Genomic DNA, 57,671 nt, shown 5'->3' on the forward strand with positions numbered 1-57,671 from the left:
TGTTTCTAATTGCTCTTCTAAGGGCCGTTAACACCATTTCTGTATCACAACGAGAGCTAACTGCCCAACCTGCAACAATACGGGAGAACAGGTCAATAAACACTGTCAGATAAGCCCACCCTTCATTGGTTTTAATATAGGTGATAATCACTCACCAGAACTTTATTCGGTTCAGATACAGTAAAATTACGGTTGAGAAGATTATCTGCGACCGGTAGGTTGTGCTTGGAATTTGTCGTAACGACTCTAAACTTCCGGTGTGTTTTGGCCCGGAGGCCATTATTGCTCATAATGGAAGCCACACGGTTTTTTCCAGCCTTTATACCACAGCCATCCAGTTCTTTTTTCATCTTAATGCTACCGATTCGCCTTTTATGTTCTTTGTATATCCTATGAATTTCTTTGGTTACCATAGTATTATCTGACTCCCTTAAAGATGGTTTATGGTTTAACCACTTGTAAAAACCACTGCGTGACACTCTTAATACCCGGCACATCTCCTGCACCGAAAATTCGGTGCGGTGTCCCGCTATGAACCGGAATATGGATTCGGTTCCCTTGAGAAGATGGTCACTGCTTTTTTTAAGATGTCGCGCTCCCTTGTGATCTGTTCGACTTTCTTTCTCAACTCACGGTTTTCGGCTTCGAGGTCTCCTTTTTTCCCGGAAGATCCAATGGTATTTTGTTGTCTGTACTTTGCAACCCAATCCTTCAAAACACCATTACCAATACCAAGAGCTTTTTCAACTGAGTGGTGAGTTCTTTTGTCTTCAACCACCATGCGGACTGCTTCTCTCTTGAATTCTTCATCATACCTGCGGTTACCCATAGACACATTCTCCTTTTTTATAAAAATAAATATTTAGGGAAAATATGTGTCTACTGAAACAGGATAGATCTAGAGGAGAGGAGAGGGACGCAGAGAGAGAGGGAGTTGTTCGCGCGGAGACGCAGAGAGGGAAAAAGAATCGCGCGGTATGCTACGTTTTCTCCTGTTAATAAAATCATCTGCAGGAAATACCCCCCTCTGCCTTACCATACGGCCACTGCTCTGGGTTCCCTGCCCTGTAAGGGCAGTCCATACTTTGGCTTCGCTCAGCACAGGTTTATAGCCAGGTCTTTCAAGGCCTGGTCCCCGCAGAGAGAGGAATTGTTCACGCGGAGACGCAGAGAGAGAAAAAGAAATCACATGGTATGCAACGTTTCTCCTGTTAACGAAATCATCTGCAGGAAACAACCCCTTCTGCCTTACCATACGGTCACTGCTCTGGTTCCCTGCCCTTGTAAGGGCAGTCCATCTATAGCCAGGTCTTTCAAGGCCTGGTTCCCGTAGGCCCGGTCTCGAAAAACGCCCGGTCCCGAAAAACCCCTGGTCCCCAGGCCCCTCTCCGCCCCTGCCACCTGTTCACGATGCACTCATAGTGCTATCTTTGATAGCGTAAAAGGATTTGCAAACCCCTGCTATTTTCTCAGAAACGATCATCGCTTCAGGAAAAAGTTGTTTGAACTGGCTTCTTTTAAGAAGATTGATACATCTAACATATTGAAGCGCTTTATCCCTCTCCGGTACTTTAGGACAACCTGTTTTGATAGTCATAATTATAAATACACGTATACTTTCAGGGAGCCAGTGAAAAAAGGGCAGCATAAAATGCGGTTCAAGTGGAAAAAAGAAATTGGGCGTTTGTACATAGTAATACTGTGCGACACGTTTTAGTTCACTGGCAAATTGTGTAATGTTTTCCCAGTTACCAACATGCTCTATAACGGAATTTGAGTGAGCGATATCAAAGTGATTGTCATCGTATTGTTCCAGATCGCATCCATTTCCTTTGGTAAACCTAAAAATCTCGTCATCGTAATCATTTGCTTCTTTAGTATTCAAAAGGGTAATGTGGGTCTTTTTAAGTACCTCCGGAGGGGCAATATTCCAGTAGCTTCTGGTGCCACCGATATCCAGTATTTCTACCTTTCCCTTTTCCGCACTAATTTTGTTTATCAGGGTTACTAAAGGTTTAATCCTTTTTTTTCTAAGTCTTGATGAAAGTGATGAAGTGTTATCGCAATCACTGAGATACGTTTTTAACGAGAAAAGGAGCTGCATTTTCACCCTCCTGATATAATGTGTGTACGAGAAATGGTAGGGACTATATTGTGCTGTTTTCTTTCTTCACCTACTTATCTATATACCAAATCCCGCTATTTTGGGAATTGGAGAATTGGTGCTTTGTATACTGGAATACGGGTAGAATACTAGAGAACAGACTTAAAGGCTTTAGAACAAAAAGAGAAGAAAAAGGTTTCCTACCAGCAACTGTTGGAAATAGAAGCAAAAATTGTGCAAACAATACCAATACCATCGGGAGGAGAGAGACGCAGAGAATGAGGGGGTTTGATCGTACGGAGACGCGGAGGCGCAGGGAGGAGAGGGACGCTGAGAGAGAGGGACGCTGAGAGAGAGGGACGCTGAGAGAGAGGGATTTTTACACGCGGAGACGCAAAGGCGCAGAGAGGGAATATGAAATCACCTGTTATGCAACGTTTTCCTCCTGTTATTGAATTACCTTCAGAAAATACCCCCTTCTGCCTTACCATACGGCCACTGCTCTGGGTTCCTTGCCCTGTAAGGGCAGTCCATCTATAGCCAGGTCTTTCAAGGCCTGGTCCCCGCAGAGAGAGAGGGAATTGTTCGCGCGGAGACGCGGAGACGCAGAGAGAGAAAAGAATCACATGGTATACAACGTTTCTCCTGTTAATTGAAACCATCTGCAGGAAACAATCCCTTCTGCCTTACACTACGGTCACTGCTCTGGATCCCTGCCCTTGTAAGGGCAATCCATACTTCGGCTTCGCTCAGCACAGGTCTATAGCCAGGTCTTTTAAGGCCTGGTCCCGAAAAACGCCTGGCCCTGGTCCCCGGAGGCCTAACTCCCGGAAACACCACGCGTATCCTATCTGCCTAAAAGCTACTTTACTGCCTAAACACCTTTGGCTCAAAAGGCTGTTCATACTTAGGCTCCGGTCAGCACAGGCTTATCATCTGCAGTTTTAACACCTTAGCTTGCGACATCATCTCACTCAATCAATTTTCACTACTCTACACGATTTCACAACATACAGTGAAAGAAATGTTTGTTTTGTAAGCTTACACTTTATATTTTACTACCAAAGTGTTAAAAAGATACAATAACAATAGGAAGAATTGTGACCAATATCACACTTTTGGGGGCAAAAACCAGAACGCAAAGCGTGATATAACGCGTCCGGTTGATTCCTGCTCCTGATTGCTGTTTGATAGTAGGTGTTCATTTTACCGTTAAAATGAACCGTTTTAGCTGTTTACGCTCCCTGTGGGGAGAATATTGGGTAGGGCCGGGATGCCCTAAAGAAAGGACCGCCGGACCGGGAACTGCCCGGCAGAAATTGGCGTGAGAATAGAGCTGGAAATTTTCGCGTACTAACGCTTAACTTCAACATAACTTCAGATTCTTTTATGCTACACAGAAAACTAACACATCCATTAATCACTGTTTAAGACTTTGTTTATTCGCTTTACCGGCAACGGGGGGTTTGTTGAAGGTAAAGAAGATAAAGGGGTTAAACAGGGAGCTGTACTGAGCTGGTCTGTGTACCCGGAGGTTAAAATGTTGATCCTGAGAGAGGAGGGTAAGCCATGTGAATACAACATGTTAGTAGATCCTTTATAAGCTAAGGCTTTAGGGCTGACCGGGAATACTTGTTGCTTTTTTTAGTTAAGAGAGGGCCAAAAAGAATAAGGAATCGTGTCACTGGTTGATAAGGACCATAAGCCCGGGGGGCAGGTCAAATTTCCCTTTCCAAACCTAAAGAGGTTTCCAGCCAGTTAATTAAACAGAAAAAAAAAGATCTTACTGTAATGGTAATTGCTGTTTTCCGTTGAAAGGAAGTAACGTATATGAAAAGAGTACCCTTGTTAAATTTATATGTGGATAGCACTTCAATGGATGGAGTTGTTGAAAACCTGTTTGAAAGAATAGAGCATAGGATAAAAAGCAGTGTGTTTTTTGTTAACGCGTTAAAAGCGTATGAAATCGATAAGGATTCAAAGCTGCTACATATCATGAACTCTTTTGATTTTGTACTTGCCGATGGCATGCCGCTCGTTTGGATCTCAAAGTGGCTTGGTGAAGCATTGCCTGGCAGAGTTAACGGAACCGACTTGTTCGAACGGTTATTGAAAGAGGCCGAATCACGCGATAAATCGGTGTACTTTCTGGGGGCCAAAGAAGAGAATCTAAACCAAATGATCGAAGTGGTAAAAAAGCGCTACCCCAATCTACAGATCGCCGGATGGAGAAACGGGTACTTTAACGGTGAAGAAAACAGTGGGGTGGTGGACGGTATCAACAAATCCGGGGCTGATATCTTGTTTTTAGGATTTGGCAGTCCCAAAAAAGAGCTGTGGGCCTATGAAAATATGAGTTCCTTGTCGGTATCGGTAGTACAGGGGGTGGGAGGGAGTTTTGATGTTTTATCCGGTCTGGTAAAAAGGGCTCCCAAATGGATGCAAAAATGTGGCTTAGAGTGGTTTTACCGGTTCTGTAAAGAGCCAAGAAGAATGTTCAAACGGTATCTGATAACCAATACCTTCTTTATCGCGCTGTTTTTAAAATGTTATTGTAAGGAGTTGAAATCTAAGGTCAGATGGGCCTAATTTGGACGCGGAGGCGCAGGGAGGAGAGAGACGCTGAGGTAGAGGGATTTTTACACGCGGAGGGGCGGAGACGCAGAGAGGGAAAAGAAATCGCGTGGTATTCAACGATTTCTTTTGTTAATGAAATTATCTGCGGGAAATACCCCCTTCTGCCTTACCATACGGCCACTGCTCTGGATCCCTGCCCTGTAAGGGCAATCCATTTATAGCCAGGTCTTTCAAGGCCTGGAGGCGCAGGGAGGAGAGGGACGCAGGGACGGAGGAGAGATACGCTGAGAGAGAGGGATTTGTTCGCGCGGAGACGCAGAGGCGCAGAGAGGGAAAAAGAAATCGCCTGTTATGCGACGTTTTCTCCTGTTAACGAAACCATCTGCAGGAAACAACCCCCTCTGCTTTACACTACTGCCACTGCTGTGGATCCCTGCCCTGTAAGGGCAGTCCATCTATAGCCAGGTCTTTCAAGGCCTGGTCCCTGGGGGCCTGAAAGGTAAATGAACGAATTTTGACGGTAAGGTTTGTTGTGAGGAATTAGAATCATTGGTGCCGGATACTGGCGGGAAGGAAAAATGGTTTATGAAGAAAAATGAATCTTACTCAGATGCGCCACGGGAAATCGCCGAAGAGATAAAAGGAAGTGAAAGGATCGAAGATTTTCTTCCCTCGCCGGATGAGATTTCACAGAGTGTTAAGAAACAGCAAACAGTATCTGTTACAATGAACCTGAAAAAAGAAACGCTAGAGCAGTATGAACGATATGCTCAGAAGCAAGGGATAGATTACCACTCATTTATTTCGGCGCTTCTGGAAAAATATGCCCAGTGTTTGTAGTATCCGGAAAATTCTCCTACCCCCGTCGGTAAATATCGCATGGGGTAGCCAACCGCGCATGCTCTGGCACTAACCTCTTTGGGGTATTATGGCTTTTGTACCGTGGTGTTTATTGTGGTGTGTGCTTTTTTTTGAACCAGCAACCACCCACCTTCACATAGGCAAACGCCTGGTAGTTGATTATAATACCCCAAAGGGGTTTTCTATATCAGCCCCTACCCGGGGCGGTTTCTCTACCTCCTTCATTCCAAATTCTCTCTTCCTCCCGCGATTATAGCTCAAGGGTCCCCCCAAACGGATCTTTTCACGCTTTCACCATTGACGCCCGGGGGTGACCCAAACTATCGCCTTTAGCCCCATAAAACTCCTTCCTAAAATCCTGGTCTCTCAAACGCCTTGCGATCGTTCCCGGTACATCTCGCTCCTCATTCCAAAACAAAAAAAATTCCCACATCTCCCCTTTTGAGAATACCTTACAGCAAAAACTAACTCTTTTGAGGTAAAACAGACATGGCATGAAATCTGTATGTTACTATCCTTGGAGGAGTTAAATTTTCAAGGAGATGTGCCATGATACATAAAGTAGTAACTTCAATTGTTTTGATACTTATCTTAAACGCTGCTTCTTCGGCAGAACTGATACGGATCGACGATGATATCATCTACGATCCACAAGCCGATCAGTACTGGTATGGCCCTCGCTTTTACCATGAAGGATTACCGGAAGAATTGCAGTATCAACCGTACATGTGGGACTACTCTATCTATTCCGGTACAGTAGCTGAAATGAACCGGGATCCTGCGCTTACCAGCCATAAATGGGGCGATTGGTATGTCGCGGGTAAAGATGATATCACTACATTTGTAGAAAACAATCTGGATGAGATTCCCCACAATTTCATAGCCGATGTTACAGGAATGAATTGGGAGATGATACAGGAGAGGTTTTTTGACAAGCAAAACCCCGCAAATCCAGATCAAAACGCGGTGATGAGGGTGGTGTCCTATCCTGAAGATTTCTGGGAAGATATGTATCCCGATGAGCCCATGCCTCCACCTTTTTATGAGATAGAATATGTAGACCATGATGATGTAGTGGTTCCCGACAGAGGTCTTCGTGGTATCTGGGTAACAGCCCGGGGAGAAAAAACCGCTGCGGTCCCTGAGCCATCTTTAATTTTCACCATGGTTGGTGCACTGGCAGGACTGTTCTTTATGAGAAGGAAAGGTGACAAACAATAACCCGTCCCACTCTAAGAACTTCCTCCTCCCCCGGGCCGCGTCGATAAAACGCCTTGCCCGGGGTTTTTTCTGTGAACAGAGACGCGGAGGGGGGCAGGAGAGAGACGCAGAGAGATAGGAGTTTTTGCGCGCGGAGACGCGGAGGCGCGGAGAGGGGGGAGAGGGGGGAGAGGGACGCTGAGGGAGAGGGTTTTTTACACGCGGAGGCGCAGAGACGCAGAGAGGGAAAAGAAATCGCGTGGTATTCAACGATTTCTCCTGTTAACGAAATTATCTGCGGGAGATAACCCCTTCTGCCTTACCATACGGCCACTGCTCTGCTTCCCTGCCCTGTAAGGGCAGTCCATTTATAGCCAGGTCTTTCAAGCCTGGAGGCGCAGGAATGAGAGGGATGCTGAGGGAGAGGGATATTACACGCGGAGACGCGGAGGCGCAGAGAGGAATGAGAGGGACGCTGAGGGAGAAAGATTTTACACGCGGAGACGCGGAGGCGCGAAGAGGGGGGAGAGGGACGCTGAGAGAGAGGAATTTTTACACGCGGAGGCGCGGAGACGCAGAGAGGGAAAAGAAATCGCGTGGTATTCAACGATTTCTCCTGTTAATGAAATTATCTGCGGGAAATAACCCCTTCTGCCTTACCATACGGCCACTGCTCTGCTTCCCTGCCCTGTAAGGGCAGTCCATTCATAGCCAGGTCTTTTAAGGCCTGGAGGCGCAGGAATGAGAGGGACGCTGAGGGAGAAAGATTTTACACGCGGAGACGCGGAGACGCGGAGAAGGAAAAACAAACGCATGGTATGCTACGATTATCTCCTGTTAATGAAATTATCTGCGGAAAATAACCCCTTCTGCCTTATCACATGTTTACTGCTGTGGTTCCCCGGAACACCCGGTCCCCCGGATGGCGCGGAAAGGAAATCTTAACCACCAAAAGGAGGTCTCATGTCATTAAAAATACAGGTGATCATTTCAAGTACCCGCCCGGGGCGGTTTAGTGAAAAACCAGCACATTGGATACTGAGCAAACTTAAGCAGCAGGAAGGCATAGAGCCGGAGCTGCTCGATTTAAGAGAATACCCTTTGCCCTTCTATGATGAACCTCAGAGTCCAAGTCAGATTACAAATTTCTCCTATTCAAACGATATGGCTGTTGCCTGGGCTAAAAAGGTAGGGGAGGGTGATGGATATGTAATTGTTACCCCCGAGTATAATCATGGGTATCCGGGGGTGTTAAAGAATGCCTTAGACTATGTGTATCATCAGTGGAATCATAAAGCAGTGGGGTTTGTAAGCTACGGAGGTGTTTCGGGAGCCAGGGTAATTGAACAGTTACGGTTAGTGTCAGTGGAGTTACAGATGGTGCCGATCAGAAATTCAATCCATATCCCCCCACCTCTTTTTTATGATCTTAAAGGAAGAGAGGAGGTCGGGACAGAGGATTTTTCACCCCTCGATAACACCGCTCACCGATTCATCAATCAGCTTCAATGGTGGACTGAGGCTACCAGGGCTGCAAGAGAAAGGGAGTAGTTTAGAAAAAGGTGTCCGGGGGGGACCACACAGAGCATAGCAGGTTCATGGGAGCCAAGATAATAAATCGAGGTAAATAAGAGGTGCTGAATGTATTTTTCTCCCAGCTGAAGCTTTAATCTTATTTATCTCGAGGAATCACCAACGATGGTATCAAAGAAAATTGAAATCGCTCCATCAATTCTTTCTGCGGATTTTAGAAATCTGGAGCGTGAGGTAAAGGCCGCGCAGGATGCGGGGGCAGACAGAATACACTGCGATGTGATGGATGGACATTTTGTCCCAAATATTACTTTCGGACCACTGGTTATAGAGGCGGTTAAAAAGTGTGTTTCGATACCTCTGGATGTGCATCTGATGATTTCTGATCCCCAAAAATATGTGCGGGATTTCTGCAGCGCAGGGTCAGATGTTCTTATGTTTCATGCTGAAGCGGTCGATGATATTGCACCAGTACTTCAGAATATAAAAAAGCAGGGAGTAAAAACAGGGATAACGGTGAACCCCGACTACCCGGTTGATCTTTTTATCGATGAGTTGGATAAGATCGATCAGGTGCTCATAATGTCGGTGTATGCCGGGTTTGGGGGACAGAAATTTATGCCCGAAATGAAGCACAAGGTTAAAAAAGTGTATACTGAGGTACAAAAAAGAGATATAACTATAGATATAGAGGTTGATGGCGGAGTTAATGGCAACAGTGCTGAAGAGTGTGCTCTCAGTGGAGCAAATGTGCTGGTGGCCGGAAGTTATGTGTTTGGAAGTGGTGAGTACCAAAAGCGTATCAGTGAGCTTAGGGAACTTGCTTTAAAGGGCAGAGAGAAATTACAGGTTTAAAAAGGACTTTCCCAAAAATGGTGCTATCGGCGTTACTGTTACCGCTGCTACTTCTGCTTGCCTGCGACAATCCTGTGTATAACGGGCCATTGGATCTCACCGAGCATCAGAGTGTATGGCAGTATCTCAAAGTGTATAGCTACTATCAGGATCGTGTTCCTGAGTCGCCCCTTGATTACCCCGCTCCTGAATCATTACTGAATGCTGTGGGTGATCAGTACACCCATTATAAACCACTCAGAAGCCCCTGGTTACCCAAACGAGTCTCCTCCATGGCTCTGGATACCCTAAACTGGGAGGCGTTGTCTGATTCCACCGTGGTTATAAGGATTCAAAACTTCAGGTCCGATACCAAAATCAGATTTGAAAGAATACTGCCCTCAATAGGGCCATACCCAAACATCGTGGTTGATCTGAGAAACAACAGGGGCGGTGATCTCAACCCGACCGAAGCAATAATCGAGGACCTTTTGCCGGCTAATATCCCTTTTATGATTATTGAGGAGCGAAAGTACAATAAAGAAAAAATGGTCGGTGAAACAGTTATCGATACCCTCAGGAGCACACGAGGCGCTCACCGTGCCCTTGCCAATAAACGATTTTCTGTGTTAATGAACGGAATGTCCGCCAGTGCTTCAGAGTTGCTTATCGCGGCGCTGAAAGAGGGCACAGGTGCGAAGTTAGTGGGAGAAACCACCTATGGTAAGGCCAGGGGGCAGGTGATAATTCCTCGCGGAGACAGGGATTCTTTGCAGATAACCTATTCCGCGTTTCGAGGTATTTCCCCTAGGATCGGTGATTATAACAGTATAGGAATCGTTCCTGACACAATCCCTGAAGCTATTAAAACCCTGGGGGAAGCAATATATTCTGAAGACTCCCGAAACCTTTTTTATGCTGCCAGAATTCTGGACTCATCCATCGGGCCGCAGCAGTTTATGGGGAGGGGGACTTTTAAACGGGCTTACAGCACAAACCCTGCGGTAATGTACAAGATCACCCCGCCCGATCCTCTTAAGTAGAGAGGGATTATTTTTTGAAGCAAACAGTTACGATCGAAAAAGTTGTGTATGGTGGTGAAGGGCTTGCGCGCACCGATAGTGGTGTGATCTTTGTTCCGGATACCATTACCGGTGATGTTGTGAGGGTGATCGCTTCGGAGCGCAGAAACGGGGTTCATAAGGCAACCCGTACTTCACTGCTGGAACCATCCCCGCACAGAAGAGATGCGCTGTGCCCCCATTTTGGTGAATGTGGAGGGTGTAACTGGCAATTTGTGGACTACTCCTATCAGCGTGAGACCAAAAAAGAGATTTTTTTAGACTGTATGCGCCGAATCGGGAGAATCAAACAGGTGCTTAACCCAGAGAGTATTGCTGCTTCAGAGCTTGGCTATAGAATCAGGGCTCAGATAAAAGTGGATTGTGAGACGCAAAGGTTTGGGTTTTTTAGAAAAAAGAGTAATGAAATTGTTTCAGTACAACACTGCCCCCTGCTTAGTGAACAGCTAAATAGAGTGCTTTTGCATATACATAAGACTTCAGGCGCCGGGTTAACGGGCCACAAAAGCATCAAGGTGCTGGGGCAGAGTTCAAAAATGATAGCATCTGATCCTGTTATAGATCGCCTCACGTGTGGTTCAACTACCATTAGAGTCGGTGAGAAACGGTTTTGTGTACAGGGTAACAGCTTTTTTCAGAGTAATGGTTATCTTCTAAAGGAGCTTGGGACCTGGGCTGCCCCTCATTTATCCTCAACGAGGTGCCTTGATCTTTTTGGGGGCTGCGGTTTTTTCTCCATTATGCTCTCAGAGTGTTTTAAAGAGGGGATTTTGGTTGAGAATGTTGGGTCTCAGGTTGAGCTGGCCAGGAGCAACTTTAGAAATAATGATCTGAGCCATATCCGGGGCTATGTTGCTGATGTAGAGAAGGGGCCGGCAATGGCCGAACTAAAAAAGTATAACCCCGATCTGGTTATTGTTGATCCACCCAGGCCCGGTCTTACCAGAAAAGCTCGTCAATGGGTTTCAGATCTTTCTCCCCACACGCTACTGTACATATCCTGTAATCCTTCCACACTGGCCAGAGATGCCGGGTTTTTGGTGAATAAAGCTGGCTACTCTATCCACAAATCAGCTGTTTTTGACCTCTACCCCAATACCTCTCACCTTGAGTCAGCTCTGATACTACGCAAATAGTTTGATTCTCCTCACCGTATCTTTTAATTGAAAACAATCAGACTAAAATGTAGAATTAGCTTCAGTAACGGTTAATTGGCAAAAGAGGGTGGAGATGAAGAAAAATGCCTATATCGAAGAGAAACGTCGGCACGATGTCGTTTCTTCAATGGCAAAGAAACTTGCCACTCCGGACCAGACTATGGTTTTTAGTGAAGCCAAAAAGAGAAGCCATAAGCTCACTCTCATTGCCAGCTCTGTTGTGTTTATCGTTATAATGATTGTAGTAGGTGTAACGTATACCTTAAAAGGTTCTACAGGTGGACCTGAGGGGGTATCTGTGCAGGTAAACTCTCCGGTACAAAAGATTACTGATGTATATCATAGAGAAGAAATATCGGTTGAGCAGTATAGTATGCTTTTAACAGATGTATTAGTACGGTATGATTCACTTCCTGAGCACTATCGTGTAGAAGCGCCGCTTATCGATCCTGAGGAGATCTATCAAAAATTAGCCCGCGTATGGCCTCTGGTGGATGTTGAAATCAGAAATACAATACTTAAAGACATCCCTCAGCTTGAAAGCAGATTATAAGATTTTTTCTGAAGAGCGGATTCCGGAGAACAAGTATGATTAAGGAAAATCTTTTTCACCTCTTAAAGGAAACTGTTCAGGTACTTATTGTTGAAGATAACAGCTCCTCTTTTGAGCTGGTGGAAAACGTTCTGGGCACAACGTCAATATATAGAATAGAGTGGGCTAAAACAGCATCTGCTGCCGCCAGGCGCCTTGGCGCAAAGCAAAAATTCCATATCTGCCTGCTGGATCTTGGGATGAGTGATGTGGATGGGGATGAATTTTTCCTGATCAGGCGCTACAGTGCGGAGTTCCCCATACTTGTTTTTACCGCTTCCGATTCACCGGGCAAGGGCGCGGATAGTGTTTTGCTGGGGGCAAAAGCGGTGATAGAAAAAAAGACTCCCTTCGATACCTTTCAGTTTCTTAAGACAATAAATTACTGGTCCCTTATAAGTCTCATCAATAATGAATACGGGGTAAAAAGAGGCACAACACTTGAATTTGCCACCAAAGTACTTTTGGAAAAAAAGCCATGTAGTGTTACCCAATGGGCCGATCAGATGCGCATAACCGATCGTCAGTTACGCAACCTGTGGGCAACTGCGCCTGGGTTTGGGGCAAAGTCGGTGCTTAACCTTTTTCACCTGTATTCTAATATCTTTCAAGCGGTTGAAGAACAGTTTATTGGAAACGATCTTACTTTAGGTGAAAACAAAGCGCTGCTACAAAAAGCCTTTGAGTTTTTTGCCGCTCACCCAGACCAGCTTTCCTCTATGCTCGCCTGAATACACAAAAACGTTTTTCGGAAAACAGATTTCCGTTTTTCGGGTTGGTTTGTCTGGTATAATTTAAGTATCAGATCTGATAGTCAATTGCTTTGGTAAATATTTGTTTCATGGAGGAGGTCAGGGATGAATACAGGGAATAATCGTGGAAGTTCGATGGTGGAAGTAATTGTGGCGATGTTTATTCTTGCGCTACTTATTACAGGACTTAATGCCAGTGTGGTTCATCTTGTAAATTCAAACCTTGCTTCTAAAGAGATATCAGAGGCAACAGCAATGGGAAATAAGATTCTCGAACGGTTACGCCGGGAAGAGTATGGCAATGTAGTCAGTGGTTTCGATACAATTGATGATAAGTTTATTAGAAGCTGGACTGTTACTGATGAATCTCATCTCAGAAGAGTACAGCTACATGTCGAATGGCCAAGCATGGGTGGAAGAAGACAGATCTCCATGTCAACAATAATATCCAGGCCCTGATAGTGATATGGGGAGGGAGATGCTTATGTGCCGCGCTGGCAATAATAGAGGAATAACTATCCTTGAACTGATTATTTCTATGTTTATCTCTTCTGTTGTGATATCGGGAGCGTACAGACTGTATAACGATCTTTCAAAGCGAATGGACCATGAGGCTGAGAGCGCTTTAGTCTATACTGATCTTATTACAGTAAGCTCGATGATTGAAAGAGATTTCAGAGTCGCGGGATATAATCTTCCGGGCAATGGAATAAAGAAACGGGATGAAAACGGAATCGCAGAACTGTTGATATTCACCAACCAACAAAATGTCCGTACTGCCGCAGCTTCACAGACTCAGGCTGGAGAGAGAACCATTTCACTGCACAACACGGATGGGTTTTCAGTGGGGGATTGGATCTGTATAACCGCTATGGCATCTCCTGAATATCATCAAATCAGCGCGGTTGGTACTACGGGGACTATTACAATCGAACAGGGAGTATCCGGCACTGTACCAGCAGGCTCTCTGGTGTACAAAGCAGATGGTGTGCGTTATTATATCGATGAGGAGCGTGAGGCGCTGTTTAGGGAGATGAAAGGTAACTCCTACCTGGTAAGTAACAGAATAGAGGTGCTTGAGTTAGTGGCAAAAGATACCGATGGACAAATAATTACCGGCGATTTTTCACAAACCAGGGCCGTGAGCATTTCACTTGGTAGTGTTATCAGAAGTGCCGGTACAGAACGCCTGGTTACCGAAAGCACAGAAGTAAATATTCGCAATGTAAACTTATAGAAAATGGTAAACAATGGAAAAACTATTTTTAAATAAAAACGGCGGTGCGGCAGTAGCAGTACTCATGATTGGAGTTATACTCAATATTACAGTTGCGGTAGTATACTTTACGGTGAATACATCAATTAAAAGAAGCGGGTCCAGAAGAGCCGGGATATCGGCGTTGAATTTGGCAGAAGCAGGAAAAGAACACCTTTATTCAAAAATCAGAACCGGTGAATATACTTTTACTGCTGATACACGAAACACCGTTTTTGATAATTACCCGTTTAATGAAGGTGTATACACCGTATCCTGCAGTACAAACGCTACTTTAGATACCATATGGGTACGCTCAGAAGGTAAGCTGGGAGATGATAGCCGGGTAATAGAGGTACGTTCAAAGATTTTACCGCGAATTCAGTTTCCGATGCCAAACGTTAAAGGGGCGGTTACAGCAAGAGCTGGTATTGAGGTCAGAGGAGATGTGACAATCGATGGCAGGGATTACGATTCCACCGGCATACTCACAGGTGATGGCGTGTATGGGGTGAGTACCTGCGGAGAGGTGACTATGAGTGGCAATCCGCATATCGGGGGTAACGGTTTGGAACCGGTCAGTAGCAACAGAATAGATGATGTACGAGAGGATGTTTTAGAAGAGAATGCTGAAGTTACCGATATATTTGATTCACCGGAACATTTCCTAGGGATTGAACCGGGCACACTCGATCAATACAAAACTTCAGGGTATGAAACCCCACTCAGAGGGCTTCACTACATAACCGATGACTTTGTAGGGCCTCTTCACCTGGAAGATTCCTATGGTATACTGATCGTTCACAATAGTGCCATGACTTCGGAGCTTCAGATAAATTCAGGGGATTTTAAGGGCTTAATTATCACCGACAGAATCGCCAGGATCGCGGGGGACTCTGAAATACTCGGTGCCGTGGTGACCCTTACCGATGGAGAAATATCCACTTTCGGAACCGGGACACCGGTTATCAGATACTCATCCCAGGTGCTTGAAAATCTGAATATGTACCTGGATAATGTACACAAAACCGTAGAAGAGCTGTCCTGGAGAGAACTCTAAGGATAATAGAGCAAGACAAAAGAGCCTCACCTCCGGGCGCTTACCACCACTCTCCCCTCAGAGGCGGGACACGCAGCAACGGTTCGCTTAGCGATAAAAGTCGCTTTTGTCTGTAAAAAGGAGTGGCAGAAGTACCAATCCAACCACTACTCCCGCAACAAACGCAACTGAATGGGTCCCCCTTCTCCAGTGGGAAAAGGGGATTGCTGAGCGGCAGTCCAGGTACAGGGGATGAGGCCTTAATGTAAAAACCGACACGTCGGTACCGGGAGATCGACTCTCTTACAGACCTCCTGCTTCAATAAGACGTGAAGCACCTTGTCGCTCGAGCGAATCCACATGCCCTCTGTAGTAAAGAGTAGACTGGTCAGAGAGAAAACCACTGATCACTCCTGAACTAACTATCTCTGCTACACTGTTATCTCTGAGAATTATAGAGCTGTTGTGTGTATTGAGGTTAAAAAGCGATGCCTTACTTGAATTTCTGCCCGTTACAGTAAGAGTATGAGCTTTCCCTCTTAGTTCAAGTTTACTCCGCCCTGAAAGGTGTACTGTAATGTCTCTTGCGCTAATAGAGCCAGACATCTGGCTGTAGGAAGAGAGATCGATACTGAGTGGCCGCTCAGAAAAGGGGGGGGCCTGTAAATGAATTTGAGCAAACTCGGTTGCCTTGATGTATTCCAGATCCGGTACTCCAATGTGTGCACTAAACTGTACCCTGTTATACTCCCATCCCGCTCTGAGACTTAGCTTCAGTTCGCCATTGATCGTTTCGACCTGAACAAAGCGCTCAATGTTTTCATCAATTGTTACGGTTACAAAATGCGTGTCTGATTGAACGAGGGTTACCTTACAACCATCACTCACATATAAGGAGTTAAACTCCGCAATTGCATAACTAATCTCTTTGCTGTTGCCGCTACCATAAATGGTAGGCATTGCGCAGCTGAGTATAAAAATCACAGGAGAGATAAAAAGCAGTGAAAGGATCTTCCTATCCATACTGACCTCCCGGTAATTGGTATTCACTTATAGTAAAAAAAAAGCAACTCCCGGGCCCGGTTGCTCCGTTGTTTTTTTTTGTAGTACTCATTGAGGCTACAAGACACCCAAAAACTGTGCTCGATGAGCACAGAGAAGTCAGCTTCTAACCCAAAGTGAGCTCATTGGTAAAAAAACACTAATGCTTTTATAAAACTAATCCACTGACTTCACCTTTTTTTATTTTATAGTCTTTGATATACTGTATATATTCCAGTTCTTATAACAGCCATTTTTAGCATTAAATTCCTTAATGGGGTGAAAACAATGGAAAATTTTGTATTCCAAAACAGAACTAAGATCATTTTCGGTCGCGACAGTGACTCTGAAGTTGGAGCGGAAGTTAAAGCGTATGCCGATAAGGTGCTCCTTCACTACGGAAGTTCAAGAATTAAAGACAGCGGTCTTTTCAGTCGCGTGAGCGAATCACTCAAAGCTGCCGGGGTAAGTTTTGTGGAGCTCGGTGGGGTTGAGCCCAACCCGCGTCTTAGCCTGGTAAAAGAGGGAATAACGATGTGCCGGGAAAATGGAATTGAGTTCATTTTGGCCGTTGGGGGCGGCAGTGTTATCGATTCTGCAAAGGCTATTGCTATTGGTGTCCCTTATGAGGGTGATGTGTGGGATTTTTATGACGGTAAAGCTGCGCCACAGAAAGCGTTGGATGTTGCCACCATACTTACCATTCCCGCAGCAGGAAGTGAAGCAAGTCCTGCATCGGTTATCACCAACACCGATGGTGATCTTAAACGTGGTGCGGCAAGCGAGCTGCTTCGACCAGTGTTTTCAATCCTTAACCCTGAACTGACCTTTTCACTTCCTCCCTACCAGACCGCCTGTGGTGCTGCAGATATTTTAGTTCATGTGTTTGAGCGCTATTTCACCAATACCACCAATGTGGAACTTACAGACCGGCTCTGTGAAGCGGTGATGAAGACCGTTATTGAAAATGTGACTGTATGTCTCAGTGATCCTCTAAACTATAATGCACGGGCAGAAGTGATGTGGGCTGGTACGGTTGCGCATAATGACCTCGTTGGGACCGGACGAGCCCAGGACTGGGGATCCCATCAGATCGAACACGAAATTAGCGGTATCTACGATGTGGCCCATGGAGCCGGCCTGGCAGCGGTTGTTCCTGCATGGATGAAAACTGTGTACAAAACCAACATTGCACGTTTCGTACAGTTTGCTTCAAGGGTTTGGAATGTAGAGATCAATTTTCAGGACCAGGAAAAGACTGCTCTTGAAGGCATAAAAAGAACTGAACAGTTTTTCTCCTCCATTGGATTGCCGGTTACTCTCGGTGAAATGGATATCGATGATAAGCGTCTGGAGGAGATGGCTGATAAATGCACCGATGGTGGAAAGGGCTGTGCAGGAAATTTTGTCAAAATCGATAAAAATGGAGTATTAGAGATTCTTAAAACCGCATTATAAATTCTAAACAGGAGAAATTATGGTAGACATACGTAATAAATGGGCGTTAATTACAGGAGCCAGTCGGGGTGTGGGAAAAGAGGTCGCTAAAGCTATGGCCCAAAAAGGGTGTAATCTGATCGTGCACAGCAGAAACACCAGTAGCACCGATGCACTTGCTGCTGAGCTTTCCAAATCCGGCATAACAGTTCATCAACTCAGCGCTGAGCTTGAAGATGTAACACAGGTCAGGGAGCTTGGAGAAAAAGCACAGTCACTGTCCGGTGGTTTGGATATTCTCTATAATAACGCTGCTATAATGACTCAGTATCATACCGATATTTATGGAGCAAAAGAGGATGAGTTTGTACAAAGTTTTACTATTAATACCATCGCGCCTATCATTCTTTGCAATATGATTATCCCTTCTATGGTTAAACGTGGTTTTGGCAGAGTGGTAAATGTAACTTCAGGAATACAGGATCAGCCCCAGCTAATGCCCTATGCTGCATCAAAAGCTGCTTTAAATAAATATGTATACGATATGGCTGTTCACCTTGAGGGCTCAGGGGTGCTTATGAACCTTCTTGATCCCGGATGGCTCAGGACCGATTTAGGTGGCCCCAAGGCTCCCAATGCCGTTGAATCGGTTATCCCCGGTGCTTTGGTACCCGTACTTTTAGACGATACAACCTGCGGAAAGTTTTTCTGCGCACAAGACTACGCGGAAAACTAACCATAGCGCACTATGAGTGTGTAGTCATACCCACACTCAGTAAAAGAAGGTCGCCTGCTGTGAGCAAAGCGATGAGGGTTGAGTCGCACTCATCCCTCATCCCCTGCTCAGCTTTTTCTCTTTAGCCTCAGGAGGCTAAAGACGTTAGTGCCGTGGTGGTCTGCTCTGACGTGGCTTAGCTTCATTGACCGTAAGCTTACGGCCTTTAACCTCCTGATTTGAAAGCGCCTCCACTGCCTGTGCGGCTTCTTCATTATTGGGCATCTCTACAAATCCAAACCCCTTGGCCCGGCCTGTGAATTTGTCCTTAATCAGACTAACATTTGAAACATCACCGTATTCCTGAAATAGCGACCTGACTTCATCCTCAGTACTCTCATAGGAGAGATTTCCAACGTAGATATTCATTGCCTGGCTCCTTTATTACTGCAAAATTACTGCAAAAGAGTTAGTTTGGCTTCAAAGTGAAAATTGTTGCTCCTTAAAGAAAATAAACCGCAAAAATTGGACCATTGGAAAAGCTCCCGCGCTCAAATCCGCTGTATCGAATCGTAGGTAACTGATGGAAAACTCCAGTTCATATCTTTAAGCGCTTTTACACCCACATGGCTCTTTATCGCCAATAGAAAACAGTTTATCACCTCATCACAGTTGTACCCCAGCAGGTGAGCGCCAAGAAGGTGATGGCCATTGGAATCTAAAAGCAGCTTGTAAGCAGAATGACTCATCCCCAAACGCCGTGTTATATGTTTTTTTGAGGTGTTTTGAAACACCACCTGATAGTCGATTCCCTGCTCCTGTGCCTCCCTTTCAGTGAGTCCCGCTGATGCAATTTGAGGAAACGAGAAAACAATACTTGCAACAGCGCTGTAATCGGGTATGGTGGTGTTGCCGTAGAGCATGTTATAGGCCGCTGTACGCCCTTCCATTGCAGCGACAGTGGTTAATTTTATGCCTCGGGGGTTAACATCACCGGCAATATAAACAGAGCGGTTGGTTTTGCTTTGAAGAAACGTATTGGTGATAATACCCCCTTTATCTGTTTCGATGCGCGCGTTTTTAAGCTGCAGCTCATCAGTCTCTGGTACTCTTCCCGCCCCATGCACCACCAACCCACACTCTATGGTGCTGTTTTCAAGGGAAACCACATACTCTCCCTGCCGCCCCTTCACTATGCTCTCTACAGAGGTATTTGGCAACACTTCTATTCCAAAACTTTGGCATGCATCAATAAACAGCTTTACGATATCCTGATCAAAGGCAATAAGCGGCCGTGCAGCACTTTCAACTACATACACCTTCGCTCCGGCCATGGCCGCGATGTGTGCGAATTCAAACGATATATATCCTCCTCCTATAAATACTACCGAGGAGGGAAAACGTTCCAGCTCAAGAAACTGATCACTGGTGATGATATGCTCTGAGCCCTCAATGGTAAGCGCCGCGGGTTTGGAGCCCGTCGCTATGACAATGTTTTGAGCTTCAATCTCCCTGTCTCCCACTTTGACCCGGTTTTCTGAGAGAAAAGAGGCACTGCCATGCACGGTGTCGATAAGAAGTTTTTTAAAAAGCTTTTCATTAAACTGTGGTATGCCACTGGTCATGTGATGTTTAAAGTGCATCATCGCTTCCCAGTCCACTGAGGCAGGCTCTTTGATTCCTTTAGTGGCTAATAACCGTGAACGCTCTGCCACTTCAGCCACACCGGCCATAAGACGCTTGGGATTGCAGCCTCTCAGAGAACACGTCCCGCCAAAGGGGCGCTTATCTGCAATCGCGACACTCCACCCCTTTTGACGACAAATCTGTGCTGCTGCACTACCCGCACTACCACTTCCAATCACTAGCAGATCGTATCTTTCCAATGGGCTAACTCCGTTTCGCTGGTTACGGCTGTGTTAAGAGTTACTGTGGTAGTAACCTTAACACAGCAAAAATAGGTGGTATGGTACTATCAGGCACTGATCTGTATTCTTCTTGGTTTCACATCCTCTTTGCGTGGAATGATAATTTCAAGCACCCCGTTATCCAGTTTTCCTGTTATCCTGTCGATTTGAAACTCGTTACTCAAGGTAAAAGATCTGAAGAAATTACCAGGTTCAAACTCTTTAACTGCTGCTTCAGCTTCAGGTTCACTCATTGAGCATTTGGCTCTGACTGTCAGGATGTTGTTTTCATCCACTTCAACATTTACATCCCCCTTATGTACTCCGGGAATATCCATAGAGAGAACTAAGGCTTCCTTGTTATCGAAAATAGTTGCGTCGGGAGAAAAGGAATTTTCTGCGGAGACAAGCTGCTCAGCAGTGGAACTATGAACTGGAGTTTGCTCTCTTTTGGACTGTTCGGCCATATATTTCCTCCTTAAGACTTTGTCTTGCTGTTAATTATTCCGTTTCGATAGTAATCTGTTTAGGTTTTGCTTCTTCTGATTTTGGCAGTGTAATTGATAACACACCATCTTTATAGGAGGCTTTAATCTGATCATGTTTAATGGCAACCGGAATCCGTATCCTCTTTTCAAAACTCCCTTCAGGCTGCTCTTTTCTGAGAATTTCCGCTCTGCCATAGGAGGGCGTTTCTCGTTTCCCGGTGAGAATAAGATAGGACTCCTGCATATTTATATCGATCTCCTCTTTTTTAACCCCGGGTACTTCTGCAAGGATAGTGATGGTATCGGCGTTTTCATATAAGTTAACCAGAGGGAACTGGGATTGTGTTGATCCGAAAAACGGAACCCGTGAAAACATTCGGTCCATTTCACCTCTGATTCTTTCAAGCTCCCGGAATGGATCTCTTGGCCACTGCATACTGTGCTCCTTTCAAATAATTTATGATGAATCACTCTATATCTATTTTTTTGCCCCCCTTGGGCCCTTTCTCTTTTTTGGGAATAGAGACTCGTAGCACCCCGTTTTTACATGACGCTTTCGCATCTTCAAACCTGAGGTTTTCACCAAGAGGTATATCTCGACGAAACGATCCATAGCGACTCTCTTCATATGAGGATTCTTTCTCTTTTTTCTCTTTTCTCTCCTGTCTCTCACCCTTTATGGTAAGTGTGCCCTGAGAGTAGAGCAATGTAAGATCTTTTGAATCCATCCCCGGTACTTCAGCACGAACGGTGACTTCGTTATCGTTTTCAGAAATGTCCACAGCCGGGGTCGTCTCCTGCCATATCTGCTCAAGGGGTCGTTCGAGAAAATCGGTTATGGAGCCAAAGGGGCGATTGAACCATTCTGCCAGTGATGGTACATCAGGTTTGCCCCTTTTTCTTAAGCCTGGTAGATTCATACCCTTTTCTCCTTATCTTATGATGAAAAATCCAGTGAACTGTACAAGCTATGATGGTCAGCAAAACCGATACCATTAAGCGGAGGCAAAGAGAACGTTTGCTGCATCTTGGGGAGAGTTGTGCTGTAAAGGGTATGTCTTAAGGTAATGGCATGGAATTTGAGCTCTTAACCGCTAACCAAAAGCAGATGTAAATAGATATCGAAGGGGGAGGGAATGTTTGATACGTGTATTAAGCTCTATGGTAAGTCGTTGCATGCTACCGATGGCAAAATAGGAAAAGTGGATGATTTCTATTTTGACGACACAAACTGGGCTTTGCGGTATCTGGTCGCAGATGTTGGTTCCTGGCTTTTAGGAAAGAAGATTCTTCTTTCTCCTGCAGCGTTGGGAAAACCACTCAATGACAGTATCGATGTAAAGTACTCTAAAGATCAGGTAAAACACAGTCCCAATGTCGATACTCAAAAACCAATTTCAAGAAAACTGGAAGAGGAGCTCCATGATTATTACTCCTGGCCCTACTACTGGGTATATCCAAATCATTATAACTCTCTTGGGGGCGCTATCTATCCAGGCCTCTCATTTCCTTCCGGTTTTCCAAAACCACTGGGAGAGGAGCCCATTACCGCACAGGCTCTGGAAAAAGAGCAGAAAACCGAAGAAGAGATACGTCAGTCCCATCTTCGCAGTACAAAAGAGTTAACCAATTATCATATCCAGGCAACCGATGAGGAGATAGGACATGTGGAAGATTTTATTCTCGATACCGAACACTGGGTGATTCGCTATCTTATAGTAGATACCAAAAACATCTTACCGGGTAAAAAGGTGTTACTTGCCCCACAATGGATATTGGGAATCGATTGGGGAGAGACGAAGGTTTACGCCGATGTTTCAGCTGATACTATACGCAACGGACCCGAATTCACCAACAAAACTGAGCTCGACAGAGATTACGAAAAGCGCCTGTATGAGTATTACAAAAGACCAAAATACTGGAAATAAACTCCTAACACTTTGGAGAGAGTATTAAATGGAGTTACTAAACAGAAAACACTTTGACACCCCTCCTGTTCTGTTTGCTTCCTGGAGTGGTGCAGGCAATGTGGGGATTTTAACCATGGATTATCTAAGGCGAAAGCTTGGTGCACGTATTTTCGCCAAAATCGACATGGCTCGCTATATTACTCCCGATTCCATTGAAGTAGATGGAGGTGTTGCACACTTCCCCCAAACTCCTCAAAGCGTCTTTTATCACCACCACAACCCGGATTTAGTCATTTTCGAAAGCAATGCACATGTTGGTGGGAAAAATGATGCCGAAATTTTAAAATCGATTCTTCAACTGGCACGGGAACTTGGTACCACAAGAATCTATACCGCAGCCGCCATTCCGGTTTCCATGAGTCATACCCAGGATTCAAACGTCCATTTCGCTACCAACAATATGACGCTGATACCTGAGTTTACCTCTCTTGGATTTAACCCAATGAAGGAAGGGGTCATAAGCGGGCTTAACGGATTGATGCTGGGGTTTGCTGCCTCAAGAAGAATCGATGCGGTGTGTCTACTTGCAACCATTCCGGCCTATGCCGGTACGCTTACCTATCCCAGAGGGGCTCTTTCGGTGGTAAAAGCGATGCAACGAGTGATACATGTCGATGTAGATACTTCTGAGCTGGAAAAAGAGTGTCAGGAAGCAGAGCCTATGTTTGATGAAGTTGAAGGCAAGTTTAAAGATTTCTTCGATGCTACTGTAGCACAGCAGCCTGAGCCGGAGCTTGAGCAGGTAGAAACAGATGAAGTCCCCGGGCATGTGATGAACAAAATTGAAACGCTGTTTAAAGCCGCACAAAAGGATCGTTCAAAAGCAAAGGAGTTAAAAGATGAACTGGACAAGTGGAGTTTATATCCGCTGTATGAAGATCGGTTTCTTGACCTTTTTGAAAACGATTAGTGGTTATACTCTGCCGTACATATAGCTAAGCTTTGCTAAAAGGTGATAGGGGGCATTTTCCATCTGCTCTAAGCTTAACCTGTAGACCCAGTTTTGCCCTCTCTGCACAGGATTGTTCATCCTGCTCTCATCACCAGTGCACAGCACATCCTGAATCGGCACCACTACCAGATTCGCAGGGGAGAGAAAAAGTAGTCGGATGGCCTGCCATATGCTGCCTTTGTCTGAAACACTGCCACCGATATAATCGCAAAATAAATCTCCGGCAGGAGTGTTTTTGTTTAGCAAATACCAACCATAAAGGGTGTTGGTATCATGAGTTGAGCTGCAGGCAAGACTCTCAACCGGGTAGTTATGGGGGAGGTGATGGTTATCGGGGTTGGAATCAAAGCCAAACTGTAATACACGCATACCCGGAATAGAGAAACGCTTCATCACTTCCCGTACATCACTGGTTATCGTCCCCAAATCCTCTGCAATAACCGGAAATGAGGAAAAATAGCTCAGCAGCTCTTTAAATAGACCCTCTGAATCAACCCTGACCCAGCTACCTTTTGTTGCATCCCGGTGGGCTGCGTCAATTTCCCAGTATGCCACAAAGGCCCTGAAGTGGTCTATACGAACAAGGTCGTAAAGATCGAATGATCTTTTGAGCCGTTGTTTCCAGAAACGGTAACTGTCGTTTCTCATTGTTTCCCAGTTATAGACCGGATTTCTCCAACACTGGCCATGAGGGCTTAAGGGGTCTGGAGGAACTCCGGAGAGAAATGCAGGCTCGAAGTGTTCATTGAGTTTAAACAGATGGGGCTCTTTCCAGCATTCAACGCTATTTGAGTTAAGGTAAAAAGGGATATCTCCTATAATGCTGATTTTTTTTTCGTTGCAGTACGTTTTTAGCTCTTTAAACTGAGTTTCCAGCAGAAACTGAGTAAACTTTTCTCTATCAATCTCTTCCTTGAACTCTTGTGAAAACCGTTGCAATGCTTTGGGCTCTCTTTTTTTAAGATCATCAGGCCATTGTTGCCACTGCAGGCCTTTCATTCTGGAGCTTATCACCTCAAAAAGCGAGTAGTCCTCGAGCCAGTGACAGTTTTGGTGGCAAAAGCAGTGATATTCTTGGGGTAATTGTGATCTTACCCTAAACCAGGCTTTACTTAAAAGATAGTTTTTGAAGGAATACGCTTTACTGTAATCGGTTGTTGAAAACTCTGGTGGGTGCAGAGGGTTTAGATCACTTTTACTGATAAGGCCCTGGGAGAAGAGGTGTTGAGGGCTTAAAAACAGCTTGTTAAGGGCAAATGAAGAGGTACTGCTGTACGGGGAGTGATTGTTTTCGCTGCGAGTGGGGTTGATTGGCAGTATTTGCCACAGTCGCTGATTATGAGCATGTAGTAACTGAGCAAACCTGTAGGCACAATCACCAAAATCACCACAACCGTAAAGAGAGGGGAGTGAAGAGATTGCTAACAGTATTCCACTTGAACGCTTATTTATCGTCACAGACACCCCCTATTTTTTTAAGGACAGATAGGCAAATTCGGGGCCATGACTGATAGTTTAGGTTCTACTTCTATATTATACGGCCTGATTTTTGCGTAATAGGAGATGGACCGAATATGGGCATATGGTGATTCTCGTTACCAATTACAGCAAATGCAACTTTTTTGATTCCCCTTTTTGCGAAACCGGCTTAGATGAATTTCCCTGTCTCTTAGGAGAAGGATGTGGAAAAGAAACTAAATACAACAGATACCATACGCGTTTTTGCTGATAAATTTTTGGATCATATCAACACACCACTTCTTGTCATCAACGATGATTTAACGGTTTGTTGTGCAAATCGGGCCTATTGTGCAAAATTTACGGTGCAAAGGGAGTCGGTGGAAAATCGACCAATCCATGAGCTTGAGGACGGGATGTGGGTTAAACATGAAGCAGGGATACTTCTCAAAAGGGTACTTGCTGAAGATAAGGGCTTTAATAACTTGGAAATTTGTATCCGCAAAAAAATGCACCCCCACTATTTTATTCTTTCTGCAAATCCTACTGAATTTGATAAAAAACTGATACTGGTAACCATTGAAGATATTACGGAAAAGAGGCGTACAGAGCAACGGCTTCAGAACATCAAAACTCACGAAGAAACGTTAAAAAAACAGCTACTTGAGATAGCTATTTCTAATAAAAAACTGGAGGATAAAAACAGGCTGCTGGAATCTTTGCTCAGAAGTATTCCCGAAGGGATAATGATAACCGATAAAGAGAACAGGGTTCAGGCATTAAGCTGTTATTTTGAACACTTATTTGGAATCGATCCACAGAGGATACAAAAAGCGGGGGAAAAAGAGAGAACACGATTAATGAATTTATATGCACCAGGGGGTGAAGAGGTTTCCCATAAAGATCTTCCATTAGCAAAAGTAATAAATGAAAAAAAACCAATCGATAATTACGAACTACTGTTTAAACAAAATGGCCAAAGCAGACACGTTACTATAAATGCTGCACCAATTTTCGATAGCGAGGGTGAAATTAAAGGAGCGGTAGGAGTATGGACCGATATTACAGATCGGAAAAAAGCACAGGTGGCCCTGCACGAGAACGAACAGCGCTTTAGGACAATGTTTGAAAATCATCGGGCAGTTATGCTTTTGATAGAGGCTCACTCAGGGAAAATAGTAGACGCGAACAAAGCGGCATCTCTTTTCTATGGTTATACAAAAGACGAATTACGTTTAAAAACTATAGAAGAAATAAACATGTTACCTCCACCTAAGGTACATGAAGAAAGACTTAATGCTCTTAAGGAAAATCGAAGCTACTTTGTTTTCCCCCATAAGCTCAAAAACAATCGCATACGCTGGGTTGAAGTCTATTCCTCCCCGGTCATAACCGATAGCAAAGAACTTCTCTTTTCTGTTATCCATGATATTACGTCTAAAAAAACAGCGGAAGAGGCACTACGCAATAGTGAGGCAAGATTCAATACCGTTTTTGAGGCAATGAGTGAGGGCGTGCTTGTGTTTGATACGTTCGAAAAGGTGGTAATGGCAAATAGAGCAATCACAGACGTTTTTGGTTTTGAAGAGATTAAGCACATTAGAGATGCTCGGGGGTTATTTTTTAGCTCATTCCATTTTTTCAGTCCGGATGGTGAGTTGATTGATAGTGATAATTGGCCTGTTACAAGGGTTCTGAGAGGAAGGTCGGTTAAGAATTTCGAAGTATGGATGCGTAAGAAGAACTCTTCTCAGCGATGGTTTCTGAGTATAAGTGGTGAGCCAATCAGAGATGAAGAGCAAAAGCAAATTCTTGGCTTGATTGTGATACGTGATATTACCGAAAAAAAAAAGATTCAGGAAGAAACCGATCGCAGGGCGGCAGAACAGGAGGCAATTTTTTCCTCTCTGCCAAATGGGTATGTCATATACAACACAGATGGTACGGTAGCAAAGATGAATGATGAAGCCAGAAGGGTTATTGGATATCAGGACATCATGGTTTCAATGTCCTATAAACAAAGGATGCGATTTATCAGGGTGGAAACTCCTGATGGGAAAAAATACCCTGTGGACCAACTACCCTCCTGGCGGGCATTGCACAATGGTGAAACTGTTAGAAATGAAGTGATGCATATTGTTCATAGTAAAGGATCATACTGGATTTCTGCAAGTGCATCCCCTATTCTCTCCAGAGAGAGTAAAATCACAGGGGTTGTGATGCAATTTGCTGATGTAACACCGATGGTAACTCTTCAGCAACAACTTGAAAGTAGGGCTGCAGAACTGTTAAGAGCAAATGAGTATCTCGAAGCATTCTCCTATTCGGTATCTCATGATCTTCGTGGCCCGTTAAACACAATTGAAGGGTTTGTAAGCATTCTTAGGGAAGATTATCTGCATGATATAGACAAAGATGGGCAGGATCTTCTGGAACGCATCTTAAACAATGTGAAAAAGGCCAAAAACCTGATTGATGATATCCTTAATCTGTCAAAGATAGGGAGTCTTGAAGTAAAACGTGAGAAAGTTAATGTCAGCGAAATGGTTTTTGAATACTTAAATGAGCTTAAAGAAAATCAACCCGATCGGGTAGTACGATTTGAGGTAGAGAAAGATATAACAGTAGATGCCGATCCTCATCTCTTACACATTGCGATCGAAAATATTTTACGCAATTCCTGGAAGTTTACATCTAAAAAAGATAGAGGAATAATACGTTTTGGAAGGACCAAAAAAGATTCCCGTTATGTGTATTTCTTAAAAGATAATGGCGTAGGGTTTGACTCATCTTATGCAGAAAATATTTTTGAACCATTCAAGCGTGTACATATTCAGAGTGAATATGGTGGCACCGGTATAGGACTTTCTATAGTGCGACGGGCAATTGAGCGACACGGTGGTACGATATGGGCAGAAGGAGAAGTAGGCAAGGGCGCACGCTTCTATTTTACACTCGGAGATTAATGTACGGTTGGTGAGAAGAGTAATCTTATGGATAGGTTTAAAATAAATTTAGCAATAGCAGTAGTATTAGTAGTGGCAATAATGGATTTGTTGTTGCCAATTGGCTATGGCGCATCGGTATTCTATATCGCCCCGGTACTTCTTTTGTCACACCATGGAAAAGACCGCTCAAGATATCTCTTAGCATTCATTTTGACTGTGTTAATGGTGCTTGGTATCTTCTTTTCCCCTCCCGATTTACCAGTACTGGTAATTACGGCTAATCGCATGGCTTCTATTGCGGTGCTTTGGATTGTGGTGCTCTATATTGCCGAGCGGAACAAAGCGCTTCGAAAAGAGCAAAAGATAGCCCTTGAGCGTGACAGACTTGCGATTATCAGTAGATCTCAGAGTGAATTTTATGAAATGGTGCTTAGAATTGCCCCTGTTGGAATAGCAATTATAAGAGGCGAGGATTGCCGTTTTAAATACGTTAATCCTGAATACTCAGGTATACCAGGTAAGCGACCTTTCGATATACAGGGTAAAACAATGAAGGAAGTGTACCCGGATTTTGCTGCAGCGGGTGGGTTAAAACTAATAGAGGAAGCTCTTCGCGAGAAGAAAGAAGTGTACAGGCCCGAGCTAAAGACCTATGTAGGAATAGGGGAGAAGAGACGTCTTGGTTTCTTTAATCTTCACTTTGTACCGTTGCCCCCGTTTGAAGAGAAGAAAGCTGAAGTGCTTTTAGTAGCAAATGAAATTACAGAGCAGGTGGTAGCAAGAAAACGGGTTGAAGAGGCGGAATATGCATTACGGGAAAGTGAACAGCGTTTTCGTACTCTGGCTGATAACATCTCTCAGTTTGCCTGGATGGCTGACCGAACCGGATACATCTTTTGGTATAACAAACGCTGGTATGATTACACAGGAACTACCCTTGAAGAGATGCAGGGATGGGGGTGGACAAGGGTTCTCCATCCCGATCATGTGGAGGGGGTAGTTAAAAAAATCCAACAATCCTGGGATACCGGTGAAGTTTGGGAAGATACCTTTCCTTTAAGAGGTAAAGATGGCAAGTATCGATGGTTTCTCTCCCGTGCCGTACCTGTATTGAATGATACTGGAAAAGTGAAGTTGTGGTTTGGAACAAATACCGATATAACAGAACACAAAAATCTTGAACAGCGCTTACAGAATTATTCCACACGGTACCAGAGTATGCGTGATTCGGATATTATCGGTACTATAATAGCAGATCCAGATGGTAATATTCTGGATGCCAATGATTATTTCCTTAGGGTTATTGGGTATAGTCGCTCTGAGTTGGAATCCGGGCAGGTCAAATGGAATGAAATTACCCCAAAAGAATATGAACCGCTGGACAAAGATGCTTTACTGCAACTTGATGAAAAAGGGGCTGCAACTCCGTATGAAAAGGAGTTCACAAAAAAAGACGGCTCAAGGGTGTGGGTTTTATTGGCAGATACGCTCTTGCCGGGCCCTCAAAAGCATATTCTTGCCTTTGTACTCGATATCACCGACAGGAAAAGAAATGAATTAGAAATCGAGCGCTCAACAAAATGGCTCGAACGCATAGCGGAAACGACACCGGATGTAATTTTTGTCCTCGATATAGAAAATGAGAAAAATATTTATACCAATAAGAGTATTATGGATATGCTGGGGTATTCTTCTCAGCAATTCAGCCAATTGTCTTACCTTTTTAAAAAGGCTATCAGTCCTTTGGATCTTAAAAGAAGCATAGCTTTTTACACTAGCATGAAAGACGCAAAAAAGGGTGAGATAAGAACTATAGCCCATCGTATTGTCCGTAAAGATGGGGCGATTCGCTGGGCAGATGTACGGGTAACACCGTTTGAGTGGAATGAAAAAGGTGAGGTCAGGGAGGTGCTTGGTTTAGCCAGGGATGTAACAGATTTAAAGAAAACACAGGACTCCCTGGTGGAGAGTGAGAGAAGGTTTAGAAACCTGGCCGATTCGATGCCTCAGCTGGTATGGACTGCAAGCGCCGAGGGAACAGTGGATTACTATAACCAAAACTATAAATTGTTTGGAGGAATTGAGCCTGAGCCGGGAGGGGATTGGAATTGGACGCCTGTATTGCATGAAGATGACAGGCAGATAACACATGAAAAATGGAGTCGTGCAGTAGAAACCGGTGAAGTATATCAAATAGAACACAGGGTGCGTCATGATGATGGATCGTTTCACTGGTATCTAACCAGAGGGGTTCCGGTAAAAAATGAAGAGGGTAAAATTGTGAAGTGGTACGGAACTACTACCAATATCGACTCGGTAAAAGGTACCCAGGAGGCCTTAAAGAGAAGCGAAAAAAAGCTTAAGAAACTAAACGAAGACCTTGAAGAGCTGGTTATTAAGCGAACCGATCAGGTTCGTTCGCTTTCAAAAGCACTGACTCTGGTAGAACATAGAGAAAGAAAGCGCTTTTCACAGATTCTTCACGAAAACCTTCAGCAAATTCTTTTGGCCGCAAACATGCAGCTTGGGGTTCACCTTGAGGAGCACAGTTCATCAGATGACCCTGCACATGCAGCTGAAATCGCTGAAGCTATCAGGTTATTGCGCAAAGCTTTGCATGTTACACGGACTACTTCAATAGAATTAAACCCTCCGGTTTTAGAGGCGCAGGGGTTGGATGCTGCTTTGTCTTGGCTTGCGTCCCACATGAATAAAAACTACGGACTACAGGTCTCCATTGAATTAGATGAGCAGTTGAAAAGAATCAAAAATGATGTGCAGTTAATGCTAATACAGATGGTACGTGAACTGCTGTTAAATGTAGTTAAACATTCTGGTACCAAATCTGCCCAAATTAGCGCAAAATGTGAGTCCAAAACTATATTAATAGAAGTAGCAGATAAGGGCCGGGGGTTTGATATCTCAGAAGCGCGCCTGAGAATGGGGGAGGAGACAACGCTTGGGCTTTTTAGTATAGAAGAAAGAGTGAAACTTTTTGACGGCAATTTCGTAATATACTCAGAGATAGGTAAAGGAACAAAATGCGTTATCTCACTTCCCAATAAAAATTGCTAACTTTCGAAACGGGTGTCTGAACAAAAATGAAAGCTTACATTGTTGAAGATCACGAGGATATGAGACTGATCCTTAAAAGAACGCTGCGAAAAAAGATCGCTGATATACAGATCATTGGAGAGAGTGAAACCGCAGAAAAGGCCATGGAAGATATTGCTGCCCTTTTACCACAAATTGTCCTTGTTGATATCTCCTTACCGGGAATGGATGGTATAGAGATGATTAGAAAATTAAGGCCCCTGTACCAGGAGTGCTTTTTTCTTGTGGTTACAGGTCATGACGTTGATCAGTATAGAGAAGAGGCTTTTAAGGCTGGTGCCAATCAGATCGTATCCAAAGAAGACAGAAAAGAGATGATAGAGATTATCGATCAATATCGCATAAAAGGCAACTAATGAAAAACTCTCAAAACCACATAGTCTACCGCTCTGAGCGCTTTTCACACCTCTACAATACCTCTACAGGAAAAGATCTATGGAGTTTTCTCTCATCCCCTCAGCAGATTAAACGCATGCAGAGCGAGGTCAACACTGGAAACGCACCAATCAAAGCTTTGCTTACCGAACTTGAAACCAGATTTCTCACCTTTTTTACTGCAGGCGACAATGAGAGTGGTGAAGTTGCGGTGTTTATCAATAATATGCTAAAACAACTATTTGAACATCTTGGCTATACACACACCGGCTGTGCTCGTTGTAATGGCAAATTCATTAAAAGTACAGGTATTTTTACCAGTAATTAAGCAAATTAAACAGGTTACCAACTGGAACAGGGATGGTGTAGTGGACTATTTTTATACTTCATCCTTTTTTATTAACTCAATCCGGTTTGGTAGTATATGCTTAAATTTCTACTTCTCTCTTTTACACTGGGTGTTACAACCGCCTTTGCCACTCCCCAAATAGAAGTTTCTCCTGAAATTTATGAATTTGGTATAGTGGAAAAAATTAATACAAGCAAAGCAAATGCAATTTTTATGATAGAAAATACCGGTTCATCACCTCTGGTGATCGAATCTGTAAGACCGAGCTGTGGCTGTGCTGTTGTGGAGTATGATTCTTTGGTTATGCCCGGTGAGAGCAGTAAGTTAGAGGTAGAAATCGATTTTGATCAGTTCAACGGGCCGGTGCAAAGCAGTGTCACCATTATTTCTGATGCCCAAAACAGTTCTGTTCATAGAGTTACAATGAAAGCAGATGTTATTCCCATAATAGATTTATCTGAGTGGTATATTTCTTTAACGGGTGGCAAGCCCTATACACTTTATCTCTCAACGGAAAAAAAGGACTTAAGCATCTCCGAGGTTCGTTTTATTCTTCACCCTACAGACTATTCTGCCGGTGAAGAGGTGTATATAGATCATAAACTGGTTTCTGCTGAAACCAATCAAAGCGAAAAACGTACTACCTATGAACTTAGTTTAACGCCGGATAGTGTGAAAGAAAACTCCTCAGGAATTTTTATCCTCCACACAAACCACCCTTATGAAAGAGAGATTACCATTCCAGGGAGAGTGGGTGTAGTGTATTAAACTCTCGTTTATTTCAACAAAGAAATAAAAATCACCTTTTGTGACCATCGTCACATTCTTTTTTAAGCAAAACAGATATATTTATTATTGTGAAAACGATAGTAGGAGCGCTTCCGCCCCATGCGCCCAAGTATTTACTGGTAAGTAGTTGCAGCTGTATCTGACCCGAAATTCTTTTTAAGGAACTCGGGTTTTTTTTTATTCAAAAATCGACTATTAAAAGTGTGATATCGTCTTCGTTTTGAAAACTATTGGAGAACTGACGCTGGTGGTTAAGGATTGCATCTGCAGCTTCAATGGTATTAAGGGCAATTGTGTCCTGTGCAATTGATATTAACTTATCGATTCCATACATATCTTCGTTTTCATTTTGTGCCTCAATTAGGCCATCAGTATAAAGCACAAATCTGTTCTCTCCGGGAGAGTAGTTAAGATTTTTCTCTGAGAGCATCATATCGGGAAAAACACCCATAAAGAGCCCGTCTGCTTTGATTAAAGAGTATGAAGCATCGTTTTTATTAATCATCAGTATGGGACAGTGCCCGGCGGATGAAAAGGTGATAGTGTTGGATGATGTATCGAGAACAGCATAGAAGATGGTAACAAAGTTATCTGTTTTGATGTCAGAGATAAAGGTGTTATTAATCATTTCCAGTGTTTTTTTAGGTGAATGTTCACTTGCAGAGAAGGTCTTGAGCAAAACTTTCACCATAGACATAATCAGTGCTGAAGCAATTCCATGCCCTGAAACATCTGCCACCACTATGCCATAAACCCCGGGGTTAAGCTCAAATACATCGTAGTAATCCCCACCGACGGTATTAGCACAGAAATACTTCGCTTCCACCGATAACGCTGGTGTACTTTGCATATTTTGAGGCAATAAGCCCTGCTGTATCGATTGGGCTTGTTCCAGATCACATTGAATTCTGGACTGTGCAACTTTAAGATCGTGATTAACGGTATTGAGTTGTTGATTAGTTTTTTGCAATCGGTGGTTGGCTGTACCCAGAGCTTCAAAATTGTGATAGTTTTCGATGACTATTCCAGCCAAATTCACAATAGCGGTAAGTTGTGCGATATCATCACTATTTATCGCTTTGCCCTTTTGGGTCCTGTCCATCCAGAAAACACCCGTACCTTTAAATGCCTTGCATGAAACACAGCAGTACCTGCGTTGGTTTTCATCCTTGGTTTTAATATTTTGTCCCGCACCCATAATACTCCAGCAATAAGGATTAAAGCCGCTATGGGCAGGACACGTCTTTTTAGTACACCCCTTTAGCTCTGCGCATGTACGGGTCAGTTTGCTAACCAAAGGAATTACAAGGTAGGAGCTGGAATTGTATTTCTTTAAAAACAGATCATTAAAAGGATCGGGATCATCGACGACTATGTGCCGGTTTAAAAAGAGCGCATCGGTGATCTCTCCACCTTCAAAACTCAACGGAATAGAGAGATGGCTTATTTCCAAATCATTAAAGCCAACCCACTGTTTGGCTGAAATACAGAATTTCTCTTTCTGGACCTCAAAGAGTGCTACTCTATCGAAATCAAGAAGCTCCTGAATGGCTAACAGCACGGTTTTGATAATGCTGTTAAGATCAGTGCAGGTATGTAAGATCTTGGTCAGCTCATTAATCATTGAAGCATTTAAGAGGTGAGCTTTAAACTCCTCATTTTTTCTTTGAAGCTGCTTACAGTACTCTTTTAGTTCGTTTTTTTTCAGGTTATCTAGGTGGAAAAACTCTTTTTGAGGGCCCATTTGCTTTTTTTATCACTTTTTAAAGAAAAACTCCTACCAACCGGGGTGCTCAGACTTGACTTCAATGCCTCTTGAGAACCATTTTTGTATAATCAAGGCGACAATGTAACAACTGCCCTGTCGTAGTATAACCAGAATGAAATACTATCATTCTTTCCAATGAATGCCAAGGAGGAAGAGCTTTGAATATTAAGTACAACAAAAAAAAGCAGGAAATGAAAAAGGATCCTGTGTTAGACTGGCTGTTTTCAGCAAAAGAATATGCTAAAAAAAACAGCGTTCTTTTAATTGGAGCACTTTTAGTACTGCTTTTTATAGGTGCTGTTTCAGTTTTTTCCAGCAGAGCCAGAGAAGCCGATATCAGACAAAGTCAGGATCTCTTTGCCAGAGCAGTGCTGGAGTTTAATGACGAAAATCTCGACGATGCTATTGTTCTTTTTGGTGATGCTGCAAACAACTTTGGTAACACTCCTCAGGGCAAAATGAGTGCATTTATGCTTGGAAGCATCTATTTTGAGCAACAAAAATATCTCCAGGCAATAGAGTGGTTTCAATTAGCAGTAACCAATATGTCTTCTGCAGGCTTTGTAGGGGCACAGGCTTTAGTTGGTATCGCAACCAGTCACGAAGCTTTAGGTAATGAAGCTGAAGCTATGCAATATTATGAAAGAGCTTTAAGAGATCAAAGAATCAGTTTCAATCATGCTTCAATACGATGGAAGATGGCTCTTTTAAGTGCTCCTTCAGATACGCAACGCTCACAAACTCTTTTGCAAGAGATTATCTCTGATCCCGAAGCTACCGACTACCATTCTAAAGCCCAAAATTTTCTGGCAAGTTTAACTAAAGCAGGATAACAGCCCAGGGAAGTTTGTCTCTTTGCGGGATGCAATGATTAGATGCAAGCACAGGAAAGAAAATAATGTGCTTGCAAATTTTTTGTCAAAGAAATACAATTCTTCGCTCAATTAGTGAATGGTTTCAAATAAAGATTCTTCACCCGTATTCGAATCTATGGAGGTTATAAATGAAAATTTTGCTTCTTGAAAATACACGCAAGAGAAGCGAGCAAATTATGGAGCAGCTTAAAGACAAGAACGTTGAAGTGCGTAGTTGTGTAACTTCAAACGACTTTCTCGAAACTATTTCTGAGACCAGTTTTGATAAAATTGTTCTGAATGTAGAGTTTTGGGAAAAAGGACGTTCCATGTATTCATATTTCAACGCTTGTGAGAAATTTGAAGAAACCCCGGTAGTGTTTTACAACGCAGATGAGGAGTTTGTTACTATCTGTAATCGTCCCAAGAACATTCGGGATCAGGTGATTCATAAACCAGTAAATATTGAAGAATTAGTTAATGCTGTAATGCAAGTTTAATGGATGAGCATAAATAAAAGAATAATCTTTAAAGATGATGACAAAGGTGGTATTATCCACATCGCCAATATTAAAGGTGGTGTGGGTAAATCCACCGTAGCAACTAATCTGGCCGCTACACTTTCCAAAAAAGCACCGACACTGCTCATTGATCTTGATGTTCAGGGCAGTGCAAGTACTGCGCTTGGAGTAGATAAAGCTCAAAGCAGTGCTTCTTCATGGGAACTGTTCAGAAGGCGTTTTTCTGCGGATATTCCGGGCAGCTCTTCTGGAAACGAAAAAAACAATGGTATCCTCAGGCGCGCAAATGCTTTTTTCCTGGGCAATATCACCGGCCATGGATTACTTAAATCTATAGTAGTACCTGTAACGCCAAAATTGGATTTGATAACCGCTGATGCCAATCTCTTTAAATCACCGAAAGGGTATCAGCTTCAAAACCTTCTGTTTAATCTGAATGTCGCCTTACAAAGCTATCGGTATGTGGTTATCGATACCCCTTCAGTGTGGAACAAACTCTCCAGACTACTCTTTTTAAACAGCGATCTTAACCTTATCCCTGTAACACTCAATGCTTTATCTACCAAAAGCCTTCGTAGCTATCTGATAAATGTAAAAAAAGCTGTAGAGAAAAACCCTGAAGTTCGTCTTCGAATAGTAAAAAATGAAGTGTATGGCAAACAAGGATCTTCCTTGCGTGGGAAAACAAAAACAATGTTTGAAAACCGCAAGTTTCTTGAAAGTTTATGTGAACAAGTTACCGTGAAAAGCGGTTCCGGATGTTCCATTTTGCCTCAATCAATAATTTTCGATCTTGAGATCCCGGAGTCTGCTGCAGTGCGTAATGCACAGGATGAGGGCTGTTCCATCTTTGATACCAAAGGCTACTCCGCTGCTCAAAAATCATTCAATCAACTAGCCAAAGATGTTCAGCATGTGTTAAACAGTATCTTGAAAGAGGCACAAGGCAGACCTGAAAAACGAGAGCTCTTGCCCTATTTTTCCAAAATTGCCGCGGCTTCATTACTTGTCTTTCTGTTTAGTTTAAATGAACCAATCTACAATGCTACAGCTCCGCGTCCGGTTGCACCTGAGCAGCTTAGCTCTAAGGAGGAGGAAAAAGTCATTGAACACACCTTCTCCCGGGGTGAAAGTATCTATCGATTAGCAAAGCATGCTATTTCTGTCTACAGGGCTATGGTTCCAAGCATGGCACAGTTAAGTGAGTATGTAAGAGAAACGGTACAAATTCATAACCGCACCAGACTCTCCGGAGAACCATCGATTACCAACATGAATACCATTCCCGAAGGTTTGACACTTAGGTTCTATCCACCATCCAATATCCATAACCCGGGGTTTGAGCAGATGTCTCCGGTATATCAGTTTTTTAAAGGACTTGTCAGAGATCCATTCCCTTATGTTACCGGTGATTGGTGTGAACGAGGAACGGGTGGGGGGCAACCCCACTATGGCCTGGATGTGGCTGCAGCTTACGGCTCAGAAATAATAAGCCCTATCGATGGCAAGGCCGTTTTAACCTCAAATGCTGTCGCAGGAAGAACTGTTGGGGTGCTAAAAGATGATGGGTCGATAATATTTTTCTCACATATGGGCCGAAGATATGTAAGTAGTGGTGATACAGTTAAAGCTGGTCAGGCGCTTGGGACTATTGGTATGACTGGTAGAACAAGTGGACCTCATGTGCATATTGGCTATGGAATACCAAGCGAATCAAGACACGACATGTCATTTGGCAGGCATAACTTTAGAGTATCTGATCCTAAGCACTTTTTCTACAAACTTGCATTTATCGATGGCTTAGCAGATCTCGCCTTTACCTACGACTGATAAACAGTGAATTGCTTACCCCTTCTCAACAGGTGTACTGTTGAGAAGCTCTTGTGCATGTTGTTTGGATATAGTACTGTCACCGCCAAGCATGCGAGCTATTTCGTTCACCTTTTCTTCATGCCCCAGTGCTTTTACCACTGTTTCGGTTCTATTATCCTCAATAATCTTTTCAACCACAAAGTGATTATCTGCAACAGATGCTATCTGGTGAAGGTGTGAAATGCAAAGAACCTGGTGGGTGCTGCTAAGGCTACGGAGTGTTTTGGCAACTTCACCCGCAAGCACTCCCCCTATGCCGGTATCTATTTCATCAAAAATCAGGACCGGAATCTGGTCATGTTCAGCAAACACCGATTTTACTGCAAGCATAAGGCGGGAAATTTCACCACCTGAAGCCGACTTGCACAGAGGCAAAAAGGGTTCTCCAGGATTGGTTTTAACCAAAAAGCGAACGTTATCGAGACCACCGGCCTCTGGCTCCTTAAGCTCCTTTATCTCTGTATACCACTCTCCACCCTTGAAACCAAGAGTACTCATGAGCTCAGTAATTTTTCTATCAAAGCTCTTTGCTGCGTTGATACGGGCAGTTCGCAGTTTTTGTCCGCTTTCAAGGCAGCTTTCTCTGGATCTGCCCACTATCTCTTTTAACCTTTTTTCTTCGAAATCGGTGTTTTCAATGGTGGATAGATCCTTCCCGAGCGCATCTCTTTTAGCTATCAATTGTTCAAGAGAGCAGGAATATTTCTTTTTCAGGCGTTGAATTTTCGCAAGCCGTGAGTTGATAAATTCAATTCTGGTAGGATCAGTTTCTGAATTCTTATCCAGATAGGAATTGCAAAAAAGGTCAAGATCAGAACATATGGATAGAGCGTTTTCAATATCTGTAAGCCAGGGTTGAACAGATGCGTCATACTTAATAAATGTTTGCAGGTCTTTTTTAATCTGAGAGAGTTTAGAATACACTGACTCACTACCACTATTAACAAGTTTTGTAATGTGTGAGGCGCAGGCGATACGGTCAGCACTGGATGTTAAAAGGGATAGTTCACTCTCAAGTTTTTCCTCTTCACCTGCCTGGAGCTTTATTGTGCTCAGCTCAGAATACTGAAACTCAAGCAGCTCTTTTTTCTCCACAAGGCGAGCGGTGTTTTCCTGCACAGTTTTCAGCTCCTTGATTGCTGATACGTAATCATCATAGTCCTTGCTGTACTGCACTCTGTAGGCTCTGACCTCAGGAAGGCGATCGATCAGCTCAAGGTGGGTCGTTTCGTCCAGAAGTGACTGGTGTTCGTGCTGGCCATGCAGGTCTATAAGCAAACATCCCAGTTTTTTGAGGCAGGAAAGTGGAACCGGAGATTGGTTTACCAAAATTTTGTTTCTTCCACTGCGGGAGATTTTGCGCGTAATGATCAATTCGCCATCTTCAATATCAATATTTAACTCTTCCAGTGCAGCTCTGAAAGTGCTTTTAAGTTGGTTAAATTCAAGAACTCCATTCACCTCAGCTTCATCACAGCCGCTTCTGACCATCTCTGCAGAAGCTCTTTCTCCCAGCAAAAGCCCTATCGCTCCGATAAGAATCGACTTACCAGCCCCTGTCTCCCCTGTGAAAACAGTGAAACCATTACTAAACTCTATAGTAAGGTTTTTGATAAGAGCCAGGTTTTTAATTGTAAGTTCTCTGATCATACTCAACTATTCCGTCTTTTTATACCCCTGTCCCCAGCCAAGCTTTTCTCGTAGTAATGAAAAACAGGATCTTTCAGCAAGTTGTACGAGGTTAGTTGTCGTTCCGCCATAAGAGATCATAATTTCGTCGTTATTTTGAAGCCTTATCGACTCAAGACCATCAGCACTTAAGAGAAGGTCCGGGTTTTTCTCATTGATCACCAGTCGGATACTCTTTTCTGAGGGTAATATAATTGGTCGCTCAGTGAGAGAGTGAGGACAAATTGGTGTGAGTAGAATGGCCTGGACTGTAGGTTCCACAATTGGCCCTCCTGCAGAAAGAGAGTATGCGGTAGAACCGTTTGGAGTAGCTATAATGATTCCGTCTGCAAAAAAGTCGGTAATGAAATCATCACCATACCAGGCAGAGATAGAGGTGAGTTTAGGAGTATTGATGCGATTAATAAAAATATCATTCAATGCATGAAAACGGCATATTTCGTTTCCCTCACCCCGTTTGATACATGCTTCAAGCACCATTCTGCTAATGGTATAATACTCACCGGAGCTGATTTTTTCCAAACTGCTTTCAAGATCCTCTGGCCCTATATCAGTAAGAAACCCCAGTCCCCCCAGATTGACTCCTATCACCGGTTTATGCGAAAAACGACACATGTGTGCCACTGAAAGAAAAGTACCATCTCCTCCCACCGATATGAGGGCGTCACTGTTTTTTAACAATTGTTTTTCACTGTCTGAAATGGGGTAATTGTCAGGGAGTTGAGGAGTCAAAAAAGGGTGGAAATGGACTGTTTTTTTGGACTTTTGTGCCCATTTATAGATAGTAATCAGAACGTCCTGAACGTCCTGAGAGGTTTTAAATCCAACCACTCCAAATGAAACTACAGGTTTCATTTTTTTTCTTTCCTCTGTTTTTTTTCTGTATCTGTTCTGAACTGGCAGACTTGATTTAGTAGTTCAAAGAAATCAGGCCACCGTTTAAGAATCTTCTCTTCATTGATCGATGTTTCACCAATGCATCGAAGTCCGGCTATGGAAAATGCAGCCGCAATGTGAGCCGGAAGGGCTTCGGTTAGATCGAAACCATCAAACTGACGGGCTCCTTCAAGCACAATCCCATCGGGCATCTCTCCATGCCGGGCACCGAGTTTCCGTATACAGGATTCAAGAAGGTCTATCCCATCGGGGGTATCCATTCTCATATCTTCAAGTTCTCTGAATACAGACTGTTTTTCGGAAAATGAGGCCAGGATAAGCATGGAAGGCAAATGGGCAGAGAATTGAAACAGGGGACTGCATCTCATCTTTTTGCCCGAAAGATTAGCCTTTTGAATAGAGACCAGACCAGCAGAGCCAAACGCAGTTCTACTGCTTTCCTGGATAGTCAGCTTCGTGCCCATTTTTCTGAGAAATGCAAACAACTGAGTTGCCCAGGGCTCAAGGGGTACATTGGCCAATACAAAAGAGTCTTTGGGAATCAGACTTTTAGCTGTGATGAGTATAGACGAAAGAGTCTCATCACCGGGTAGTACTATTTCTACTTCAGAATCTTTTTTTGTGACAGTGAAATCTGCTGTCACAGCATAAGAAAGCTTCTGGCCACCCCCACCTTTTCTTTTCTGCTGTAAAAAGCGCATCCTGCGTGCAATCGGGTCATCTGCTTCATTCTGTAAGGACTTAATACTCAGCTCATAGCCCAGAAACTGTGCAAGATGGCGCAGGGGGTTTGAAATGTAGTAAGATACATTGAAATTATGCTTTTGCTTTGAGCCCAAAAGAAAGGCCAGTAATGGTCCGGTATCTTCTTCAATTACATTCTTATCGAAGGTCTTGCCAAGGTCATATTCACTTAATTGAAGAGCGGTTTTATCCTCTATGGAGACGTTTTTTAAGGTGATCCCCAGTTTTTGGGCCTGGTTATGCCAATTGGTTATTCGCTCTGGGGTAAGGTTACTGAACAGTACCGTTTTACCCATTCCAAGAGCAAGAAAAAGGATCATGTCTCGGTAGGGCCAAAAATAGTCTGGAACTTTAAGCAGTAGTGAAGGGTCCTCAGTAACTGGTTTAACACTCCAGGTATCCTGGTTGCACTCAATATCCACATGGCCGCTTATTGCACTTTTTAAGTCAGATATCTGTTGGGTTGTTTTGATATTAGGGATTTTTAATGGCACAGAAGAGGCACAACTGGCAAGTAGAGCCAGAAAGAGAAGGTCTGGACTTGAGGGGAGTTCAGTTTTCCCTTCAATGGACTTGGCCGGCTGAATTGTTACCATTTCCTATTTCCTTTCACGCACCGAGAAGCCCTTTTCTACAAGTAGTTTCATTGCATTTTGGGCTGTTTGATCCGAGTCAAAAGCAAGACGTATTGTACCGCCTTCACCTTCCCGTACCTTAAGAACTTCAATGTCCTTGATATTAATATCGTTTTTGGCAAGTTCGCATGAAATAGAGGCAATAAACCCTGGTTTATCTTTAGCCATTACCATTATTTCACTGAGACGGCCGATGATACCTTTATTGGAAAAAGGAATTTTATCCCGTGTTTCACGCGCTGTTTCAAAACTCTCGCGCAGAGAATCATTTTCAAGCTCACCTTTAAGCTTTTTTAGTTTGTTGATAAAGGTGTCGATAAGAGATGACACCGGTTTTTTATTGGTGACTAAAATATCATGCCACATAGTATACGGGGCTGAAGCTACTCGTGTGATATCGCGAAACCCTCCGGCAGCCAAATCGATTGTACCAGGGGTTTGTTCATCCATATCTTTGGTCGTAAGCACCAGAGCGGATGCCAAAATGTGTGGCAGATGGCTTACCGATGCAGCTATCAAATCATGAACAGCTGGTTTTAGGAACACATATCTGCATCCAAGGTAGTGATGAAAAAATTGGGCCACATCCTGATCTCGTTGTTCGGGCTCCCCCTGTGGTGGGGTAAATACGTAAAGGGCGTTTTGAAAGAGATAGGGGTCACTTGCAGCAGGACCGCTCTTCTCAGATCCGGCCATGGGATGTCCGCCAATGAAATGCACCTGAGATGGAAGGATGGCTTCGGCCTTCTGCTGGATTTCAGATTTTGTACTGCCTACATCGGTTATGGTAAGATTAGGGGGCAGCTGGCACTTTCCAAGTTTTTCTATGGTTTCAATAATTGCCAGTATCGGTGAGCATAGAATCAAAAGGTCGGTCTGCTGAATAACCTCAGTCAGTGCATCATAGCCATACCCTTCATCTATGCACCCCAGTTCAAGAGCTGTTTTTATGCTCGATGGGGAAGAGAGGCCGATGATTTTACCCTTATATCCAGATTTCCTGAGGGCTGATCCTATGGAACCTCCAAGTAGGCCCACACTGTATAATGTAACTGTTTTGGGTGAAAAAGCCATAGTCTAATCCTGTTTGCGATTCAATAGATACAGAATTTCACCCTCTTTTGTCAGAGGGATAATCGTTTTTTGGTAAAAATCCACTACTGTTTCAGGCTTGATTACTTTTCTGCTCTCAAGATTTGCACATTGCTGAAGAGATCTGGTTTTCTCCTGGACTCTTTGGATGATTTTTTCTTCAACTTCGGGACGTGTAAGTGTAGCCAACAATGCCTTTTCATCCTTTTTAGCAATAAGCTTTTTATAAACGTTTGGCGCTGACCTGTATTTGCACTCAGCTACATACAGTGCCCCAAAATGCACTCTCCTCGATATTGCCTGAAGTGCATAAACATCATGTTCAACACTTGAACCGTATTGTCCATCATCCCCTTCGGTACAAATGTGCTTTAAAAGAAACTGGTAAGCGGTATATATTTTCTTTGTAAGGTTTACCTTCTGGTAGTCCGGGATATGGAGCCCGCTCTCCGGTAAACTCACCGTTCGTTGAGGCCTGTATTTAAGGTCGGTGAAAGGCCTCTCTTCCGGTACACAAAATCTTCCAAAAAGCGCATCCATCTCCTCCTGGTACGAAAGGCGCAGTTCAAGAAGAGAACGCTTTTCATTGTTACCGAAACCACTCTTACCTTCTTGGTATGCAGTGGGGTTTGTATGCCACTGCGCCCGCTCGATAAGTTTTGAAATAATTGTCTCTTCCAATCCTTCGAGCCTTGAGGCGATGTATGGTAGCTGCTGGACCGTACTCATTGATTCCTCAGAGCAACAGGTTTAGTTGCATTTTTAAAGGCTCTTACCTGTGTTTGAAGATCAAATGAGGGGTCAGTTCCTTCACCTGAAGCCGATTCGATGATCTTTACCAAAGCGCTACCCACGATAGCACCATCTGCACCACTTTCCACGATCTTCTCTACATGCTCTGGCCGTGAGATACCAAATCCTACAGCAAGTGGTTTATCGGTATATTTTTTAATTCTGGATATTAACTCTCCAATGGATTCATTAACCGGACTGTCTACTCCTGTTGCTCCAAGTCTGCTTACAACGTAAACAAAGGAGTCGATATGCTTACAGATATAACTTATCCTCTCCGGTGGGGTGAGCTCACTTATAATGTAAACACAACCTATACTATATTTCTTTAAATACTTTCTGAGCTCATCAGATTCTTCTGGTGGCATATCGGCCACAAGTATACTGTCTATACCAGCTTCTGATGCTTGGTGGCAGAACTCCTCATACCCTAAATAGTAAAGAGAGTTAGCATAGAGAAGTAATCCGATGGGGATATCTGTTTCCTGACGAAGCCCTTTAATCATAGAAAAAAAGGTCTGGTAATTTAGTCCATTGGCGATGGCTCTTTGAGCGCCTCTTTGGTTAACAGGGCCGTCGGCCACAGGGTCTGAGAATGGGAACCCGATCTCAAGGATGTCGGCACCACCTTTAATATAGGACATCAGTACCTTGCGGGATGTTTCAATATCCGGATCACCGGCAACGGCAAAGGGGATGAAAGCAATTTCACCCCTCTTTTTCAATGTATTGAATACTTCCTGATATCTGTTCATAAATTTATCCTTAGGTGTTGTGCTACAGAGAAAATGTCCTTATCTCCCCGCCCGGAGAGATTTAAAAGAAGAATAGAATCTTTAGACAACAGAGGAGCTTTTTTAAGCACATAGGCTGCGGCGTGAGAGGATTCAAGAGCCGGAATAATTCCTTCGGTATGACACAGCATTTTAAATGCCTTTACAGCTTCTTCATCTGTAGCGAAGGTGTATGATGCCCTCGCTTTTTCAAACAAGTAGGAGTGTTCTGGCCCTACTCCGCTGTAATCCAGGCCTGCGGATATGGAGTGGGTATTAGCGATTTGGCCATTGTTATCCTGCAAAACAAAAGAAAAGGAGCCATGAAGTATTCCGGGGCGTGCATGTTTGTTTGGCGTAAGGCGTACTGCATGATTAGTACCTTCAATCCCGTGCCCCCCGGCTTCAACTCCTGTCAGTTTAACATCTTTGTCTTTTATGAAGGCGCTAAATATTCCAATGGCATTGGAACCCCCACCGACGCAGGCAATTACCTCATCGGGTAGTCTGCCGGTTTTGGCAAGAATCTGTTTTCGGGCTTCGCGGCCAATAACCGCTTGAAAATCTCTTACAATTGTTGGAAAGGGGTGAGGGCCAAGTGCTGAACCGAAAACGTAATGGGTATCACGTACACTTTTGGTCCAGTCCCGCATAGCTTCGTTGACAGCGTCTTTGAGTGTTTTACCCCCACTATCGACGGCTTTAACGTTGGCACCCAGCAGATTCATTCTGAACACATTGGGCTTTTGGCGCTCCATATCCACCGTTCCCATGTAGATATCACAGGAAAGGCCTAACAGAGCTGCTGCAGTGGCTGTTGCCACACCGTGTTGTCCGGCACCGGTTTCAGCAATGACCCGCTTTTTGCCCATGGCCTTAGCAAGCAGCGCCTGTCCCAGAGCGTTTGTTATCTTGTGGGCTCCGGTATGATTCAGGTCCTCTCGTTTAATGAAGATCTGTGCTCCGCCACATGATGCGCTTAAATTGCGGGCTTCGTAAAGAGGCGTTTCTCTGCCGTTATAATCCTTTAGGAGTGTTTTATACTCCTGTTGCAAGGTTTTGTCTTTTTTGAAATGTTTATAGGCCTGCTCAACCTCTTCCAAAACAGGCATCAGTGTTTCGGGGGCATACATCCCCCCAAATCTCCCAAATTTCCCCTTGTTTTTTTTCTTCATTTTTTACCCTGCTATTTTATGAACCGGCCAAATCGGGCCGTTAATGTTTCTACCCTGCTTTGTCCCTGACCCCGGGACCATAAAACAGAAAATGGTCTGCCCCGTACTTTAGATGAACGTACAGGACCAAAGTAGCGGGAATCGGTACCCTCTTTCCAGTTATCTGCAAGTAGGAAAATATAATCATTGTTCAAAACAAATGATTCCACCCTCTCTTCTTCCAGATACACTTCAAAAGAAAGGTGGGGGGGAGTGGTAAATGATTGATCAAGATAAACCCTTAGGCGCTCCCAAAATAACCAGTCCTGACGAAGCTGAGCAGGGAGAGAGTCGAGAGGCCCCTGATACAGTGAAAAATTTTCTATTACAAAGTTTTCCAACAACTCATCATTTCTGTATAGCCTCGCCTCGAAAGTGACATCTTTTGAAGGGTTCTCCTGTTTGAGTAGCGAAAAAGAGAAGAAGAAATCCCGTATGGAGAGATCGGAAAACTGCACCGTATCACCTGGCGCCGGTATATAATATGATTCCATAAAATCTCTTGGAGAATACTCTTTGGGTAAAATCTCTTCTGGACGGGATTTAGAAACTGGTCCCTCTATACCTTTTCCATCTCTGAAAAATACCCCCTCATTTACCTTAACAGTGTTACCTGAGAGCGCGCCCACACGCAAGATGTTTGAATAATAATCCTGAGGCATGGAAAAAATCACCGGTGTTCCCTCTTGAGGTGGGGATAAAAAGAGAGAAAATGGAAAAACAAACGGGGTCTTCAAATACACGATTCTGTCACCCCGGACAAGTGTGGGATACATCTGGTTTCCCTGGACAGAAACAGAATCAAACACCACACCCTTAATGATCAGACCTGCGATAATCAGAACAGTAAAGGATTTTAAACTTCTGTAGATTGAGATGCGCAGATCCGAATAGTTATTTGCATTGAGCATATTATTCCCTGCTTAGTACTGCCAGGAAGGCTTCCTGAGGTATCTCTATGTTTCCTACCTGTTTCATACGTTTTTTACCCTCCTTCTGTTTTTCAAGGAGTTTTCGCTTTCTGGAGATGTCACCGCCGTAGCATTTAGCAGTCACATCTTTGCGGTAAGCTTTCACCGTTGTACGGGCGATAACTTTTGTGCCGATAGCAGCCTGAATTGCTACTTCATAATTTTGCCTTGGTATCAGTTCTTTTAGTTTAGTAGTGAGCATCTGGCCAAAGGTAAAGGCTTTTTCCCGGTGTATGATTGATGAAAATGCATCAACGGGGCTACCATTAATCAAAATGTCCAGTTTGATAAGGTCATTGCGTTCATACCCACCCGTCTCGTAATCCATTGAAGCATAACCTCTTGAGCAGCTCTTTAGCTTATCGAAAAAGTCGATAATCAGTTCTGCAAGAGGTATATCATAATTGAGACAAACGCGGGTTATTTCAAGGTATTCCATATTTTTAAGCTTACCACGCTTCTCTTCACAGAGCTTCATAATCGGGCCTACATAATCGGTAGGGGTAATTATCTGTACTTTTGAAATCGGCTCACTAATATAGTCAACATCCTGCTGAGCAGGAAGTCTGGCCGGGCTGTCGATCTCTACTTGTGTGTCGTTTTTGAGATAAACCTGGTACTGAACATTCGGCACGGTCGTTATAATATTTACATTGAACTCTCTGAGCAGTCGTTCCTGAATAATCTCCATATGAAGCAGGCCCAGAAAACCAGCTCGAAATCCAAACCCCAGAGCAGTGGATGTTTCCGGCTCATAGCTTATGGAAGAGTCGTTGAGGCGCAACTTCTCAAGAGCTGACCTTAGGTCCTCATAATCACCTTTATCTACAGGATAGATACCACTAAAGACCATCGGTTTGACTTCGCGATACCCTGGAATCGGCTTTTCTGTGCCATTGATCCGGGTAGTAATTGTGTCACCAATATTAATATCTGAAACTGTTTTAATACTTGCAATGATATAGCCTACTTCACCGGTCTTAAGAGATTTTACCGGTACCCGTCCCATGAGAAAATACCCAACCTCATCAACTTCAAACACTTTTCCTGTAGAGAAAAACTTTATTTGCTGTCCCTTTGCAAGCTCTCCTTCAAACACGCGCACATAGGCAACAGCACCTCTGAAAGAGTCGAATATTGAGTCAAAGACCAGAGACTGTAGTGGTTGGCCGGAGCGGTCTTTGGGTGGAGGTATTTCGGTGATGACCTGTTCGAGTATAGGCTTTATACCCTCGCCGGTTTTAGCACTGCATGAAAGTATTGAATCTTTATCGCAACCAAGAAGGTCCGAGATTTGACTTGCAATCTCTTCTGGTCGTGCTGAAGGCAGGTCAACTTTATTCATTACCGGAATAATGGTAAGGTCGTTTTCCATTGCAAGGAAGATGTTGGTTAGCGTTTGAGCTTCGATGCCCTGACTGGCATCAACCACAAGAATTGCACCTTCACATGCTGCAAGCGAGCGGGAAACTTCATAGGAAAAATCTACATGGCCCGGTGTATCAATAAGATTAAACTGATAGGTGTTGCCATCATTAGCCGAGTATTTCATTCTGATAGGGTGAGATTTAATTGTAATACCACGTTCTCTTTCCAGATCCATATCATCCAGAACCTGGCTTTGCATTTTTTCCTTGCTTATGGTACCTGTTATTTCAAGGAACCGGTCGGCCAGAGTGGATTTTCCATGATCAATATGGGCGATAATACAAAAATTTCTGATATATTCGGGAGTTATCACTGGGCTACCTGAATTAATTGAGTACGGTGTAAAACGATAATTTGTGCTATCAATCAGTATTCAATACCTAATGGTAAAAAATAGAAAAGAGCCACTTAATATACATATTGCCAGAAAACTGCAAAATTGCCAATGATCAATCCGGGTCAGATTTTTTCCCACCGAGAGCATCAATGATCTGTTCTGCAAATTGTGGCAAAGATGGATCACGTGCTCCCATAAGCAGCACGCAACTCTGGGTTATCCGCTGTTTTATAGTTTCAAGAAGCTTCTCTTTTCCCTCTGCAGCTTTTGCTGAAAACGGAACAGGGCCCATTAGGGTAATAAGGTCCCTTGATTGTATATCCATTACGGCTGAGCCCCCTGCATAGTAAACCGGTAACAGAAAAAGGGAATCTTTTTCACCGAGAACTGTTCTGAACACTTCTGCATAGTCGTTCTTTAAAAACCGTGTAGGGCCAAAGCCGTGAGGTTGGTAAATCACAAACAGCGATTCAGACACGGCTCTGGCCGCACTAACCGCAGCTTTGATCTTCTCTGGGTTGTGAGCAAAATCATCTATAACCGTAACTCCTGAAGCTGTTTGGGTGATTGCAAAACGTCTGTCCACACCTTTAAACGTCTCTGTAGCCTGAACCAAACGTTTGGGGTCACAATCAAAAAAACTACATACACTAAGGGCAGCCATAAGATTTGAAGCATTATGGTTGCCGGGCAGAGGCAGGGTATACTCATGGTCATTAAGGGAGATTTTACTGCAGAGGGCTGAACACTGCACTTCCTGAGGATAGAAATCATTAGTACGATTTAGTCCAAAGCGCATTGTGGCGCTGATCTCCTTCAGGCGCTCATCGTCACCATTTATAAGGCAGTTTTTTGACTGCTCTGAGAGTTGCTTAAATAGCGAAAGAACTTCATCCACCGGCTTGTGATCTTTTGAAACATTGAGAATAAGGCTAATCCAGGGATGATATTTAACCAGAGTTCCATCGCTTTCATCTGCTTCAATAACAAGCAGATCCGAGCTCCCTTTAAAAGCGTTACCAATAAGCCCCTGATGAACAAGTCTTTTAAGTGCCGCACCGCTTAAAAGAGAGGGGCTGTAACCACATGAAAACAGAAGCTCAAAAATCATAGCTGTAACGGTAGATTTTCCGCTCGTTCCAGCAACGGCAATGGTTTTATGCGTTGATACCACCGATGCGAGAATATCCGAGCGATGAAAAACCGGGATCCCTTTTTCTGTGGCAGCTAAAATGTCAGGATTACTGTTCTCTATTGCTGTTGAAACACAGATCGCGTCGGTGGTTTCCTTAATCCCGCTTCCATCCTGGGGTGTTAACTCACAGCCCATAGCTGAGAGGATATTCATTGAGGGGTTAGATTTTGTTTTTGAAATCTGACGATCTGAGCCGCTGATTGCAAGCCCCTTCCAGCGCAGAAACTGAGCTATTGCACTCATACCACTGCCCAGAATACCTGTGAAATGAATTCGAGAAACCTTTTTTCCATTAACCGATATATACAATAGTATTCTCCTCTATAATATCAAACAATTCAACTATATCTGCATTTCGCATACAAATGCAACCGTGGCTTAAAGGGGTGCCGATATCCTGTTCTCGGTTTGTACCATGAATATAGATATATCGGTCGTAAGAGTCGATGCCCGGGCCACTGTTTTTTCCTGGCTCAAGGCCCTTGAGACGCAGTATTCGGCTTAGAATCATATTCTCCTCATCCATCCCCGGTTTCCAGATCATCCCTGTGTTTTTTCGGGACTTAAATATTGTACCGGGTTGAGAACCAGCCCCTATTTTTTGAATTATACTATGTACTCCGGTTGGTGTCTTTAAGGAGCCTTCCTCATTTCCAATGCCAAATCTGGAGCTGGAAACGGGATACAGAAGGTGGCGGCCATCGTTGAGGGTAACACACATCTCCTGGCTGCTTAAATTAATGTCGATACATTGGTCGGGTATAGAAGGTAGTAGTCCCAGAAGACTCTTACGGATCTCTTGTTCTCTGTTTTTTTTCATAGCTGGTCCCTTAGTGATAATCAGAAGTCGTTATAAAATCTGGACTGCAGAGAAGGAAAATAATATAATTATATAGTATAGATTTTAATAGTAGAATTACTGGCCAATTTCAAAGGATGAATGAAATGTCTGTGGAACAAACTGCTCCTTCTGTGCATGAAGACACCTGGCGAATATTTCGTATTATGGCGGAATTTGTTGATGGTTTTGAAACACTTTCAAGCATGGGGCCTAATATAACGATTTTTGGCAGCGCCCGTACGGCAAAAAATCACGAACACTACAAAATGACTGTGGAAACTGCCCGTCTTGCAGCCAAGGAGGGGTATGGTGTAATTACTGGTGGTGGGCCAGGAATAATGGAAGCTGCAAATAAGGGTGCATCAATGGAAAATGGAAGCTCTATTGGTCTCAACATTTCGCTTCCATTTGAGCAGATGCCAAATCCTCACATAAAGACTCTGATTAATTTCAAACATTTTTTCATAAGAAAAGTTATGTTTCTTAAGTACACTTCCGCGGTAATTATTATGCCGGGTGGGTATGGTACACTGGATGAGTTGTTTGAGACCTTAACGCTGGTTCAGACCCAAAAAGTTGCTGAGCTGCCTCTGATTTTGATGGGCAAGGATTTTTGGAAAGGCCTTTTGGATTGGTTGAATGATACTATGTTAGCTCATAAATATATTCTTCCAGCCGATATGTCTCTTATGAAGATGACCGATGATCCAGCCGAAGCAATAGATATGATAAAGAAGCATGGTCATACCAAAGAAGTGGTTCCCAATTTCGTGTGATCTGATGTAACGGAAACATCTGCCACAGCAGATGTTTCCGTAAAAACGGAGTCTATACCATAAAACTCCCCTCTTTTACGGGTTGTTTTTTCTCTTTGGGGCAATTTGTAATTCATGGCTTGCTAATCTTTTGACCATTTTCTATTTTAGAGCATTCTGATGTTTTAAACTATACGCCCTCAAAAAAAACAGCCGCATGATAGAATTTTCAAAAAAAATAGTAGAAAAGTGGGCCCTTTCTGAAGAGATGGCAGAACGTATTTGTCGCTCTTATGAAAGGGGAGATTCTCCTTTTTACCTCAGTGAGTATTCACCTCATATTGCAGTAGAGCTTGATCTACCAACACTGTGGGAAGTATTCGACTATCTTAAGGAGATGGAAAATCTTTCAGCCAAGAAAAAACGCGCACTGAATGCGCTTAAAAAGGCTGGTGAACTGAATCCTGTAGTCGAAAACCAGGTAGCGTTATCAACAAAGCCCTATGAGCTGGATGACCTTGTTGTTCCATTGCGTCCCAATCCGCGTTCCAAAGGACAGGTCGCTTCGAAAAAAGGTCTTAAAGAGATCGCTTTAAAGATAGCACTGCAGGAGGAGGAAGAACTTTCTCCCGAAGACATGGTTGCCGATTTTGTGGGTACCCATCCAACTCTTAAGAGCGTTGCAGATGTGGTCCAGGGGATCAAAGATATCCTTGCTGAGCAATTTGCCTTCGATGAGACGGTCAGGGCAATGTCACGAGAGTTTGTGTTTGAGGACGGTTTTTTTGAAGTCGCGCCTAAAAGCAAAAAAGATCCTGCCTTCGCCTCATATGTTGGTAAACTTATTCCCTTTAATGAAGTAGGGAAAGAAGAGTTACTTGGTTTTCTAACTGCAGAGGAAAAGAAGCAGATAAAACTTAAGGTGGGAGTTCAGTTATTTAGAATCACAGAATTGCTCCGCCACCATTTTATCGAAAATCCAGATTCCACAGCCTTCGATCTGATTTGTGAAGTGATTGATGATATGTGGGTGCGGTTGTTGCATCCGGTGATTGAAAAAGACATCAAGGAAAACTTACGCAAAGAAGCCGAAACATGGGCTTCTAAAGAAATATTTTCAGGGCTTAGAGTGTCGCTTCAAGAGAGTAAAAACAGAGGAAATCTGTTTGTGATTGATGCCTCTCCCAAGAAAAATGTTCTTATCGCAGCTGTTAGTGGGCAAGGTAATCTGCTTGGTGCTACTACTGAGAAAAAAAGGCCCGAGAAAAATGTATCTGCCAGCGAAAAACTACGCCAGTTTTACCAGCGCCATAAACCTATGCAGATTCTTTTAGTGGAAAATGAATCTGTAGAGATGGCAGAAAAATTGGTCGAAAAGTTAGTAAATCAGGAAAATTCGGTTGAAGTTATAAAAATTAAATCTGAACGCAAAAAGAAGTTACCTTCAGATTCAGAGTATATGGCTCAAAATTTTGCTTTCCTTGAGCCTGAAATGCTTCATTTGTATTCACTGGCTATTCTTCACCTCAAACCGGTAAATCTGGTATCTAAAATTGGTACTGCTTATTACCAGGTTCATCCAATGCAGGAAAGGTTGCCAGAGGAACAATTTATCGAAATAGCGGACAGGTTGCTCGTACAGGAGGAACTTGTAAAAGGAATCAGTATAAAGGAAATTCTGGATTCACCACTGGAAAAATTTAAATCCTTAAGCAGTGAAACACTTCAGGAGATAAAAAACAAGGAATCAGAGGGTCAGATTTTTACCAAAGATGACCTGCTGAAAGTAAAAGGTGTAAGTGAAACTGCTTTCAGAAACATTTCGGGTTTTATTGTGGTGCCAACCGCCGAAGCGCCACTTAACAGGACAACTGTTCATCCAGACAATTTTCCTGTAATAGATAGTATTAGCGATCAGCTCAATATATCTATTGACACTATTATGTCAAATCCAGACAAAATAAAATCATATGATGTTGATGATGCATCCGTAAAAGCTTATATCACCACAAAGCTTGTTTCACAGATAAAGGTCGGACAGCGTTTTGTTACCCAGGCTCCTCCAAAAATAAGAAGAAAGCTAAAGCTTAATGAAATTACAGAGGGTGTGGTTGTATCCGGACGCGTTACAAATGTAACACCTTTTGGTGTTTTTGTGAATATTAATGCTGTGTGTGATGGATTAATTCATATATCGCAATTAGCTGATGAATTTGTTGAAACACCTGACCAGGTGGTTTCAGTGGGTGATAAAATAGATGTGCGTATTCTTAAGGTTGATGTAAAAAAGAGAAGGATTTCGCTTTCTATGAAAAATCTTGGAAATAAAGCTCCTAAAGTTCGCCCATCCAAAGGACAGCTCGATAATCTTGCCGATTTCTTCAAAAACAGATAATCGCTCAGGGTGTCACTTCAAAACTATCTGTTACAAAAAGCGCAGCACTTAGGATAAACCGTCTGCGACTTTTTGTGATTTCCCTGGTGATTATTCCATGCTTGCGACAGAGTGTTTCAAATGCCTTAAAGGCACTCATCCTTGATCTGGAAGTAAACGCTTTGGGGCTGCCAAATGCTCTCTCTGAATAGTACAGCACAATCTGCTTAATAAGTGTCTTCTCTTCAGGTAAAAAACCTTCCCAGTTTTTGGGATCAAAAAGATCCATTCTGTTATCTATTGCCATTAGAAGGTCCGGGTGCCTTAGAATTGCTTTTAGTACCCGATCATTGTTCATGCTGGCTGCTTTAGAATCGGATAAATAGTATTCAGCATGGCTTGAGAGGCTTGTTATAGTGGTTAGGATGTATTTGTCGCTCAATACAAAATTGAGGAAACCAGAGTAAGCTGCCGCAATTGTAGGGGAGGAGTTGAGGAATAATGGGTTCCAGAAAAAGGAATGTAAAAGGTGTTTAGCTGTTGAGGAATAATCTCGAGCAGTAAGGGGTGCTAATTTTCGTGGCAGAGACGATGAGAGATCACCAGGTATGAAGCTTTTGGTTCTATGGAGTTGAAAAAGGTTAGCTGAATGATTTATGGTCGGAAACGATTTGGTTAGAGCATCTTTAAGACACTCTGTGATATGGCTATAAATGGAAACCGGAAGCATTTAACTTATCTACAACAATGAAAGTGAGGAGCGTTATTCTGTACTATCAGGAAATAGTGGTTTTCTCTACTTCTTTCCATAAGTTTTCCAGATCGTAATACTCTCTTATCTCAGGGAGCATAATGTGTACTACTACATCAGTGTAATCGATAAGTACCCAACGCCCATCCTGCACCCCTTCCTGATGCCAGGGGTAAGTGTGTTTAGCCTTTAGCTCTTTAAGTACACTTTCAGCAATAGCTTTAGTGTGTGAAGTGTTGTCTGCCTGGCACACTATGAACCAATCAGAGGAGGTACCGGGAACAGATTGAAGGTTAATAATTGTGATTTTCTCTGCAAGTCTTTCCTGAAGGTTTTCGGTAATTATATCGACAAGCTGCTTTCCCTCAAGTGGTTTGTGATTATTCACTTTATTCTTTCCTTGTAATCTGGTCCTAAAACAACGGTAACGTCATATGAATTGTCATTATTATCGCGTAACAGTACTACGTTTTCTGTACCAAGAGCAGAGGCAACTTCATTCGCGACTTTCATATCAAGAGTTCTTGAGATCACCATGGTAAAGGGATAGTTCCAGGTTTTTGCATTGTCGATATTTTTCACATCAAACTGTTTAGAACGCAAATACTCCGCCATTCTGTTTGCAGCCCCCTCTATACCACACCCATTGAGAACCTCAATACTACCGATATGTGGAATCTGCAGTGGCTCCCTTTTAATCTCTCGTTGAAAATCTGGCTGAGGTGGTTCTGTGCTGGTTTTACCTGCCAGAATTGCACTGCCAATAATTGCAAGAAAGAGAAGAAAAAGGAAAAAGTTAGGCATAAAAGGAACCCAATCTTTTGCAACCGCAGTAGAAATTATTTTTCTATATTAATAATTGTTGGCTCATGGTTTTCGATCTCTTCGGGAGAAAGCATGGCGTAGGAGAGAATCATAATGTTATCACCAACCATTCCCAATCGGGCTGCAGGACCATTAAGTTCTACTTTACCCGATCCTCTTTCACCCTTTATTACATACGTGGTAAGTCTCGTCCCGGTATTTACATTGAGAACGTGAACTTCTTCATTGGCAAGAATACCTGATCGTTCCAGATAGTCCTCATCAATTGTAATACTTCCTTCGTAATGGAGGTTAACTCCGGTAATACGCACATCTCTGATTTTACTGTAAAGAAACATCCTGAACATAAAATGAAACCTGACCTTGAAAATTACACCACTTTAGCCTGCCAGCTGCTACAGCGCACACTGGCAAATTTAAAAATCAATTAATGAAAATACATTTTTTCAGGCTCTGGTATGAGGAAAAAAGGAGCTAAAGTGATCTTCGGTTGTTTTCACATCCCCCTCACTCATACACGTGTTCAAAGCTTAAACAACATGTAAGAGCGAGGGTGGAGCGTTAATTAGAACGTGTTAGTTTCTGAATCTGATCCCGTACTTTGGCAGCCTCTTCATATTTCTCCTCATCTATAGCTCTTTTTAGCTGGCGCTGGAGAGTCTCAAGAGGTGTAATATTTGCAAGCTCCTCTTCAATCTGGGCCTCTGACTGCTCCTCCATCTGAGTCTCATCAGGTATTATAATTCCGGCTTCTTCCATCACTTTATCTGATACATAGATTGGTGAGGAGAACCGTAGTGCCATCGCAATGGCATCACTGGGCCGGGAATCTACTTCGATAGTTTCACCATTGTTTTCAATGATAAGCTTGGCATAGAACGTCTCATCAACCAAATCACATATTTCTGTTTTAATTAACTTAGATCCCGTTTTCTCAAGGATGTTTTTGGTCAGATCATGGGTAAGTGGTCTTGGAAATGAAACCTGATTAAGCTGAATTGCTATGGACTGCGCCTCAAGCTGTCCAATAGAGATCGGCAAGGTTCTGCTATCGGAAGAACCCTTAAGCAGGATCACAAACTCTTTACCCATGTTTACCAGAAATGTGTTTGCAACTTCAACTAAAATCATTTGAAAGTAACTCCTTAAGAGTGTAGATTACATGCACTTACTTTTCCATAAGGATGTGCCTTCAATTAATACTACGACTGTTATCCTGCAGATATTGAACTCCAAACAGGTTTCTGTAGTACCATTTTTACTGAAGAGGCTCCACCTCTATAGTTTCATTTCTATCGGGCCCGATAGAAATAATTAGTGCCGGTACATCGTAGCAAAGTTGTTGTAACCTTCTTACGTATGCTTTTGCGTTGTCCGGGAGATCATCAAAGGACTTACAGCCCCCAAGCTCACATCTCCAACCCGGCATCGATTCATAAACTGGGATAACATTTTCAATGTCGCGGGAATAGGAGGGGAACTGTTGGCATTTTGTACCGTTGATCTCATAATGGGTACAGATTTTAATTTCATCAAAATCGTTTAATACATCCAGTTTGGTGAGCGCTATACGGGTTATTCCGTTTATCTGGATTGATTTTCTTACCATTACACTATCAAACCACCCACAGCGCCTTGGGCGTCCTGTTGTGGAACCAAACTCCCCACCGGCGACTCTTAATTTTTCACCATTTTCACAATTTAACTCTGTAGGGAAGGGACCATTTCCTACGCGTGTGGTATAACTTTTCACTATTCCGATAACGTGATCTATTGCACCGGGGCCAATTCCTGAGCCGGAGCAGGCGCTTCCTGAAATAGTGTTTGACGATGTGACAAAAGGATAGGTGCCGTGGTCGAGGTCTAAAAAAGCTCCCTGCGCACCTTCAAACAGGAGTGCTTTTTTTTGCCGGTATGCTTCAAAAATAAGGTGAGAGGTGTCGGCAATGAACGGAAGCATTCTGTCTCTGATTACTTTGAATTCTTTGAGCGTAGTGTTGAGATCGATATCCAGGGTGCCGTTATAAATCTGTTCAATAATCTGCTTCTTGTTTTCGAAGTTCTTACTGAATTTTTCACAAAAATAATCCCAATCGTGTAGGTCACCTACCCGTAACCCGGTTCTGGAAGCCTTATCTGCATAGGCCGGACCGATACCGCGGCAGGTTGTACCGATTTTTGATTTCCCCATACTGGATTCTACAGCCTGATCCTGTGCTTTGTGGTAGGGGAGCACCAAATGGGCAAGATCTGATACATAAAGGCGGTTTTCGACACTTAATCCACCAGTTTTAAGCTCGTCTATCTCCAGGAGAAACTGCTGGGCATCAAAGACGACGCCGTTGGCCACAACGCAAACTTTATTTGGATTGATAATACCTGAGGGGACCATATGGAAGACAAATTTTTTTCCTTCAGCGATAACAGTGTGGCCTGCATTGGCACCACCCTGAAATCGGATTATTACATCCGAGCGCTCGGTGAGGTAATCTATTACTTTGGCTTTTCCTTCATCACCCCATTGGGTTCCGACTATTACTGCATTTGGCATGATTTTACCCTAAAACATAGTTTGAACAAATTGTTTGCGAAACTTTTTAAATTAACTCAAGTCTCAATGATAGTCAATCAGATACCGTTTATTATTTTGTGTGTCTATGAAAGAGAGCTCTATGTTTAATCCACAGAACCCACTTATTATTCAAAGCAACAGTACGATTCTACTGGAGGTGAATAATCCCCTCTTTGTAGACGCACGAAACGCTATAAGCCAGTTCGCTCATCTGGATAAGAGTCCGGAGTATATTCATACCT

58 protein-coding genes (2 of these 58 cut by a window edge) are annotated in these 57,671 nt (G+C 43.4%); 27 read left to right on the forward strand and 31 right to left on the reverse strand.

Annotation, left to right across the window (positions count from 1 at the left end):
• The 6 genes from QA601_00455 to QA601_00480 all read right to left on the reverse strand — a co-directional run.
• Positions 1-151: the 5' portion of an IS3 family transposase gene (locus tag QA601_00455; protein ID MDG5813537.1), read on the reverse strand. It extends 323 nt beyond the left edge of the window; only the first 151 of its 474 coding nucleotides appear in the window; it begins with the start codon at positions 149-151; the stop codon falls past the left edge of the window.
• Complete coding sequence (locus QA601_00460) at positions 132-413, reverse strand: IS3 family transposase (GenBank protein MDG5813538.1); 282 nt, start codon at positions 411-413, stop codon at positions 132-134. The genes QA601_00455 and QA601_00460 overlap by 20 nt, the downstream gene beginning before the upstream one ends.
• Positions 414-529: 116 nt before the next feature.
• Entirely contained in the window at positions 530-829 is a 300-nt protein-coding gene (locus QA601_00465; protein ID MDG5813539.1) for a transposase, read from the reverse strand.
• A 69-nt stretch (positions 830-898) separates the two neighbouring features.
• Positions 899-1,255 (reverse strand): hypothetical protein, encoded by a 357-nt coding sequence (locus tag QA601_00470; GenBank protein ID MDG5813540.1) that lies wholly within the window; start codon positions 1,253-1,255, stop codon positions 899-901.
• A 150-nt stretch (positions 1,256-1,405) separates the two neighbouring features.
• On the reverse strand, positions 1,406-2,104 hold the full coding sequence (locus QA601_00475) for a methyltransferase domain-containing protein (protein MDG5813541.1): 699 nt from the start codon (positions 2,102-2,104) through the stop codon (positions 1,406-1,408).
• Positions 2,105-2,752: 648 nt separating this feature from the next.
• The gene (locus tag QA601_00480; GenBank protein MDG5813542.1) at positions 2,753-2,941 is read right to left on the reverse strand and encodes a hypothetical protein; all 189 of its coding nucleotides are present in this window, start codon (positions 2,939-2,941) and stop codon (positions 2,753-2,755) included.
• A gap of 993 nt (positions 2,942-3,934) precedes the next feature.
• Here QA601_00480 and QA601_00485 point away from each other — a divergent pair.
• The 12 genes from QA601_00485 to QA601_00540 all read left to right on the forward strand — a co-directional run bounded on the left by QA601_00485 (position 3,935) and on the right by QA601_00540 (position 15,007).
• On the forward strand, positions 3,935-4,693 hold the full coding sequence (locus QA601_00485; protein MDG5813543.1) for a WecB/TagA/CpsF family glycosyltransferase: 759 nt from the start codon (positions 3,935-3,937) through the stop codon (positions 4,691-4,693).
• Between the two features lie 573 nt (positions 4,694-5,266).
• A complete protein-coding gene (locus QA601_00490; GenBank protein MDG5813544.1) occupies positions 5,267-5,521 on the forward strand; it encodes a hypothetical protein in 255 nt (84 codons plus the stop codon).
• A gap of 570 nt (positions 5,522-6,091) precedes the next feature.
• A complete protein-coding gene (locus QA601_00495; protein MDG5813545.1) occupies positions 6,092-6,763 on the forward strand; it encodes a hypothetical protein in 672 nt (223 codons plus the stop codon).
• A gap of 942 nt (positions 6,764-7,705) precedes the next feature.
• Positions 7,706-8,293 (forward strand): NAD(P)H-dependent oxidoreductase, encoded by a 588-nt coding sequence (locus QA601_00500; GenBank protein ID MDG5813546.1) that lies wholly within the window; start codon positions 7,706-7,708, stop codon positions 8,291-8,293.
• Between the two features lie 147 nt (positions 8,294-8,440).
• Positions 8,441-9,130: a ribulose-phosphate 3-epimerase gene (rpe, locus tag QA601_00505; protein ID MDG5813547.1), complete on the forward strand. Its 690-nt coding sequence runs from the start codon at positions 8,441-8,443 to the stop codon at positions 9,128-9,130.
• Between the two features lie 17 nt (positions 9,131-9,147).
• Positions 9,148-10,152, forward strand: coding sequence for a S41 family peptidase (locus tag QA601_00510; GenBank protein MDG5813548.1), 1,005 nt, complete (start codon positions 9,148-9,150; stop codon positions 10,150-10,152).
• A 14-nt stretch (positions 10,153-10,166) separates the two neighbouring features.
• Entirely contained in the window at positions 10,167-11,327 is a 1,161-nt protein-coding gene (locus tag QA601_00515) for a class I SAM-dependent RNA methyltransferase (protein ID MDG5813549.1), read from the forward strand.
• A gap of 94 nt (positions 11,328-11,421) precedes the next feature.
• Positions 11,422-11,901, forward strand: a complete 480-nt coding sequence (locus QA601_00520) for a hypothetical protein (GenBank protein MDG5813550.1) — start codon at positions 11,422-11,424, stop codon at positions 11,899-11,901.
• Positions 11,902-11,936: 35 nt separating this feature from the next.
• Complete coding sequence (locus QA601_00525; GenBank protein MDG5813551.1) at positions 11,937-12,671, forward strand: response regulator; 735 nt, start codon at positions 11,937-11,939, stop codon at positions 12,669-12,671.
• A 126-nt stretch (positions 12,672-12,797) separates the two neighbouring features.
• On the forward strand, positions 12,798-13,151 hold the full coding sequence (locus tag QA601_00530; GenBank protein ID MDG5813552.1) for a prepilin-type N-terminal cleavage/methylation domain-containing protein: 354 nt from the start codon (positions 12,798-12,800) through the stop codon (positions 13,149-13,151).
• A 25-nt stretch (positions 13,152-13,176) separates the two neighbouring features.
• Positions 13,177-13,929: a prepilin-type N-terminal cleavage/methylation domain-containing protein gene (locus tag QA601_00535; protein ID MDG5813553.1), complete on the forward strand. Its 753-nt coding sequence runs from the start codon at positions 13,177-13,179 to the stop codon at positions 13,927-13,929.
• 13 nt (positions 13,930-13,942) lie between these two features.
• Positions 13,943-15,007 (forward strand): hypothetical protein, encoded by a 1,065-nt coding sequence (locus tag QA601_00540; protein ID MDG5813554.1) that lies wholly within the window; start codon positions 13,943-13,945, stop codon positions 15,005-15,007.
• Between the two features lie 282 nt (positions 15,008-15,289).
• Here QA601_00540 and QA601_00545 read toward each other — a convergent pair whose 3' ends face one another.
• Positions 15,290-16,009: a DUF2807 domain-containing protein gene (locus QA601_00545; protein ID MDG5813555.1), complete on the reverse strand. Its 720-nt coding sequence runs from the start codon at positions 16,007-16,009 to the stop codon at positions 15,290-15,292.
• A gap of 306 nt (positions 16,010-16,315) precedes the next feature.
• On the opposite strand from QA601_00545, the gene QA601_00550 reads away from it, so the two are divergent.
• Complete coding sequence (locus tag QA601_00550; GenBank protein ID MDG5813556.1) at positions 16,316-17,485, forward strand: iron-containing alcohol dehydrogenase; 1,170 nt, start codon at positions 16,316-16,318, stop codon at positions 17,483-17,485.
• 19 nt (positions 17,486-17,504) lie between these two features.
• Entirely contained in the window at positions 17,505-18,200 is a 696-nt protein-coding gene (locus QA601_00555) for an SDR family NAD(P)-dependent oxidoreductase (GenBank protein ID MDG5813557.1), read from the forward strand.
• A 144-nt stretch (positions 18,201-18,344) separates the two neighbouring features.
• Here the strand turns inward: QA601_00555 and QA601_00560 are convergent, their stop codons facing one another.
• From QA601_00560 to QA601_00580, 5 genes are all read right to left on the reverse strand, one after another.
• On the reverse strand, positions 18,345-18,608 hold the full coding sequence (locus QA601_00560; GenBank protein MDG5813558.1) for an RNA-binding protein: 264 nt from the start codon (positions 18,606-18,608) through the stop codon (positions 18,345-18,347).
• A 122-nt stretch (positions 18,609-18,730) separates the two neighbouring features.
• Positions 18,731-20,065: an NAD(P)/FAD-dependent oxidoreductase gene (locus tag QA601_00565; GenBank protein ID MDG5813559.1), complete on the reverse strand. Its 1,335-nt coding sequence runs from the start codon at positions 20,063-20,065 to the stop codon at positions 18,731-18,733.
• 89 nt (positions 20,066-20,154) lie between these two features.
• Positions 20,155-20,553, reverse strand: a complete 399-nt coding sequence (locus tag QA601_00570; GenBank protein MDG5813560.1) for an Hsp20/alpha crystallin family protein — start codon at positions 20,551-20,553, stop codon at positions 20,155-20,157.
• A gap of 34 nt (positions 20,554-20,587) precedes the next feature.
• Positions 20,588-21,010, reverse strand: a complete 423-nt coding sequence (locus QA601_00575; protein ID MDG5813561.1) for an Hsp20/alpha crystallin family protein — start codon at positions 21,008-21,010, stop codon at positions 20,588-20,590.
• Between the two features lie 31 nt (positions 21,011-21,041).
• Positions 21,042-21,494 carry an Hsp20/alpha crystallin family protein gene (locus tag QA601_00580; protein ID MDG5813562.1) on the reverse strand — a complete coding sequence of 151 codons (453 nt, stop codon included), beginning with the start codon at positions 21,492-21,494 and terminating at the stop codon, positions 21,042-21,044.
• A 216-nt stretch (positions 21,495-21,710) separates the two neighbouring features.
• Here QA601_00580 and QA601_00585 point away from each other — a divergent pair, with 216 nt between their 5' ends.
• Positions 21,711-22,502, forward strand: a complete 792-nt coding sequence (locus tag QA601_00585) for a PRC-barrel domain-containing protein (GenBank protein ID MDG5813563.1) — start codon at positions 21,711-21,713, stop codon at positions 22,500-22,502.
• Between the two features lie 28 nt (positions 22,503-22,530).
• Positions 22,531-23,454 (forward strand): PAC2 family protein, encoded by a 924-nt coding sequence (locus QA601_00590; protein MDG5813564.1) that lies wholly within the window; start codon positions 22,531-22,533, stop codon positions 23,452-23,454.
• A gap of 3 nt (positions 23,455-23,457) precedes the next feature.
• Here the strand turns inward: QA601_00590 and malQ are convergent, their stop codons facing one another.
• Entirely contained in the window at positions 23,458-24,954 is a 1,497-nt protein-coding gene (malQ, locus tag QA601_00595) for a 4-alpha-glucanotransferase (protein MDG5813565.1), read from the reverse strand.
• Positions 24,955-25,178: 224 nt separating this feature from the next.
• On the opposite strand from malQ, the gene QA601_00600 reads away from it, so the two are divergent.
• From QA601_00600 to QA601_00620, 5 genes are all read left to right on the forward strand, one after another.
• Entirely contained in the window at positions 25,179-27,920 is a 2,742-nt protein-coding gene (locus QA601_00600) for a PAS domain S-box protein (GenBank protein MDG5813566.1), read from the forward strand.
• 27 nt (positions 27,921-27,947) lie between these two features.
• A complete protein-coding gene (locus QA601_00605) occupies positions 27,948-30,977 on the forward strand; it encodes a PAS domain S-box protein (protein ID MDG5813567.1) in 3,030 nt (1,009 codons plus the stop codon).
• A gap of 26 nt (positions 30,978-31,003) precedes the next feature.
• Entirely contained in the window at positions 31,004-31,372 is a 369-nt protein-coding gene (locus tag QA601_00610) for a response regulator transcription factor (protein MDG5813568.1), read from the forward strand.
• The gene (locus tag QA601_00615) at positions 31,372-31,719 is read left to right on the forward strand and encodes a hypothetical protein (protein MDG5813569.1); all 348 of its coding nucleotides are present in this window, start codon (positions 31,372-31,374) and stop codon (positions 31,717-31,719) included. Before QA601_00610 ends, QA601_00615 begins: the two co-directional genes overlap by 1 nt.
• 96 nt (positions 31,720-31,815) lie before the next feature.
• On the forward strand, positions 31,816-32,508 hold the full coding sequence (locus QA601_00620; GenBank protein ID MDG5813570.1) for a DUF1573 domain-containing protein: 693 nt from the start codon (positions 31,816-31,818) through the stop codon (positions 32,506-32,508).
• A gap of 202 nt (positions 32,509-32,710) precedes the next feature.
• Here QA601_00620 and QA601_00625 read toward each other — a convergent pair whose 3' ends face one another.
• Complete coding sequence (locus tag QA601_00625) at positions 32,711-34,273, reverse strand: SpoIIE family protein phosphatase (protein MDG5813571.1); 1,563 nt, start codon at positions 34,271-34,273, stop codon at positions 32,711-32,713.
• A gap of 182 nt (positions 34,274-34,455) precedes the next feature.
• On the opposite strand from QA601_00625, the gene QA601_00630 reads away from it, so the two are divergent.
• The 3 genes from QA601_00630 to QA601_00640 all read left to right on the forward strand — a co-directional run bounded on the left by QA601_00630 (position 34,456) and on the right by QA601_00640 (position 37,502).
• Complete coding sequence (locus tag QA601_00630) at positions 34,456-35,130, forward strand: tetratricopeptide repeat protein (GenBank protein ID MDG5813572.1); 675 nt, start codon at positions 34,456-34,458, stop codon at positions 35,128-35,130.
• Positions 35,131-35,300: 170 nt separating this feature from the next.
• On the forward strand, positions 35,301-35,651 hold the full coding sequence (locus tag QA601_00635) for a hypothetical protein (protein ID MDG5813573.1): 351 nt from the start codon (positions 35,301-35,303) through the stop codon (positions 35,649-35,651).
• Positions 35,652-35,654: 3 nt separating this feature from the next.
• Entirely contained in the window at positions 35,655-37,502 is a 1,848-nt protein-coding gene (locus QA601_00640) for an AAA family ATPase (GenBank protein ID MDG5813574.1), read from the forward strand.
• Positions 37,503-37,517: 15 nt separating this feature from the next.
• Here QA601_00640 and recN read toward each other — a convergent pair whose 3' ends face one another.
• The 11 genes from recN to QA601_00695 form a co-directional block, all read right to left on the reverse strand.
• Complete coding sequence (gene recN / locus QA601_00645; protein MDG5813575.1) at positions 37,518-39,194, reverse strand: DNA repair protein RecN; 1,677 nt, start codon at positions 39,192-39,194, stop codon at positions 37,518-37,520.
• Between the two features lie 6 nt (positions 39,195-39,200).
• Positions 39,201-40,088, reverse strand: a complete 888-nt coding sequence (locus tag QA601_00650; protein MDG5813576.1) for an NAD(+)/NADH kinase — start codon at positions 40,086-40,088, stop codon at positions 39,201-39,203.
• Positions 40,085-41,470, reverse strand: coding sequence for a hypothetical protein (locus QA601_00655; protein ID MDG5813577.1), 1,386 nt, complete (start codon positions 41,468-41,470; stop codon positions 40,085-40,087). Before QA601_00655 ends, QA601_00650 begins: the two co-directional genes overlap by 4 nt.
• A 3-nt stretch (positions 41,471-41,473) precedes the next feature.
• On the reverse strand, positions 41,474-42,583 hold the full coding sequence (locus tag QA601_00660) for a prephenate dehydrogenase (GenBank protein ID MDG5813578.1): 1,110 nt from the start codon (positions 42,581-42,583) through the stop codon (positions 41,474-41,476).
• A 3-nt stretch (positions 42,584-42,586) separates the two neighbouring features.
• Positions 42,587-43,330: a chorismate mutase gene (locus QA601_00665; protein MDG5813579.1), complete on the reverse strand. Its 744-nt coding sequence runs from the start codon at positions 43,328-43,330 to the stop codon at positions 42,587-42,589.
• Positions 43,327-44,148: a tryptophan synthase subunit alpha gene (gene trpA, locus QA601_00670; GenBank protein ID MDG5813580.1), complete on the reverse strand. Its 822-nt coding sequence runs from the start codon at positions 44,146-44,148 to the stop codon at positions 43,327-43,329. The genes QA601_00665 and trpA overlap by 4 nt, the downstream gene beginning before the upstream one ends.
• On the reverse strand, positions 44,145-45,341 hold the full coding sequence (gene trpB / locus QA601_00675; GenBank protein ID MDG5813581.1) for a tryptophan synthase subunit beta: 1,197 nt from the start codon (positions 45,339-45,341) through the stop codon (positions 44,145-44,147). The genes trpA and trpB overlap by 4 nt, the downstream gene beginning before the upstream one ends.
• A gap of 11 nt (positions 45,342-45,352) precedes the next feature.
• Entirely contained in the window at positions 45,353-46,291 is a 939-nt protein-coding gene (lepB, locus tag QA601_00680; protein ID MDG5813582.1) for a signal peptidase I, read from the reverse strand.
• A 1-nt stretch (position 46,292) separates the two neighbouring features.
• Positions 46,293-48,092, reverse strand: a complete 1,800-nt coding sequence (gene lepA, locus QA601_00685) for a translation elongation factor 4 (protein ID MDG5813583.1) — start codon at positions 48,090-48,092, stop codon at positions 46,293-46,295.
• A gap of 136 nt (positions 48,093-48,228) precedes the next feature.
• The gene (locus tag QA601_00690; GenBank protein ID MDG5813584.1) at positions 48,229-49,620 is read right to left on the reverse strand and encodes a Mur ligase family protein; all 1,392 of its coding nucleotides are present in this window, start codon (positions 49,618-49,620) and stop codon (positions 48,229-48,231) included.
• Positions 49,604-50,131 carry a L,D-transpeptidase gene (locus QA601_00695; GenBank protein MDG5813585.1) on the reverse strand — a complete coding sequence of 176 codons (528 nt, stop codon included), beginning with the start codon at positions 50,129-50,131 and terminating at the stop codon, positions 49,604-49,606. The genes QA601_00690 and QA601_00695 overlap by 17 nt, the downstream gene beginning before the upstream one ends.
• A gap of 125 nt (positions 50,132-50,256) precedes the next feature.
• Between QA601_00695 and QA601_00700 the strand changes: the two genes are divergently transcribed.
• Both QA601_00700 and QA601_00705 read left to right on the forward strand, forming a co-directional pair.
• Positions 50,257-50,928 carry a TIGR00730 family Rossman fold protein gene (locus QA601_00700; GenBank protein MDG5813586.1) on the forward strand — a complete coding sequence of 224 codons (672 nt, stop codon included), beginning with the start codon at positions 50,257-50,259 and terminating at the stop codon, positions 50,926-50,928.
• Positions 50,929-51,124: 196 nt separating this feature from the next.
• Positions 51,125-53,302, forward strand: coding sequence for a Tex-like N-terminal domain-containing protein (locus tag QA601_00705; GenBank protein ID MDG5813587.1), 2,178 nt, complete (start codon positions 51,125-51,127; stop codon positions 53,300-53,302).
• Between the two features lie 4 nt (positions 53,303-53,306).
• On the opposite strand, the gene QA601_00710 is transcribed toward QA601_00705, so the two are convergent.
• From QA601_00710 to QA601_00735, 6 genes are all read right to left on the reverse strand, one after another.
• A complete protein-coding gene (locus QA601_00710) occupies positions 53,307-53,639 on the reverse strand; it encodes a hypothetical protein (protein ID MDG5813588.1) in 333 nt (110 codons plus the stop codon).
• 418 nt (positions 53,640-54,057) lie between these two features.
• The gene (rsfS, locus tag QA601_00715; protein ID MDG5813589.1) at positions 54,058-54,420 is read right to left on the reverse strand and encodes a ribosome silencing factor; all 363 of its coding nucleotides are present in this window, start codon (positions 54,418-54,420) and stop codon (positions 54,058-54,060) included.
• Positions 54,417-54,836, reverse strand: a complete 420-nt coding sequence (locus QA601_00720; GenBank protein ID MDG5813590.1) for a LytR C-terminal domain-containing protein — start codon at positions 54,834-54,836, stop codon at positions 54,417-54,419. Before QA601_00720 ends, rsfS begins: the two co-directional genes overlap by 4 nt.
• Positions 54,837-54,871: 35 nt before the next feature.
• Positions 54,872-55,204, reverse strand: coding sequence for an aspartate 1-decarboxylase (locus QA601_00725; protein MDG5813591.1), 333 nt, complete (start codon positions 55,202-55,204; stop codon positions 54,872-54,874).
• A gap of 214 nt (positions 55,205-55,418) precedes the next feature.
• Positions 55,419-55,988 carry a bifunctional nuclease family protein gene (locus tag QA601_00730; protein MDG5813592.1) on the reverse strand — a complete coding sequence of 190 codons (570 nt, stop codon included), beginning with the start codon at positions 55,986-55,988 and terminating at the stop codon, positions 55,419-55,421.
• 127 nt (positions 55,989-56,115) lie between these two features.
• On the reverse strand, positions 56,116-57,408 hold the full coding sequence (locus QA601_00735; protein ID MDG5813593.1) for an adenylosuccinate synthase: 1,293 nt from the start codon (positions 57,406-57,408) through the stop codon (positions 56,116-56,118).
• A gap of 121 nt (positions 57,409-57,529) precedes the next feature.
• Between QA601_00735 and QA601_00740 the strand changes: the two genes are divergently transcribed.
• Positions 57,530-57,671: the 5' end (the start) of a DEAD/DEAH box helicase gene (locus QA601_00740; GenBank protein ID MDG5813594.1), read on the forward strand. The gene runs 1,535 nt beyond the window's last position; the window shows 142 of its 1,677 coding nt (coding positions 1-142); the start codon lies at positions 57,530-57,532; its stop codon lies off the right edge, out of view.

This window comes from Chitinispirillales bacterium ANBcel5 (genome assembly GCA_029688955.1).
GTDB lineage: Bacteria > Fibrobacterota > Chitinivibrionia > Chitinivibrionales > Chitinispirillaceae > Cellulosispirillum > Cellulosispirillum alkaliphilum.

Coding starts and splice junctions, on each gene's coding strand:
- QA601_00460 (MDG5813538.1), bottom strand. CDS start 413: ATGGTAACCAAAGAAATTCATAGGATATACAAAGAACATAAAAGGCGA.
- QA601_00465 (MDG5813539.1), bottom strand. CDS start 829: ATGGGTAACCGCAGGTATGATGAAGAATTCAAGAGAGAAGCAGTCCGC.
- QA601_00470 (MDG5813540.1), bottom strand. CDS start 1,255: ATGGTAAGGCAGAAGGGGTTGTTTCCTGCAGATGATTTCGTTAACAGG.
- QA601_00475 (MDG5813541.1), bottom strand. CDS start 2,104: ATGCAGCTCCTTTTCTCGTTAAAAACGTATCTCAGTGATTGCGATAAC.
- QA601_00485 (MDG5813543.1), top strand. CDS start 3,935: ATGAAAAGAGTACCCTTGTTAAATTTATATGTGGATAGCACTTCAATG.
- QA601_00490 (MDG5813544.1), top strand. CDS start 5,267: ATGAAGAAAAATGAATCTTACTCAGATGCGCCACGGGAAATCGCCGAA.
- QA601_00495 (MDG5813545.1), top strand. CDS start 6,092: ATGATACATAAAGTAGTAACTTCAATTGTTTTGATACTTATCTTAAAC.
- QA601_00500 (MDG5813546.1), top strand. CDS start 7,706: ATGTCATTAAAAATACAGGTGATCATTTCAAGTACCCGCCCGGGGCGG.
- rpe (MDG5813547.1), top strand. CDS start 8,441: ATGGTATCAAAGAAAATTGAAATCGCTCCATCAATTCTTTCTGCGGAT.
- QA601_00510 (MDG5813548.1), top strand. CDS start 9,148: ATGGTGCTATCGGCGTTACTGTTACCGCTGCTACTTCTGCTTGCCTGC.
- QA601_00520 (MDG5813550.1), top strand. CDS start 11,422: ATGAAGAAAAATGCCTATATCGAAGAGAAACGTCGGCACGATGTCGTT.
- QA601_00525 (MDG5813551.1), top strand. CDS start 11,937: ATGATTAAGGAAAATCTTTTTCACCTCTTAAAGGAAACTGTTCAGGTA.
- QA601_00530 (MDG5813552.1), top strand. CDS start 12,798: ATGAATACAGGGAATAATCGTGGAAGTTCGATGGTGGAAGTAATTGTG.
- QA601_00535 (MDG5813553.1), top strand. CDS start 13,177: ATGTGCCGCGCTGGCAATAATAGAGGAATAACTATCCTTGAACTGATT.
- QA601_00540 (MDG5813554.1), top strand. CDS start 13,943: ATGGAAAAACTATTTTTAAATAAAAACGGCGGTGCGGCAGTAGCAGTA.
- QA601_00545 (MDG5813555.1), bottom strand. CDS start 16,009: ATGGATAGGAAGATCCTTTCACTGCTTTTTATCTCTCCTGTGATTTTT.
- QA601_00550 (MDG5813556.1), top strand. CDS start 16,316: ATGGAAAATTTTGTATTCCAAAACAGAACTAAGATCATTTTCGGTCGC.
- QA601_00555 (MDG5813557.1), top strand. CDS start 17,505: ATGGTAGACATACGTAATAAATGGGCGTTAATTACAGGAGCCAGTCGG.
- QA601_00560 (MDG5813558.1), bottom strand. CDS start 18,608: ATGAATATCTACGTTGGAAATCTCTCCTATGAGAGTACTGAGGATGAA.
- QA601_00570 (MDG5813560.1), bottom strand. CDS start 20,553: ATGGCCGAACAGTCCAAAAGAGAGCAAACTCCAGTTCATAGTTCCACT.
- QA601_00575 (MDG5813561.1), bottom strand. CDS start 21,010: ATGCAGTGGCCAAGAGATCCATTCCGGGAGCTTGAAAGAATCAGAGGT.
- QA601_00580 (MDG5813562.1), bottom strand. CDS start 21,494: ATGAATCTACCAGGCTTAAGAAAAAGGGGCAAACCTGATGTACCATCA.
- QA601_00585 (MDG5813563.1), top strand. CDS start 21,711: ATGTTTGATACGTGTATTAAGCTCTATGGTAAGTCGTTGCATGCTACC.
- QA601_00590 (MDG5813564.1), top strand. CDS start 22,531: ATGGAGTTACTAAACAGAAAACACTTTGACACCCCTCCTGTTCTGTTT.
- QA601_00605 (MDG5813567.1), top strand. CDS start 27,948: ATGGATAGGTTTAAAATAAATTTAGCAATAGCAGTAGTATTAGTAGTG.
- QA601_00610 (MDG5813568.1), top strand. CDS start 31,004: ATGAAAGCTTACATTGTTGAAGATCACGAGGATATGAGACTGATCCTT.
- QA601_00615 (MDG5813569.1), top strand. CDS start 31,372: ATGAAAAACTCTCAAAACCACATAGTCTACCGCTCTGAGCGCTTTTCA.
- QA601_00620 (MDG5813570.1), top strand. CDS start 31,816: ATGCTTAAATTTCTACTTCTCTCTTTTACACTGGGTGTTACAACCGCC.
- QA601_00625 (MDG5813571.1), bottom strand. CDS start 34,273: ATGGGCCCTCAAAAAGAGTTTTTCCACCTAGATAACCTGAAAAAAAAC.
- QA601_00635 (MDG5813573.1), top strand. CDS start 35,301: ATGAAAATTTTGCTTCTTGAAAATACACGCAAGAGAAGCGAGCAAATT.
- QA601_00640 (MDG5813574.1), top strand. CDS start 35,655: ATGAGCATAAATAAAAGAATAATCTTTAAAGATGATGACAAAGGTGGT.
- recN (MDG5813575.1), bottom strand. CDS start 39,194: ATGATCAGAGAACTTACAATTAAAAACCTGGCTCTTATCAAAAACCTT.
- QA601_00650 (MDG5813576.1), bottom strand. CDS start 40,088: ATGAAACCTGTAGTTTCATTTGGAGTGGTTGGATTTAAAACCTCTCAG.
- QA601_00655 (MDG5813577.1), bottom strand. CDS start 41,470: ATGGTAACAATTCAGCCGGCCAAGTCCATTGAAGGGAAAACTGAACTC.
- QA601_00660 (MDG5813578.1), bottom strand. CDS start 42,583: ATGGCTTTTTCACCCAAAACAGTTACATTATACAGTGTGGGCCTACTT.
- QA601_00665 (MDG5813579.1), bottom strand. CDS start 43,330: ATGAGTACGGTCCAGCAGCTACCATACATCGCCTCAAGGCTCGAAGGA.
- trpA (MDG5813580.1), bottom strand. CDS start 44,148: ATGAACAGATATCAGGAAGTATTCAATACATTGAAAAAGAGGGGTGAA.
- trpB (MDG5813581.1), bottom strand. CDS start 45,341: ATGAAGAAAAAAAACAAGGGGAAATTTGGGAGATTTGGGGGGATGTAT.
- lepB (MDG5813582.1), bottom strand. CDS start 46,291: ATGCTCAATGCAAATAACTATTCGGATCTGCGCATCTCAATCTACAGA.
- QA601_00695 (MDG5813585.1), bottom strand. CDS start 50,131: ATGAAAAAAAACAGAGAACAAGAGATCCGTAAGAGTCTTCTGGGACTA.
- QA601_00700 (MDG5813586.1), top strand. CDS start 50,257: ATGTCTGTGGAACAAACTGCTCCTTCTGTGCATGAAGACACCTGGCGA.
- QA601_00705 (MDG5813587.1), top strand. CDS start 51,125: ATGATAGAATTTTCAAAAAAAATAGTAGAAAAGTGGGCCCTTTCTGAA.
- QA601_00710 (MDG5813588.1), bottom strand. CDS start 53,639: ATGAACAATGATCGGGTACTAAAAGCAATTCTAAGGCACCCGGACCTT.
- QA601_00720 (MDG5813590.1), bottom strand. CDS start 54,836: ATGCCTAACTTTTTCCTTTTTCTTCTCTTTCTTGCAATTATTGGCAGT.
- QA601_00725 (MDG5813591.1), bottom strand. CDS start 55,204: ATGTTCAGGATGTTTCTTTACAGTAAAATCAGAGATGTGCGTATTACC.
- QA601_00730 (MDG5813592.1), bottom strand. CDS start 55,988: ATGATTTTAGTTGAAGTTGCAAACACATTTCTGGTAAACATGGGTAAA.
- QA601_00735 (MDG5813593.1), bottom strand. CDS start 57,408: ATGCCAAATGCAGTAATAGTCGGAACCCAATGGGGTGATGAAGGAAAA.